This window comes from Nonomuraea sp. NPDC048826 (assembly GCF_043198225.1).
Taxonomy (GTDB): Bacteria; Actinomycetota; Actinomycetes; order Streptosporangiales; family Streptosporangiaceae; genus Nonomuraea.
Window position 1 is genome coordinate 112,900 of the sequence record NZ_JBICUQ010000010.1, and the last position, 56,559, is coordinate 169,458.

At 71.5% G+C, this 56,559-nt stretch carries 53 protein-coding genes and 2 tRNA genes (1 of these 55 only partly in view); 35 read left to right on the top strand and 20 right to left on the bottom strand.

The window, feature by feature from the left end; genetic code table 11:
* Window positions 1-83: 83 nt before the first annotated feature.
* Window positions 84-1,880: an ABC-F family ATP-binding cassette domain-containing protein gene (locus ACGFI7_RS33310; protein ID WP_393411632.1), complete on the top strand. Its 1,797-nt coding sequence runs from the start codon at window positions 84-86 to the stop codon at window positions 1,878-1,880.
* On the opposite strand, the gene ACGFI7_RS33315 is transcribed toward ACGFI7_RS33310, so the two are convergent.
* Window positions 1,877-2,584 carry a TetR/AcrR family transcriptional regulator gene (locus ACGFI7_RS33315; RefSeq protein ID WP_393411635.1) on the bottom strand — a complete coding sequence of 236 codons (708 nt, stop codon included), beginning with the start codon at window positions 2,582-2,584 and terminating at the stop codon, window positions 1,877-1,879. The genes ACGFI7_RS33310 and ACGFI7_RS33315 overlap by 4 nt on opposite strands.
* Window positions 2,585-2,669: 85 nt before the next feature.
* Here ACGFI7_RS33315 and atpB point away from each other — a divergent pair, with 85 nt between their 5' ends.
* On the top strand, window positions 2,670-3,449 hold the full coding sequence (gene atpB / locus ACGFI7_RS33320) for a F0F1 ATP synthase subunit A (protein ID WP_393411638.1): 780 nt from the start codon (window positions 2,670-2,672) through the stop codon (window positions 3,447-3,449).
* 3 nt (window positions 3,450-3,452) lie between these two features.
* On the opposite strand, the gene ACGFI7_RS33325 is transcribed toward atpB, so the two are convergent.
* Complete coding sequence (locus ACGFI7_RS33325) at window positions 3,453-4,631, bottom strand: MFS transporter (RefSeq protein WP_393411640.1); 1,179 nt, start codon at window positions 4,629-4,631, stop codon at window positions 3,453-3,455.
* Window positions 4,632-4,670: 39 nt separating this feature from the next.
* The gene (locus ACGFI7_RS33330; protein ID WP_393411643.1) at window positions 4,671-5,168 is read right to left on the bottom strand and encodes a MarR family winged helix-turn-helix transcriptional regulator; all 498 of its coding nucleotides are present in this window, start codon (window positions 5,166-5,168) and stop codon (window positions 4,671-4,673) included.
* 69 nt (window positions 5,169-5,237) lie between these two features.
* Here ACGFI7_RS33330 and ACGFI7_RS33335 point away from each other — a divergent pair, with 69 nt between their 5' ends.
* Both ACGFI7_RS33335 and ACGFI7_RS33340 read left to right on the top strand, forming a co-directional pair.
* The gene (locus tag ACGFI7_RS33335) at window positions 5,238-6,005 is read left to right on the top strand and encodes a trans-aconitate 2-methyltransferase (protein WP_393411646.1); all 768 of its coding nucleotides are present in this window, start codon (window positions 5,238-5,240) and stop codon (window positions 6,003-6,005) included.
* Between the two features lie 67 nt (window positions 6,006-6,072).
* Window positions 6,073-7,548 carry a CHAD domain-containing protein gene (locus ACGFI7_RS33340; RefSeq protein WP_393411649.1) on the top strand — a complete coding sequence of 492 codons (1,476 nt, stop codon included), beginning with the start codon at window positions 6,073-6,075 and terminating at the stop codon, window positions 7,546-7,548.
* On the opposite strand, the gene ACGFI7_RS33345 is transcribed toward ACGFI7_RS33340, so the two are convergent.
* Genes ACGFI7_RS33345 through ACGFI7_RS33360 form a run of 4 tightly spaced genes read right to left on the bottom strand, consistent with a single transcriptional unit; the run spans window position 7,543 to window position 12,409 of the window.
* Window positions 7,543-8,376, bottom strand: coding sequence for an NUDIX domain-containing protein (locus ACGFI7_RS33345; RefSeq protein ID WP_393411652.1), 834 nt, complete (start codon window positions 8,374-8,376; stop codon window positions 7,543-7,545). The genes ACGFI7_RS33340 and ACGFI7_RS33345 overlap by 6 nt on opposite strands.
* Window positions 8,366-10,426: an RNA degradosome polyphosphate kinase gene (locus ACGFI7_RS33350; protein WP_393411655.1), complete on the bottom strand. Its 2,061-nt coding sequence runs from the start codon at window positions 10,424-10,426 to the stop codon at window positions 8,366-8,368. Before ACGFI7_RS33350 ends, ACGFI7_RS33345 begins: the two co-directional genes overlap by 11 nt.
* Before the next feature lie 53 nt (window positions 10,427-10,479).
* The gene (locus ACGFI7_RS33355; protein WP_393411658.1) at window positions 10,480-11,427 is read right to left on the bottom strand and encodes a TetR family transcriptional regulator; all 948 of its coding nucleotides are present in this window, start codon (window positions 11,425-11,427) and stop codon (window positions 10,480-10,482) included.
* A 43-nt stretch (window positions 11,428-11,470) separates the two neighbouring features.
* Window positions 11,471-12,409, bottom strand: coding sequence for an acyl-CoA desaturase (locus ACGFI7_RS33360; protein ID WP_393411661.1), 939 nt, complete (start codon window positions 12,407-12,409; stop codon window positions 11,471-11,473).
* 202 nt (window positions 12,410-12,611) lie between these two features.
* On the opposite strand from ACGFI7_RS33360, the gene ACGFI7_RS33365 reads away from it, so the two are divergent.
* From ACGFI7_RS33365 to ACGFI7_RS33420, 12 genes are all read left to right on the top strand, one after another.
* A tRNA-Gln gene (locus ACGFI7_RS33365) sits at window positions 12,612-12,683 on the top strand.
* Window positions 12,684-12,808: 125 nt separating this feature from the next.
* Window positions 12,809-14,260, top strand: a complete 1,452-nt coding sequence (gene glmU, locus ACGFI7_RS33370) for a bifunctional UDP-N-acetylglucosamine diphosphorylase/glucosamine-1-phosphate N-acetyltransferase GlmU (protein WP_393411664.1) — start codon at window positions 12,809-12,811, stop codon at window positions 14,258-14,260.
* Window positions 14,257-15,234, top strand: a complete 978-nt coding sequence (locus tag ACGFI7_RS33375; protein WP_393411667.1) for a ribose-phosphate diphosphokinase — start codon at window positions 14,257-14,259, stop codon at window positions 15,232-15,234. Before glmU ends, ACGFI7_RS33375 begins: the two co-directional genes overlap by 4 nt.
* A 95-nt stretch (window positions 15,235-15,329) precedes the next feature.
* The gene (locus ACGFI7_RS33380; protein WP_393411670.1) at window positions 15,330-15,956 is read left to right on the top strand and encodes a 50S ribosomal protein L25/general stress protein Ctc; all 627 of its coding nucleotides are present in this window, start codon (window positions 15,330-15,332) and stop codon (window positions 15,954-15,956) included.
* 61 nt (window positions 15,957-16,017) lie between these two features.
* Entirely contained in the window at window positions 16,018-16,602 is a 585-nt protein-coding gene (gene pth, locus ACGFI7_RS33385; RefSeq protein WP_393411673.1) for an aminoacyl-tRNA hydrolase, read from the top strand.
* Window positions 16,603-16,670: 68 nt separating this feature from the next.
* Window positions 16,671-18,164, top strand: a complete 1,494-nt coding sequence (locus tag ACGFI7_RS33390) for a sugar transferase (protein ID WP_393411676.1) — start codon at window positions 16,671-16,673, stop codon at window positions 18,162-18,164.
* Window positions 18,164-18,928: a 3'(2'),5'-bisphosphate nucleotidase CysQ gene (locus ACGFI7_RS33395; protein WP_393411679.1), complete on the top strand. Its 765-nt coding sequence runs from the start codon at window positions 18,164-18,166 to the stop codon at window positions 18,926-18,928. Before ACGFI7_RS33390 ends, ACGFI7_RS33395 begins: the two co-directional genes overlap by 1 nt.
* A 19-nt stretch (window positions 18,929-18,947) precedes the next feature.
* Entirely contained in the window at window positions 18,948-19,862 is a 915-nt protein-coding gene (gene cysD, locus ACGFI7_RS33400; RefSeq protein ID WP_393411682.1) for a sulfate adenylyltransferase subunit CysD, read from the top strand.
* Window positions 19,862-21,124 carry a sulfate adenylyltransferase subunit CysN gene (gene cysN, locus ACGFI7_RS33405; protein WP_393411685.1) on the top strand — a complete coding sequence of 421 codons (1,263 nt, stop codon included), beginning with the start codon at window positions 19,862-19,864 and terminating at the stop codon, window positions 21,122-21,124. The genes cysD and cysN overlap by 1 nt, the downstream gene beginning before the upstream one ends.
* Before the next feature lie 137 nt (window positions 21,125-21,261).
* The gene (locus tag ACGFI7_RS33410; protein WP_393411688.1) at window positions 21,262-22,152 is read left to right on the top strand and encodes a sulfotransferase; all 891 of its coding nucleotides are present in this window, start codon (window positions 21,262-21,264) and stop codon (window positions 22,150-22,152) included.
* Complete coding sequence (locus tag ACGFI7_RS33415) at window positions 22,149-23,333, top strand: glycosyltransferase (protein WP_393411691.1); 1,185 nt, start codon at window positions 22,149-22,151, stop codon at window positions 23,331-23,333. The genes ACGFI7_RS33410 and ACGFI7_RS33415 overlap by 4 nt, the downstream gene beginning before the upstream one ends.
* Window positions 23,330-24,151 (top strand): WecB/TagA/CpsF family glycosyltransferase, encoded by an 822-nt coding sequence (locus tag ACGFI7_RS33420; RefSeq protein ID WP_393411694.1) that lies wholly within the window; start codon window positions 23,330-23,332, stop codon window positions 24,149-24,151. The genes ACGFI7_RS33415 and ACGFI7_RS33420 overlap by 4 nt, the downstream gene beginning before the upstream one ends.
* Before the next feature lie 8 nt (window positions 24,152-24,159).
* Here ACGFI7_RS33420 and ACGFI7_RS33425 read toward each other — a convergent pair whose 3' ends face one another.
* Genes ACGFI7_RS33425 through ACGFI7_RS33450 form a run of 6 tightly spaced genes read right to left on the bottom strand, consistent with a single transcriptional unit; the run spans window position 24,160 to window position 30,631 of the window.
* Window positions 24,160-25,065 (bottom strand): sulfotransferase, encoded by a 906-nt coding sequence (locus ACGFI7_RS33425; protein ID WP_393411697.1) that lies wholly within the window; start codon window positions 25,063-25,065, stop codon window positions 24,160-24,162.
* Window positions 25,062-26,321, bottom strand: coding sequence for a lipopolysaccharide biosynthesis protein (locus ACGFI7_RS33430; RefSeq protein ID WP_393411700.1), 1,260 nt, complete (start codon window positions 26,319-26,321; stop codon window positions 25,062-25,064). Before ACGFI7_RS33430 ends, ACGFI7_RS33425 begins: the two co-directional genes overlap by 4 nt.
* Window positions 26,309-27,112, bottom strand: coding sequence for a sulfotransferase domain-containing protein (locus ACGFI7_RS33435; RefSeq protein WP_393412161.1), 804 nt, complete (start codon window positions 27,110-27,112; stop codon window positions 26,309-26,311). The genes ACGFI7_RS33430 and ACGFI7_RS33435 overlap by 13 nt, the downstream gene beginning before the upstream one ends.
* A 47-nt stretch (window positions 27,113-27,159) precedes the next feature.
* Window positions 27,160-28,059 (bottom strand): hypothetical protein, encoded by a 900-nt coding sequence (locus tag ACGFI7_RS33440; RefSeq protein ID WP_393411703.1) that lies wholly within the window; start codon window positions 28,057-28,059, stop codon window positions 27,160-27,162.
* Complete coding sequence (locus tag ACGFI7_RS33445) at window positions 28,056-29,324, bottom strand: hypothetical protein (RefSeq protein WP_393411706.1); 1,269 nt, start codon at window positions 29,322-29,324, stop codon at window positions 28,056-28,058. The genes ACGFI7_RS33440 and ACGFI7_RS33445 overlap by 4 nt, the downstream gene beginning before the upstream one ends.
* The gene (locus ACGFI7_RS33450; protein ID WP_393411709.1) at window positions 29,321-30,631 is read right to left on the bottom strand and encodes a Wzz/FepE/Etk N-terminal domain-containing protein; all 1,311 of its coding nucleotides are present in this window, start codon (window positions 30,629-30,631) and stop codon (window positions 29,321-29,323) included. Before ACGFI7_RS33450 ends, ACGFI7_RS33445 begins: the two co-directional genes overlap by 4 nt.
* Before the next feature lie 338 nt (window positions 30,632-30,969).
* On the opposite strand from ACGFI7_RS33450, the gene ACGFI7_RS33455 reads away from it, so the two are divergent.
* Window positions 30,970-32,019, top strand: coding sequence for a glycoside hydrolase family 26 protein (locus ACGFI7_RS33455; RefSeq protein ID WP_393411712.1), 1,050 nt, complete (start codon window positions 30,970-30,972; stop codon window positions 32,017-32,019).
* Here ACGFI7_RS33455 and ACGFI7_RS33460 read toward each other — a convergent pair.
* The 4 genes from ACGFI7_RS33460 to ACGFI7_RS33475 all read right to left on the bottom strand — a co-directional run bounded on the left by ACGFI7_RS33460 (window position 31,964) and on the right by ACGFI7_RS33475 (window position 35,438).
* A complete protein-coding gene (locus ACGFI7_RS33460; protein WP_393411715.1) occupies window positions 31,964-32,845 on the bottom strand; it encodes a sulfite exporter TauE/SafE family protein in 882 nt (293 codons plus the stop codon). The genes ACGFI7_RS33455 and ACGFI7_RS33460 overlap by 56 nt on opposite strands.
* Window positions 32,842-34,050 (bottom strand): adenylyl-sulfate kinase, encoded by a 1,209-nt coding sequence (cysC, locus tag ACGFI7_RS33465; RefSeq protein ID WP_393411718.1) that lies wholly within the window; start codon window positions 34,048-34,050, stop codon window positions 32,842-32,844. Before cysC ends, ACGFI7_RS33460 begins: the two co-directional genes overlap by 4 nt.
* Before the next feature lie 66 nt (window positions 34,051-34,116).
* Window positions 34,117-34,833, bottom strand: coding sequence for a class I SAM-dependent methyltransferase (locus ACGFI7_RS33470; RefSeq protein ID WP_393411721.1), 717 nt, complete (start codon window positions 34,831-34,833; stop codon window positions 34,117-34,119).
* A gap of 62 nt (window positions 34,834-34,895) precedes the next feature.
* Window positions 34,896-35,438, bottom strand: a complete 543-nt coding sequence (locus ACGFI7_RS33475; protein WP_393411724.1) for a TIGR03086 family metal-binding protein — start codon at window positions 35,436-35,438, stop codon at window positions 34,896-34,898.
* Here ACGFI7_RS33475 and ACGFI7_RS33480 point away from each other — a divergent pair.
* The 18 genes from ACGFI7_RS33480 (at window position 35,437) to ACGFI7_RS33565 (ending at window position 53,398) form a co-directional block, all read left to right on the top strand.
* Window positions 35,437-36,264 (top strand): DUF6597 domain-containing transcriptional factor, encoded by an 828-nt coding sequence (locus ACGFI7_RS33480; RefSeq protein WP_393411727.1) that lies wholly within the window; start codon window positions 35,437-35,439, stop codon window positions 36,262-36,264. The two genes, ACGFI7_RS33475 and ACGFI7_RS33480, sit on opposite strands and share 2 nt — an antisense overlap.
* A gap of 728 nt (window positions 36,265-36,992) precedes the next feature.
* A complete protein-coding gene (locus tag ACGFI7_RS33485; RefSeq protein ID WP_393412163.1) occupies window positions 36,993-37,310 on the top strand; it encodes a signal peptidase I in 318 nt (105 codons plus the stop codon).
* Window positions 37,311-37,963: 653 nt separating this feature from the next.
* A complete protein-coding gene (mfd, locus tag ACGFI7_RS33490) occupies window positions 37,964-41,452 on the top strand; it encodes a transcription-repair coupling factor (RefSeq protein WP_393411730.1) in 3,489 nt (1,162 codons plus the stop codon).
* 28 nt (window positions 41,453-41,480) lie between these two features.
* Window positions 41,481-42,077: a SurA N-terminal domain-containing protein gene (locus tag ACGFI7_RS33495; protein WP_393411733.1), complete on the top strand. Its 597-nt coding sequence runs from the start codon at window positions 41,481-41,483 to the stop codon at window positions 42,075-42,077.
* 1 nt (window position 42,078) lies between these two features.
* Entirely contained in the window at window positions 42,079-43,026 is a 948-nt protein-coding gene (locus ACGFI7_RS33500; RefSeq protein WP_393411736.1) for a MazG family protein, read from the top strand.
* A gap of 57 nt (window positions 43,027-43,083) precedes the next feature.
* On the top strand, window positions 43,084-44,361 hold the full coding sequence (gene eno / locus ACGFI7_RS33505; RefSeq protein ID WP_393411739.1) for a phosphopyruvate hydratase: 1,278 nt from the start codon (window positions 43,084-43,086) through the stop codon (window positions 44,359-44,361).
* A gap of 67 nt (window positions 44,362-44,428) precedes the next feature.
* Window positions 44,429-44,857 carry a septum formation initiator family protein gene (locus ACGFI7_RS33510; protein ID WP_393411741.1) on the top strand — a complete coding sequence of 143 codons (429 nt, stop codon included), beginning with the start codon at window positions 44,429-44,431 and terminating at the stop codon, window positions 44,855-44,857.
* Window positions 44,847-45,335: a DUF501 domain-containing protein gene (locus ACGFI7_RS33515; protein WP_393411743.1), complete on the top strand. Its 489-nt coding sequence runs from the start codon at window positions 44,847-44,849 to the stop codon at window positions 45,333-45,335. The genes ACGFI7_RS33510 and ACGFI7_RS33515 overlap by 11 nt, the downstream gene beginning before the upstream one ends.
* Complete coding sequence (locus ACGFI7_RS33520) at window positions 45,326-46,273, top strand: exopolyphosphatase (protein WP_393411745.1); 948 nt, start codon at window positions 45,326-45,328, stop codon at window positions 46,271-46,273. The genes ACGFI7_RS33515 and ACGFI7_RS33520 overlap by 10 nt, the downstream gene beginning before the upstream one ends.
* A gap of 201 nt (window positions 46,274-46,474) precedes the next feature.
* Window positions 46,475-47,893, top strand: a complete 1,419-nt coding sequence (locus ACGFI7_RS33525) for a hypothetical protein (protein ID WP_393411747.1) — start codon at window positions 46,475-46,477, stop codon at window positions 47,891-47,893.
* A 113-nt stretch (window positions 47,894-48,006) separates the two neighbouring features.
* Window positions 48,007-48,801, top strand: coding sequence for a uracil-DNA glycosylase (locus ACGFI7_RS33530; RefSeq protein WP_393411749.1), 795 nt, complete (start codon window positions 48,007-48,009; stop codon window positions 48,799-48,801).
* A gap of 95 nt (window positions 48,802-48,896) precedes the next feature.
* On the top strand, window positions 48,897-50,213 hold the full coding sequence (locus tag ACGFI7_RS33535; protein ID WP_393411751.1) for an NAD(P)/FAD-dependent oxidoreductase: 1,317 nt from the start codon (window positions 48,897-48,899) through the stop codon (window positions 50,211-50,213).
* Between the two features lie 109 nt (window positions 50,214-50,322).
* Window positions 50,323-50,820: a glycine cleavage system protein R gene (locus tag ACGFI7_RS33540; RefSeq protein ID WP_393411753.1), complete on the top strand. Its 498-nt coding sequence runs from the start codon at window positions 50,323-50,325 to the stop codon at window positions 50,818-50,820.
* Window positions 50,821-50,918: 98 nt separating this feature from the next.
* Window positions 50,919-51,413 carry a peptide deformylase gene (locus ACGFI7_RS33545; protein WP_393412165.1) on the top strand — a complete coding sequence of 165 codons (495 nt, stop codon included), beginning with the start codon at window positions 50,919-50,921 and terminating at the stop codon, window positions 51,411-51,413.
* A gap of 49 nt (window positions 51,414-51,462) precedes the next feature.
* A tRNA-Leu gene (locus ACGFI7_RS33550) sits at window positions 51,463-51,535 on the top strand.
* Window positions 51,536-51,703: 168 nt separating this feature from the next.
* A complete protein-coding gene (locus ACGFI7_RS33555; protein ID WP_393411755.1) occupies window positions 51,704-52,489 on the top strand; it encodes a Bax inhibitor-1/YccA family protein in 786 nt (261 codons plus the stop codon).
* A gap of 158 nt (window positions 52,490-52,647) precedes the next feature.
* Window positions 52,648-52,881, top strand: a complete 234-nt coding sequence (locus ACGFI7_RS33560; protein WP_393411757.1) for a DUF4287 domain-containing protein — start codon at window positions 52,648-52,650, stop codon at window positions 52,879-52,881.
* A 106-nt stretch (window positions 52,882-52,987) separates the two neighbouring features.
* Entirely contained in the window at window positions 52,988-53,398 is a 411-nt protein-coding gene (locus ACGFI7_RS33565; RefSeq protein ID WP_393411759.1) for a PPOX class F420-dependent oxidoreductase, read from the top strand.
* A gap of 22 nt (window positions 53,399-53,420) precedes the next feature.
* Here ACGFI7_RS33565 and ACGFI7_RS33570 read toward each other — a convergent pair whose 3' ends face one another.
* The 3 genes from ACGFI7_RS33570 to ACGFI7_RS33580 all read right to left on the bottom strand — a co-directional run.
* Window positions 53,421-54,638 carry an acetyl-CoA C-acetyltransferase gene (locus tag ACGFI7_RS33570; RefSeq protein WP_393411761.1) on the bottom strand — a complete coding sequence of 406 codons (1,218 nt, stop codon included), beginning with the start codon at window positions 54,636-54,638 and terminating at the stop codon, window positions 53,421-53,423.
* Window positions 54,639-54,873: 235 nt separating this feature from the next.
* Window positions 54,874-56,208: a PQQ-binding-like beta-propeller repeat protein gene (locus ACGFI7_RS33575; protein WP_393411763.1), complete on the bottom strand. Its 1,335-nt coding sequence runs from the start codon at window positions 56,206-56,208 to the stop codon at window positions 54,874-54,876.
* A 58-nt stretch (window positions 56,209-56,266) separates the two neighbouring features.
* On the bottom strand, window positions 56,267-56,559 hold the 3' portion of the coding sequence (locus ACGFI7_RS33580) for an SGNH/GDSL hydrolase family protein (RefSeq protein WP_393411765.1). The gene runs 694 nt beyond the window's last position; the window shows 293 of its 987 coding nt (coding positions 695-987); its start codon lies off the right edge, out of view — the gene reads right to left on this strand; its stop codon occupies window positions 56,267-56,269.

Below are 56,559 nucleotides of genomic sequence, written 5' to 3' on the forward strand. Positions count from 1 at the left end.
GAAGCCCGAGGCTCGGCCAGTCGCCCCACGGCCGGTGCCGGGGCAGGCGGGGTGGTCGGTTGAGCCGATACCCTGGGGAGGCGATGAATCTGGTCAACCTCGAGTCGGTCTCCCATGCCTACGGGCCCAAGCCGCTGCTCTCCGACGTCTCTCTCGGGATCGAGGACGGTGAGCGCATCGGCGTGGTGGGCCGCAACGGCGGCGGCAAGACGACCCTGCTCGGCGTGATCGCGGGCGATGTCAGCCCCGACAGCGGCCGCGTCACCCACACCCGCGGCCTGCGCGTCGGCTTCCTGTCCCAGCAGGATCTGCTCGACCCCGGCATGACGGTGCGCGCTCTCGTCCTCGGTGACATGGCCGAGCACGAATGGGCCGGTGACCAGGGGGTCCGCGAGATCCTCGGCAACCTGATCGGCGACCTCGACCTCGACGCCAAGGCGGGCGATCTGTCCGGCGGCGAGCGCCGGCGCACCGCCCTGGCCCAGCTGCTGATCGGCGACCACGACCTGATCATGCTCGACGAGCCGACCAACCACCTCGACATCGAGGCCATCGCCTGGCTGGCCGGTCACCTGTCCGGGCGCAAGAGCGCGCTGGTCGTGGTCACCCACGACCGCTGGTTCCTCGACGCGGTCTCCACCCGCACGTGGGAGGTCGTCGACGGCCGCGTCGAGCGCTACGAGGGCGGTTACGCCGCCTACGTCCTGGCCAAGGCGGAGCGGGCGCGCATCGCCCAGGCCGCCGAGGAGCGCCGCCAGAACCTCATGCGCAAGGAGATCGCCTGGCTGCGCCGCGGCCCGCCCGCCCGCACGTCGAAGCCGAAGTTCCGGGTGGAGGCTGCCCAGGCGCTGATCGCGAACGAGCCGCCGCCGCGTGAGACGGTGGAGCTGCTGAAGTTCGCCGCGGCCAGGCTCGGCAAGACCGTCTACGACCTGGAGGACGTCACCCTCCACGCGGGCGGCCCCGGCGCCGGCCCGAAGGTGCTCGACCGCTGCACGTGGCAGTTCGGCCCCGGCGACCGGGTCGGGCTGATCGGCGTCAACGGCTCCGGCAAGTCGTCGGTGCTGCGCCTGCTGGCCGGCACGGTCGCCCCCGACTCGGGCCGGGTGGTCGAGGGCCGGACGGTCCGTCTCGCGCATCTGTCGCAGGAGCTGGCCGAGCTCGACCCGTCCCGGCGGGTGCTGGAGACGGTCGAGGAGATCCGCAAGTACGTCCAGGTCGGCAAAAGGGAGTGGACCGCCTCCCAGTTGCTGGAGCGTCTCGGCTTCAAGGGCGAGGCGCAGTGGAAGGTGGTCGGCGACCTGTCGGGCGGCGAGCGGCGGCGGTTGCAGCTGCTCCGGCTGCTCATGGACGACCCCAACGTGCTGCTGCTCGACGAGCCGACCAACGACCTCGACATCGAGACGCTGAACGAGCTCGAAGACCTGCTCGACGCCTGGCCGGGCACCTTGATCCTGGTCTCCCACGACCGCTATTTCCTGGAGCGGGTGACCGACCGGTGCGTGGCCCTGCTCGGCGACGGCCGGCTGTCGCACCTGCCGGGCGGCGTCGACGAGTATTTGGAGCGCCGGGCCTCCGGCGGCGCCTTGACGGCGCGGATGGCCGAGCGTCCCGCCGACCGGCCGGAGCCGTCCGCCCCGGCCGTCCCCCAGGGGTTGTCGGCCAAGGAGGAGCGGGAGCTGCGCAAGGAGCTCAGCCGTCTGGAGCGGCAGCTCGACAAGCTGGCCGGCCAGGAGGCGAAGCTGCACGACGAGATGGCGGGCGTGGCGGGCGACTACGAGAAGCTCGGCGGCCTCGACGCCCGGCTCCGCGACGTCCTGGCGCAGAAGGAGACGGTCGAGACCGAGTGGCTGGAGCTGGCCGACCGTCTTGGTGACTAGCCGCCGGGGAGGGTGGCGGCGATTCCGTCGAGCAGGCGGTCGAGCCCGTAGCCGAAGCGTTCGTCGGGGTTCATGAGCTCGCGCCCGCTCTCGGTCACCACCCGGGCGAGGAGCGGGTATTCGCCGCTCTTGAGCAGCGTCTCCAGGTAGGGGGCCTGACTGGCCATCCACTGCTGGACGTCGAGCCCGGTGCGCCGCCGGGCTTCCTGCTCGCCGAGTTCGGCCGTGGTGTATCCGTTCACGTAGGCCATCACCGCCCCGACCATGGCGAGCATGGCGTCGATGCTGAGGCCGAGCCCGTCGACCATGGCCAGGGACCTGTCGAAGGACCGCACGCTGTTGGGGCCGGCGGCCTGCCGGGTGGCGGTCACCCGGACGATCCACGGGTGGCGGTGCATCGCCTGGCGGCTTCGTACGGCGAAGGCGCGCAGGTCGGCCCGCCAGTCGCCGCTGGGCACGCCGGGCGGGACGAACTCCACCGAGACGGCGTCGACCATCAGGTCGATCACTTGCTCCTTGCCGGTGACGTACCGGTAGAGCGACATCGTGCCGGCGCCGATCTCGGCGGCGAGGCGGCGCATCGAGATCGCGTCGAGCCCTTCGGCGTCGGCGACCCGGATCGCCGCCTCGGTCAGCTGGGCCCTGCTGAAGGCGGGCCGTGGCCCGCGAGCGGGCTGGTCGGGCCGCATCCATACGTTCTCCATATTGCGTACACCGTACCGGGTTAGTTACGCTCACCCGTACAACTGAGTACGCCGTACTCGGTTGCCCCTCGCCGAAGGAGTGCGTGTGGCGCCCCCCGAGTTCCGGGCCCCGAGCCCCGAGGAGCTGTTCGACTTCCCCGCCCTGTGGCAGGGGGCGCCGGCCTGGCTGACGAAGCCGGTGCTGCTCGCGGTCCTCGGCGCCGCGGTGGTGTGCGCGTTCGCCTGGGCGGCGTTCTCCCGGCCGAAGCTGGTGCCGCGGGGGGCGCAGAACGCGGGGGAGTACGTCTACCTGTTCGTGCGCGACCAGGTCGCCCGGCCGTTCCTGGGCAAGGACGCCGACCGGTGGATGCCGCTGCTGTTCAGCCTGTTCCTGCTGATCCTGGTCTGGAACCTGCTGGCGGTCGTCCCGGTGCTGCAGTTCCCGGTGACGGCGCACGTGGCGTTCCCGTGGGTGCTGGCGATCGTGGTTTACGTGATCAAGCTGTACGTGGCCTTCGCCCGGCACGGGGTCGTCCGTTACCTCAAGGGCATGATGTTCCCGCCCGGGCTGCCCAAGGCGCTGGCGATCAGCCTCTACGCGCCGCTGGAGCTGGTCTACTTCTTCGTGACCGCGCCGTTCACCCATGCCGTGCGGCTGTTCGCGAACATGTTCGCCGGGCACATGCTGCTGGCGTTCTTCAGCGCCGTGGGCTTCTGGTTCACGATCCAGCAGCCCACGCTGCCCGGGTTCTCCGTCGGCGTGCTGGGCGTGGCCATGACGGTCGTGCTGACGGCTTTCGAGATCTTCATCCAGTTCCTGCAGGCGTACCTGTTCACCATGCTCGCAGCCCTGTATATCGGCACATCCCTGCACCCCGAGCACTGAGCGTCAGCGCGGGAAGGCGTGGCGGCGGGCCAGCGCGACCGTGAGCAGGGCGGCGGCGAGCAAGGGGAGGACCGTCCACGGCAGAGCCGCGGCGCCCGAGGCGTCCAGCACCAGGCCGCCCGCGAAGGAGCCGGAGGCGATCCCCAGGTTGTAGACGGTGGTCTGCATGGAGGTGGCGACGTCGGCGTTGGCCGGGCCGGTGGCGTTGATCAGGGCGGTCTGCAGCAGGGTGGGGATGGCGCCGAAGGCCACGCCCCACAGCGCGGCCGCCGCGAGCAGGGCGGCGGGGTGGCCGGACACGCCGAGCACCACCATGGTGACGGCGGTCATGGTCAGCGCGACCAGCAGGGTGCGGCGCGCGTGGCGGTCGATGACGACGCCGGTGACCCACACGCCGGCGACCGTGGCCAGGCCGAAGACCAGCAGCGTCACGCCCGTCCAGCGAGGTCCGGCGATCGGGGCGAGATACGTGTAGACGGCGTGGTGGGCCAGGATGACGACCACGGTGACGGCCAGGGAGGTGCGGGCGCCGGGCAGGGTGGCGACGCGGCGGAGCGGGGTCCGCGCCTCGGGCGGCTCGGGCGCCAGGGCGGGGGCCAGCCACCGGACGCAGAGGGCGAGGAGCCCGGCGAGCACGGCGAGGGCGGCGAACGCGGCCCGCCAGCCGATCGCGGCGGCCACGGCGGTGCCCGCGGGCAGGCCCGCGCAGAGGGCGACGGTGATGCCGGCGGAGACGACGGCGATGGCCCGGCCGCGCCGGTCCGGGTGGACCATCCGGGCGGCGTACCCGACGAGCATGGCCCAGAGCGTGCCGCCCATCACCCCGGCGAGCAGCCGGGCGGCGAAGGTCAGCGGATAGGCCGAGGACACGGCGGTCACCAGGTTGAGCAGCGCGAACCCGGCCAGCACGGCGATCAGCACGGGCCGCCTGGGCAGGCCGCGCACCGCGGCGGTGACGGGGATCGCGGTGAGGAAGCCGGTCACCGCGAACCCGGTCACCAGGAAGCCGACCTGGGCCTCCGACACGCCCAGGTCCGCGCTCATCGACGGCAGCAGTCCGGCGGGCAGCAGTTCCGTGGAGACGGCGGTGAAGGCGGCGGCGGACAGGGCCAGCAGTCCGGGCCACGGCATGGGAGGCGCGGACCGTGCGCGGGACATGGTGGAAGTGCTCTGCGCGGGCATGCGGCCATGGTGAAACCCTCACATCAGTGTGAAGGCAAGTCAGGTGTCGAAGGGCGCCAGCATCGTGCGGAGCAGCGCGGCCAGGGCGCGCTGCTGATCGCGCTCCAGGCTGCTGAGCAGGGTGTGCTCGCGCCTGATCAGGTCGGTGAAGGCGGCGTCGACGCGGGCCAGCCCGGTGTCCGTGAGAGAGACCAGGACGCCGCGCCGGTCGCCGGGGTCGGGGCGGCGCCGCACCAGCCCGGCCTGGGCGAGGCGGTCGATGCGGTTGGTCATGGTGCCGGAGGTGACCAGGGTGGCGCGGAGCAGCGCGCCGGGGCTCAGCTCGTAGGGCGGGCCGGTCCGCCGCAGGGCCGTCAGCACGTCGAACTCCCACGGCTCCAGGCCGTGCTCGGTGAACGCCGCGCGCCGTGCCCGGTCGAGGTGCTTGGCCAGCCGGGAGATCCGCGAGAGCACCTGCAGCGGCTCGACGTCGAGGTCGGGCCGCTCGGCCCGCCACGCCGCGACGAGCCGGTCCACCTCGTCCTGCGCTTCGGTCATGGTCCCTGAGTGTACTGTCTTGACATCGAGATAAATAGCTCGATATCAATTATCTCTATGTCAAGAGATATGTGGGATCCTGACACGTACGCCCGATACGGCGACGAGCGCTCGCGGCCGTTCTTCGAACTCCTCGCAAGAGTACGGGCCGAGCGGCCCGCATACGTCGTGGACGCCGGATGCGGCAGCGGCGAGCTGACCGCCGAACTGGCCCGGCGCTGGCCCGAGGCGGAGGTGCTCGGCTTCGACTCGTCGCCCGCCATGATCTCCAAGGCCCGCGAGCTGGACACGCGCGTCGCGTTCGCCGTCGCCGACGTGACCGCCTGGCACCCCGACCGGCCGGTGGACGTGATCGTCTCCAACGCCGTGCTCCAGTGGGTGCCCGGCCACGAGACCGTCGTCGAGCGGTGGGTGGAGGCGCTGAGCCCCGGAGGCTGGCTCGCCTTCCAGGTCCCCGGCAACCATGACGCCCCGAGCCACCAGGCCATCCGCGAGCTGTGCGCGTCCCCCGCCTGGGCCGACCGGCTCGGCGATCTCGACCGGGGCAGACCGGCCGGCGACCCGGTCGACTACCTGGACCTGCTGACCGGACTCGGCTGCCGGGTGGACGCCTGGGAGACCACGTACGCGCACGTGCTCAAGGGCGAGGACCCGGTGCTCGGCTGGGTCTCCGGGACCGCGCTGCGGCCCGTGCTCGACCGGCTGGACGACCGCGGGCGCGAGAGGTTCACCGCCGAGCTGGCCGACCGGCTGGCGCGGGCCTACCCCTCCAGGCCGTACGGGACGCCGTTCCCCTTCCGCCGGGTCTTCGCGGTGGCGCGGCGGACATCCGCCTGATCAGACCTATGGGACGGGCCGCCGGAAAGTGGCAGAATTGTCCGAAATCGGACCTTTGCGAGGTGTCGTGGGCATCGAGATCGAGGACAAGTTCGACGTTCCCCCCGACTTCCAGCTGCCCGACCTGACCGGCCTGGCCGAAGTCGTCGGCCCGAAGAGCTTCCAACTCGTCGCCCTCTACTACGACACCCCCGACCTGCGCCTGGCCAGGCGCGGCGTCACCCTCAGACGCCGGCGCGGCGGCGCCGACCCCGGCTGGCACCTCAAGCTGCCCAAGGCCAAAGGGGTACGGCAGGAGATCGCGATCCCGCTGACCCGGAGCACCAAGACCGTGCCGGCCGAGCTGGCGGAGCTGGTGCGCGCCTACACCCGTGGCGCCGAGCTGGGCGTGGTGGCCGAGCTCGCCACCCGCAGGAGCGTCACCCTGCTCAAGGACGGCGACCGCAGACTCGTGGAGATCGCCGACGACCGCGTCAAGGGCACGGTCTTCGGCGCCGAGCCGAAGGTCGTGCGCTGGCGCGAGGTCGAGGCGGAGCTGATGGAGGGCGACGAGAAGCTGCTGGCCAAGACCGGCAAACGGCTCATGAAGGCGGGCGCCGCGCCGTCGCCGGCCACCAGCAAGCTCGCCAAGCTCCTGGACCCGCCGCCGCCCCCGCGCGCCGCCACCGAGCCGGGCACCGCCGGCCACACCGTCATGGCCTACCTGGCCGGCCAGGTGACGGCACTCCTCTCCCAGGATCCGCGGGCACGCCGCGAGGAGGAGGACGCGGTCCACCAGATGCGCGTCGCCGCCCGCAGGCTGCGCAGCGCGCTGAAGGCGTTCAAGCCGGTCGTCAAGGACACCGCCGCGATCCAGGAGGAGCTGCGCTGGCTCGGCAACGTGCTGGGCGCGGTCCGCGACCTGGAGGTGATCAGGGCCAGGTTCGCCGGCGCGCTCGCCGGGCTCCCCGCCGGCCTGGTGGCCGGCCCGATCGCCGCCCGCCTCGGCGACGACCTGCTCAGGCGCGAGCAGGAAGGGTACGACGCGGTCAGGGAGAGCCTCAGCGGCGACCGCTACTACGCCCTGCTCGACGCCCTCGACGCGCTGGTGTCCGGGCCGAAGCTGGGCAAGGCGGCGGCCGACCCGGCCGAGACCCGGCTCGCCGACGTCGCCGCGGCCAACTGGAACCGGGTGACGAAGGCGTACGCGACCGCGCAGGCCGTCGACGACCCGGAGCGGCGTGAGATCGCCATGCACGACGTGCGCAAGGCGGCCAAGCGCGCCCGCTACACCGCCGAGGCGCTCCGCGACACGCTCGGCAAGCCCATGGGCAAGCTGGCCAGGCTGGCCGAGGCCGTGCAGGAGGTGCTGGGCGCGCACCGGGACGGGGTGGTCGCCCAGGAGACGCTGGTCGAGGAGGCCGGGGCCGCACGCGCGGCGGGCGAGGACACCTTCACCTACGGCGTCCTGGTCGGCCAGGAGCGCGCCGCCGCCGACCGGGCGCACCAGGACTTCCCCCGCGTCTGGTCGGAGACGATGACGGGGGTCGAGAAGGTCCTATAGCGCGTACGCGTCGAGGCCGACCACCCGCGCGCCCCGCCGGTGCAGCACCGCGAACGCGCCCTTGCGCAGCCGCACGTCCCTGCCGCTGAGCGCGGCGACGAGCGGCGGCAGCACCTTGCCGTGGCTGCACACCGCCGCCGGCCCCCGCAGCCCGCCGACCAGGGCCGGGGTCTTGCGCGGGTCCTGGCTCTCCTCGCTGAGCAGCGGGTCGAGCCGCATGTCGGAGCTGTACGGCGCCAGCGTCCGTACGCACCTGAGACTGGGTGAGCTGAGCAGGACGGCGGGCCGGTAGGCGGGCAGCACGGTGGCCAGCGCGGCGGCCTGGGCCAGCCCCTCGGCGTCGAGCGGGCGCAGCTCGTCCGCGCCCGCCCAGTCACGACGCGACCCCGCGGAGGCGTGCCGGATCAGCACCAGGGGCTCGGTGACGAGCGGCGCGGCCACCAGCGCGCGCAGCAGGCCCGCGTCCCACTCGTAGGTCAGCAGCCCGCGGGCCCGGCCGAGGGGGAGCCAGCGCAGCTCGTCCACCTCGTCACCGGGGGCGAAGGCGTGCTCCTCCGCCACCCGGGCCGCCCAGTAGTCCACCCGCTTGAGCCGCGTGCCGTGCGGATAGTGCACCGGCGGGAGTGCGCGGCCGAGGGTCACGACCAGCCCGGTCTCCTCGCGCACCTCGCGCAGCGCGCCCGCGATCAGGTGCTCGCTGGTCTTCAGCTTCCCCTTGGGGAAGGTCCAGTCGTCGTAGCGGGGGCGGTGGACGAGGGCCACCTCCGGCCGCGTCTCGTCACCGCGCCAGATCACTGCTCCGGCGGCCCGGAGCGGGTCAGTCGTCAACGCTCCTCCAGCGGCGCGTCCCGATCAGGTGGCTCTGCAGGTCCTCGCCCGGGTGGCGGGTCCAGGCGCCGTCGCCGTCGAGCCACCAGGCGCTCGTGGTGTCGGCCATCGCCCGGTCCATCAGCTCGACGAGATACGCCCTGTGCTGCTGGGAGGTCACCTTGACCAGCGCCTCCACCCGGCGGTCCAGGTTGCGGCGCATCAGGTCGGCGCTGCCGATCCACACCTCCGGACGCCTGCCCAGGCCGAACTCGTACACCCGGGAGTGCTCCAGGAACCGGCCCAGCACCGAGCGCACCCGGATGGTCTCCGACAGGCCGGGGACGCCGGGGCGCAGGGTGCACACGCCTCGCACCCACAGGTCGATCGGCACCCCGGCGCGCGAGGCCCGGTAGAGCGCGTCGATGATCGGCTCGTCCACCAGGGAGTTCGTCTTGATCCTGATCCGCGCCGGGCGGCCCGCCTGCTGGTGGGCGATCTCCCGTTCGATCCTGGCCAGCAGCCCGCCGCGCAGCGAGTGCGGGGCGACCAGCAGCCGCCGGTAGGCGGAGTGGTGGGAGTAGCCGGTCAGGTGGATGAACAGGTCGGTGACGTCCTCGCCGACCAGCGGGTCGGCGGTGAGCAGGCCGAAGTCCTCGTACTGCCTGGCCGTCTTGGGGTTGTAGTTGCCGGTGCCGATGTGGCAGTAGCGGCGCAGCTCGCCGGAGGCCTCCTGCCGCACCACCAGCGCCAGCTTGCAGTGGGTCTTGAGCCCGACGACGCCGTAGACCACGTGGCAGCCGGCCCGTTCCAGCTTGCGCGCCCAGGAGATGTTCGCGTGCTCGTCGAACCTGGCCTTGATCTCCACGACCACCACGACCTGCTTGCCGGCCTCGGCCGCGTCGATGAGCGCGTCCACGATCGGCGAGTCGCCGCTGGTGCGGTAGAGGGTCTGCTTGATCGCCAGCACCCTCGGGTCGGCGGAGGCCGCCTCGATGAAGCGCTGCACGCTGGTCGCGAACGAGTCGTACGGGTGGTGCAGCAGCACGTCACGCTCGCGCAGCACCGAGAAGACGTCGTCGGCGGCGCCGATCGTCTCGGCCGGCACGAAGGGGCGGTAGGAGAGCTCGCCCCTGTCCAGGTCGGCGATCACGTTCAGCCCGGTCAGGTCCAGCGGGCCGGGGATCCGGTAGATCTCGTGCGGAGCCAGTTCCAGCTCCTCCACCAGCAGGTCGAGCACTTCCGGGGAGATCGTGTCCTCGACCTCCAGCCGCACCGGCGGCCCGAACCTGCGGCGGCGCAGCTCCTTCTCCAGCGCCTGCATGAGGTTCTCGGTGACGTCCTCGTCGACCTCCAGGTCCTCGTTCCTGGTGACCCGGAAGACGTGGTGCTGGACGATCTCCATGCCCTTGAACAGCTGCCCCAGGTGGGCCGCGATCACGTCCTCCAGCGGTACGAACCGGTTCGCCGACACCTCGATCAGCCGAGGCAGCTGCGAGGGCACCTTCACCCTGGCGAACACGGTGTGGTCGGTGACCGGGTTGCGCACCACGACGGCCAGGTTGAGGCTCAGGCCGGAGATGTACGGGAACGGGTGCGCGGGGTCGACGGCCAGCGGCGTCAGCACCGGCCTGATCCGCTCCCTGAAGAGCCTGCGCATCTCCGTGCGCTCCTCGCGGCCCAGCCCGTCCCAGCGGACGATCTCGATGCCCTCGGCGGCCAGCCGGGGGCGGATCTGCTCGTGGAAGGCGGCCATGTGCCGCTGGGCCAGCCGGTCCGCCACGGTGGCGATCCTGGCCAGCTCCTCGGCCGGCTTGAGCCCGCTCTTGGTCCGCCGCAGCAGGCCGGTGGCCATCCGGCGTTTCAGGCCCGCGACCCGTACCCGGAAGAACTCGTCCAGGTTGCTGGCGAAGATGGCCAGGAACCGGACCCGCTCCAGCAGCGGCAGCGACGGGTCCTCGGCGAGCTCCAGCACCCGCTCGTTGAACTGCAGCCAGCTCTCTTCGCGGTTGAGGAACCTCTCTTGCGGGAGGGGGAGATCGCTGTCGGACGAAAGCGGCTCAACGGACATATCTGGACTATGCCCGTCGACATTGAACGGAACGTTAACTGTCCCGCAACGACTTATTCGGGAGAGTCGCCCTGCCCCAGCTTGGCGGCCCGTTCGGCCAGTTTGGCCTCACGCTGGCGCAGCCGCTCCTCACGCTCGCGGGCCTTCTCGGCCTCCTTGAGCACCTTCTCGCGCTCCTTCTCGGCCTCCTTGAGCTGGCGCTCGCGCTCCTTGAGCTCGCGCAGCCTGGCCTTCTCCGCCTCGCGCAGCTCACGCTGGCGGGCCTTCTCGGCCTCCTTGAGCTCCTTCTCGCGCGCCTTCTCCAGCTCGCGCAGCTCCTTCTCGTTGACCCGCTCGACGGGGCGCTGCCTGGCGGCCTGCGCCTGCTGACGGGTGGCGAGCGAGATCGTCGGCTGCGGGTTCAGACCGGTCAGGCCGTTCCAGGCCAGGTTGACCAGGTGGGCGGCGACCTCCTCGCGGACCGGCTTGCGCGCGTCCAGCCACCACTGGCCGGTCAGCGCCACCATGCCGACGAGCATCTGCGCGTACATCGGGGCCAGCTTCGGGTCGTAGCCGCGCCCCGCGAACTCGTCGGCCAGCACGTCCTCGACCTGACTGGCGATCTCGCTGATGAGACTGGCGAACGTGCCGGTGCCTGAGGCCGCGTGGGAGTCACGGACCAGGATGCGGAAGCCCTCGCTGCTCTCCTCGATGTAGCGCAGCAGCGCCAGGGCGGCGCGCTCCAGCTTGACGAGGGCGTGGCTGGCGGACAGCGCCTCGGTGATCATGCCCAGGAGCTTCTGCATCTCCCGGTCGACGACCACGGCGTAGACGCCCTCCTTGCCGCCGAAGTGCTCGTAGACCACCGGCTTGGACACCTGAGCGGTGGCGGCGATCTCCTCGATGGAGGTCCCGTCGAACCCCTTCTCGGCGAACAGCGTGCGGCTGATCAGGATCAGCTGTTCTCTGCGCTCTCTACCGGTCATGCGTCTGCGCGATCGGGATTCGGTCACAGGTTCCATAATGGCGGTGGCAGACGTGCCGCCGGCCACCGCCGCCGAATTATCAGGCAATCCGCTTCGCCGCCAGCCTCTCGGGCGACGGCCAGCGGACGTCGTGCACCCAGCCCAGCTTCTCGAAGAGCCGGATGAGGGCGGCGCTGATGTCGATCTGGCCCTTCATCACCCCGTGCCTGGCGCAGGTCGGGTCGGAGTGGTGCAGGTTGTGCCAGGACTCGCCGAAGGACGGGATGGCCAGCCACCAGACGTTGCGCGACTTGTCGCGGACCTGGAACTCCTCCTCGCCGAACACGTGGCAGATGGAGTTGATCGACCAGGTGACGTGGTGCAGCAGGCCGATGCGGACCAGCGAGCCCCAGAAGAACGCGGTCAGCGCGCCCTGCCAGGACCAGGTGACCAGGCCGCCGATGACGGCGGGCAGGAAGATCGAGGTGAGGGCCAGCGCGCCGAACCACTTGTGCAGCTTCATCACGTCCGCGTCCCGGCACAGGTCCGGGGCGTACTTCTCGCGGTTGGTGCGCTCGGCGTCGAACAGCCAGCCCATGTGGGCGTAGAGCAGTCCCTTGGACATCGACTTGAAGCCGGGGCCGAAGCGCCACGGGGAGTGCGGGTCGCCCTCCTTGTCGGAGAACTTGTGGTGCTTGCGGTGGGTCGCCACCCAGTCGAGCACGGACATCTCCAGCGACAGGCTGCCGGCGATGCCGAGGGCGATCTTGAGAGGCCGCTTGGCCTTGAAGGAGCCGTGCGTGAAGTAGCGGTGCAGGCCGACGGTCACGCCGAGCCCGGAGACCAGGTAGAACACGACCGCGATGGCGATGTCGGTCCAGCCGAGCCCCCAGCCCCAGGCGAAGGGCACCGCGGCCGCGATCGCGACCAGGGGGAGTGAGACGACGAGTCCGAAGATCACGAGTTCGGCTTTGGTGCGGGGTTCTGGTTCGAAGTCGGGCTTCGGTCCTGGCGTCGAGCGCTCGGCGATTACGGTCATGGGCTACCTCTCAGGATCTTTCTGGGACTTATGCCCTCGGCTACGCCACCGTAACCTACGGAATCGTAAGTAAGGAAGACCTAAGGCGTACGGATGCGTCGTGCGGGTCATCTGCCCCGGCGCGCGGGCGGTATTCGGGGCGCGGACCCGGGCGCGGGGTCGGTATCGTAGGAACGTGTCGGGCGCTTCGCCGCTTGATCAATCCCGGATCGTCTAATTGGCAGGACAAGTGGTTTTGGTCCACTTTGTAGGGGTTCGAGTCCTCTTCCGGGAGCTCCGCCGTCGATCCCCCGCTCGGGTCCGCTCATGGCGGGCAGGTATTCTCACGGTGTCGGGAGGGTGGCGGTGCGGTAGCCGCGCTACAACCCTGATCAGCCAATCCACAGGGAGCCTGAGTCCGTGAGTGTGCCGCGCCCGGCAGCAGTCATCGTCCTCGCCGCGGGCGAGGGCACCCGGATGAAGAGCCAGACCCCCAAGGTCCTGCACGAATTGTGCGGCCGCGCCCTGGTCGACCACATGCTCGCCGCCGCCCGCGACCTCGGCCCCGAGCGGCTCGTCGTCGTCATCGGCCACGCGCTCGAACGCGTCGGCGCCCACCTGGCCCGCACCAGCCCCGACGCCCGCGCCGTCGTCCAGCGCGAGCAGCGCGGCACCGGCCACGCGGTGCGCACGGTCCTGGAGGAGGTCGGCACCATCTCCGGCACGGTCCTGGTCACGTACGGGGACGTCCCGCTGCTCCGCACCGAGACCATGGCCGCGCTGCTGGAACGGCACGAGACCGACGGCAACGCGGTCACCGTGCTCACGGCCGAGGTCCCCGACCCGACCGGTTACGGCCGCATCGTGCGTGACGCGAACGGCGCCGTCGAGCGGATCGTCGAGGAGAAGGACGCGAGCCCCGAGCAGCGCGCGATCAGGGAGATGAACTCCGGCATCTACGCCTTCGACGGCGAGCTGCTGGCCGACGCCGTCAAACGGGTCTCCACCGACAACGCGCAGGGTGAGGAGTATCTCACCGACGTGCTGTCGATCCTGCGCGGCGACGGCCACCGCGTCGGCGCCCACAGCGCCGCCGACTACAACGAGGTCGAGGGCGTCAACGACCGCGTCCAGCTCGCCTTCGCCCGCCAGGTGCTCAACCGGCGCCTGCTGGAGCGCCACATGCGCGCCGGCGTCACCGTCGTCGACCCCGCCACGACCTGGGTCGACGTGGAGGTCGTGATCGAGCCCGACGCCGTCGTCCACCCCGGCACCCAGCTCCACGGCCGCACCGTCATCGAGAGCGGCGCCGAGGTCGGCCCCGCGACCACGCTCACCGACACCAAGGTCGGCGCCGGCGCCGTCGTCCGCAACGCGGTCGCCGACCAGGCCGAGATCGGCCCCGAGGCCAGCGTCGGCCCCTACTGCTACCTCCGTCCCGGCACCGTGCTCGGCCGCAAGGCCAAGGCCGGCACCTTCGTCGAGATGAAGAACTCCACGGTCGGCGAGGGCTCCAAGGTGCCCCACCTGACCTACGCCGGCGACGCCGACATCGGCGCCGGCGCCAACATCGGCGCCGCCGTGGTCTTCGTCAACTACGACGGCGTCGAGAAGAACCGCACCACCGTCGGCGACGGCGCCTTCGTGGGATGCGACACCATGCTCATCGCCCCGGTGACGATCGGAGACGGCGCCTACACGGCGGCCGGCTCCGTCATCGACGGCGATGTGCCGCCCGGCGCGATCGGGGTGGCGAGAGCGCGACAGCGCAACATCGAGAAATGGGTCTTGCGCAGGCGCGCGGGCACGAAATCGGCCGCCGCCGCCGAGCGCGCGCTGGCCGAGCGGCAACAGCGGGAGAACGGTTCATGACCAGCATCAAGCAGCCCGGCGAGAAGAACCTCATGCTCTTCTCCGGCAGGGCACACCCGGCGCTGGCCGAGGAGATCGCCGAGCACGTCGGCGTCTCCCTCACCCCCACCAAACTGACCGACTTCGCCAACGGCGAGATCTACGCCCGCTACCTCGAGTCCGTACGAGGCTGCGACGCGTTCGTGATCCAGGCCCACACCGAGCCGATCAACCAGTGGATCATGGAGCAGCTCATCATGGTCGACGCGCTCAAGCGGGCCTCCGCCAAGCGCATCACCGTGGTCATGCCGTTCTTCGGCTACGCCAGGCAGGACAAGAAGGGCCGCGGCCGCGAGCCGATCACCGCCCGGCTGATGGCCGACCTGTTCAAGACCGCGGGCGCCGACCGGCTCATGTCGATCGACCTGCACACCTCGCAGATCCAGGGCTTCTTCGACGGCCCGGTCGACCACCTGTTCGCCATGCCGGTGCTGGAGAGCCACCTGAAGAACCGGCTCGACCTGGCGAACACCACCGTCGTCTCGCCCGACACCGGCCGGGTGCGGCTCTCGGAGCGCTGGGCCGACACGCTCGGCACCCCGCTGGCCTTCATCCACAAGCGCCGCGACCTCGACGTGGCCAACTCGGTAAAGGTCAACGAGGTCGTCGGCAAGGTGCGCGGCCGCACCTGCGTGCTGATCGACGACATGATCGACACCGCCGGCACCATCTGCAAGGCCGCCGACGCCCTCTACGACCAGGGCGCCACCAACGTGATCGTCGCCGCCACCCACGCGGTCTTCTCCGACCCGGCGGTCGACCGGCTGAAGAACTCGCGCATCTCCGAGGTCATCGTCACCAACACCCTCCCGCTGCCGCAGGAGAAGCTGTTCGACAAGCTGACCGTGCTGTCGATCGCGCCGCTCATCGCCCGCGCCATCACCGAGGTCTTCACCGACGGCTCGGTCACGAGCTTGTTCGAGGGCGACACCTGACCCTATACACTGAGCAGGTTGCGCTCGTAACGCCTTCCGCTAGGGCGGGTGAGGGGGAGCGCAGTAATCCGATCTCTAACTCCCTAGGAGATGCCGTGTCTGAAGTCCGTATCGCCGCCGAGCCGCGCACCGTGTTCGGCAAGGGCGCCGCTCGCAAGATCCGCCGCGACGACAAGGTGCCCGCCGTCCTCTACGGTCACGGCATCGACCCCAAGCACCTCACGCTGCCCGGCCACGAGGTCCTCCTCGCGCTGCGCACCCCCAACGTGCTGATCCGCCTGCAGGGCGACGGCGTCGACGAGCTCGCGCTGCCCAAGGGCGTCCAGCGCGACCCGATCAAGGGCTTCGTCGAGCATGTCGACCTGCTCCTGGTCAAGCGCGGCGAGAAGGTCACGGTCGAGATCCCGGTCACCACGGTCGGCGACGTCAACCCCGAGGGCCTGCTCGACCAGCAGCTGACCACCCTGACGGTGGAGGCCGAGGCCACCCACATCCCGACCGGCGTCGAGGTCGACGTCGAGGGCCTGGAGGTCGGCTCCTCCGTGACCGCCGCCCAGGTTCCCCTCCCGCAGGGCACCACCCTGGTCGCCGACCCGGAGGTCGTGGTGGTCCAGGTGATCGCCAAGCCGACCGAGGAGCCCACCGAGGAGGCCGAGGAGGCCGCCGCCGAGGGTGAGACCGCCGCCGCCGAGGGCGAGGGCGCCGAGGCCGCCGCCGAGTGACGTCAGGTGACGGGGCAGCCGGCGGCGCGCCGGCTGCCCCGTCCCGCTTGAAGGGGAACGCATGGACCGCTGGCTGATCGTCGGGCTCGGCAACCCCGGCCCCGACTACGCGGGCAACAGGCACAACGCGGGCTTCATGGTGCTCGACGAGCTGGCCGCCCGGGCGGGCGGGCGGTTCAAGGCGCACAAGAGCCGCGCCGAGGTGCTCGAGACGCGGGCCGCCATCCTGGCCAAGCCGCTGACCTACATGAACCTGTCCGGCGGCCCGGTCAAGGCGCTCGCCGACTTCTACAAGATCGGGCCTGACCGGCTCGTCGTCGTGCACGACGAGCTCGACGTGCCGTACGGCGCGCTCCGCGCCAAGCTGGGCGGCGGCGACAACGGCCACAACGGGCTGCGGTCGATCACCAAGAGCATCGGCACCCGCGACTACCTGCGGGTCCGCTTCGGCATCGGGCGCCCGCCCGGCCGCATGGACCCCGCCGCCTACGTCCTGAAGGACTTCGCCACGGCCGAGCGCAAGGATCTGCCCTTCCTCGTCGACCGGGCGGCCGACGTGACCGAGTCGCTGATGGAACGCGGCCTCGAAGCCACCCAGAACGACTTCCATCGGGCGGACCTCAAGATTTCCGGCCCTCCTCGCTGATCCCCGCATAGAGACGTTCACGGGCCGCCCGTCCGTACACACCGCTACGATCTGGTGACTGTCTGTCAATGATCGGTCGTGTGGAGGTGTGCGTGGGTGAGGGACCTCACGGCGAGGGGCAGTTGACCGTCGTCGGGGCCGGTCCTCCCGCCGCCTGGCCGGCCGGCCCGCGGGAGCCCACCTGGGTGCGCGGCTACCAGCTTCGCGCCCTGGCCGCCGACCTGCTCGCCGCCTGCCTGGCCGCGGCCGGCGCCTTCTGCTTCCGGTTCGGCGACGTCACCGCCTACGCGTTCCCGTACCTGCTCCTCAGCACGGTGCTGCCCGCCGTGTGGGTGTGCGTGATGGCGCTCAACCGGGCGTACGAGCCGCGCATGATCGGCATCGGCTCCGAGGAGTTCCGCACGGTCGTCCGGTGCGGCGTGGGGCTCACCGCGGCCCTGGCCGTCGGCTCCTACCTGACCAAGGCCGACGTCGCCCGCGGTTACGTGGTGCTCGCGCTGCCCCTGGTCACCCTGCTGACCCTGGTGTTCCGGTACGCGCTCCGCCGCGGTCTGCACCGGCGCAGGGCCGGTGGGGAGTGCATGCGCCGGGTCGTGGCCGTGGGTCACGGGCCGTCGGTCGACGAGCTGGTGCGGCTGTTCCGGTTCGAGCGCCACCACGGCCTGGACGTGGTGGCGGCCTGCCTGCCCGAGGGCGCGTCACCCGAAGACGTGGCCGAGGTGCCCGTGGCCGGTCACTTCAGCGACGTGCCGCTCGTCGTCGACCAGTTGCGGGCCGACACCGTCGCCGTGCTCGCCTGCCCCGAGATGGACGGCCTGGCGCTGCGCCGCCTGGCGTGGCGGCTGGAGGCCACCCACACCGAGCTGGTGGTCGCCCCCGCGCTGATGGAGGTGGCCGGGCCGCGCACCACGATCAGGCCGGCCGCCGGGCTGCCGCTGCTGCACGTCGAGCATCCGGAGCTGGCCGGGGCCCGGCAGCTCGTCAAGAACGTGTTCGACCGCCTGCTGGCCGCCTCGCTGCTGGTGCTGCTCGCCCCGGTGATGGCCGGGCTGGCGATCGCGGTGCGCGCGACCAGCCCAGGAGGCGCGCTGTTCCGCCAGACGCGGGTCGGGCGCGACGGCAGGCTCTTCACGATCCTCAAGTTCCGTACGATGCGGCGCGGCTCCGAACGGCAGAAGCTGACGCTGGTGAGCGACGGCGACGGCCCGCTGTTCAAGGTGCGCAACGACCCGCGGGTGACCCCGCTCGGCGCCTACCTGCGCCGCCACTCGCTCGACGAGCTGCCCCAGCTCTTCAACGTCCTGCTCGGCCACATGTCGCTGGTCGGGCCGCGCCCCCCGCTGCCCGAGGAGGTCGCCCGCTACGGTGACGACGTGCGCAGGCGGCTGCTGGTCCGGCCGGGGCTGACCGGGCTCTGGCAAGTGAGCGGCAGGTCGGATCTGTCCTGGGAGGAATCGGTCCGGCTCGACCTGCGTTACGTGGAGAACTGGTCCCTCACTCTGGACCTGCAGATCCTGTGGAAGACTTGGTCGGCCGTCGCACGTGGGCAAGGAGCATACTGATGACGAACCGCGACGATCACACCGTCGCAGCCGACCTGGCGACCGAGGCGGGAGCTCTCCTGCTGGCGGTCCGCGAGCGCGAGGGGTTCGGCGATGCCGCCGCCCTGCGCGCCAAGGGCGACCGGGCCTCCCACGAGTTCCTCATGGAGGCTTTGGCCCGGCTCCGGCCGGACGACCGCGTGCTGTCCGAGGAGGCCACCCGCGAGGAGCGGCTCGACCCGCGCAGGCTCCGCGCCGACCGGGTCTGGATCGTCGACCCGCTCGACGGCACCCGCGAGTTCTCCGAGGAGGGCCGCTCCGACTGGGCCGTGCACGTCGCGCTCTGGGAGAAGGGCACGCTGACCGCGGGCGCGGTGGCCTTGCCCGCCCAGGGGCGCACGCTCTCCACGGCCGAGCCGCCCAAGCTGCCCGCCACCCCCGAGGGCCGCTTCCGCATCGCGGTGAGCCGCACCCGCCCGCCGGAGTTCGTGCGGCGGCTCGCCGAGCTCGCCGGCGCCGATCTGGTGCCCATCGGCTCGGCGGGCGCGAAGATCTCCGCCGTGCTGACCGGAGAGGTCGAGGCCTACGTGCACGCCGGCGGTCAGTACGAATGGGACTCGGCCGCGCCGGTGGCCGTCGCGCTCGCCGCGGGGGCGCACGCCAGCCGCATCGACGGCTCGTCCCTGGCCTACAACCAAGCCGACCCCTCACTACCGGATATCCTGGTTTCCCTACCCGACTTGGCAAGATCCCTGCTCGACGGGATCCGGGACCTGCACCGCTGACCGCCGGAGGAAGACCCTCATGCTCCAGCGCGACTACACCACGTCGCAGCTCGACGTACTCGAAGCCGAGGCCATGCACATCATGCGTGAGGTGGCGGCCGAATTCGAGCGACCCTGTCTGCTCTTCTCCGGCGGTAAGGACTCGATCGTCATGCTCCGCATCGCGGAGAAGGCGTTCTGGCCCGCGCCCATCCCGTTCCCGCTGATGCACGTCGACACCGGCCACAACTTCAAGGAGGTGATCGAGTTCCGCGACCGCAGGGTCGCCGAGCTCGGCGCCCGCCTCGTGGTGGCCAGCGTGCAGGACGCGATCGACGCCGGACGGGTGACCGAGGACACCGGCAGGCGGGCCTCCCGCAACCGGATCCAGACGGTGCCCCTGCTCGACGCCATCGAGGAGCACGAGTTCGACGCCGTGTTCGGCGGCGCCCGGCGCGACGAGGAGAAGGCCAGGGCCAAGGAGCGGGTGTTCTCCTTCCGCGACGACTTCGGCCAGTGGGACCCGAAGAACCAGCGCCCGGAGCTGTGGAACCTCTACAACGCCCGGATCCGCAAGGGTGAGCACATCCGCGTCTTCCCGCTGTCCAACTGGACCGAGCTCGACGTGTGGGACTACATCCGGCGCGAGGGCATCGAGATCCCGTCCATCTACTTCGCCCACACGCGCAAGGTCTTCGAGCGCGACGGCATGCTGCTGCCCGACACCGACGTGGTTCAGCGCGGCGACGACGAGCCGCTCTTCGAAGCCGTGGTGCGTTACCGCACCGTGGGCGACATGACCTGCACCGGCGCGGTGCAGTCCAAGGCCGCCACGGTTGAGGAGATCATCGAGGAGATCGCGGCCACCCGGATCACCGAGCGCGGGGCCACCAGGGCCGACGACCGCGCCTCGGAGGCCGCGATGGAGGACCGTAAGCGAGAGGGCTACTTCTGATGGACATCCTTCGCTTCGCCACGGCGGGGAGCGTCGACGACGGCAAGTCCACCCTGATCGGGCGGCTCCTGTTCGACTCCAAGGCGATCTTCGAGGACCAGCTGGAGGCGGTCGAGCGCACCTCCCGCGACCGCGGCACCGAATACACCGACCTGTCGCTGCTCACCGACGGCCTGCGCGCCGAGCGGGAGCAGGGCATCACGATCGACGTGGCCTACCGCTACTTCGCGACGCCGCGCCGCAAGTTCATCATCGCCGACACCCCGGGTCACATCCAGTACACCCGCAACATGGTGACCGGCGCCTCCACGGCCGACCTGGCGATCATCCTGATCGACGCCCGCAAGGGCGTGCTGGAGCAGTCGCGCCGCCACGCCTTCCTCGCCTCGCTGCTGCGGGTGCCGCACCTCGTCCTCGCGGTCAACAAGATGGACCTGGTCGACTACTCGGAAGACCGCTTCGAGGAGATCCGCGAGGAGTTCACCGCCTTCGCGTCGAAGCTGAACGTGAACGACCTGACGTTCATCCCCATCTCGGCGCTGCACGGCGACAACGTGGTGTCCCGCTCCGAGAACACGCCCTGGTACCAGGGCTCCTCGCTGCTCCACCATCTGGAGAACGTGCACATCGCCTCCGACCGCAACCTGGTCGACGTGCGCTTCCCCGTCCAGTACGTGATCCGCCCGCAGAAGGCCACCGACCACGCCTTCCACGACTACCGCGGCTACGCGGGCCAGGTGGCGGGCGGCGTGCTCAAGCCCGGCGACGAGGTCGTCCACCTGCCGTCCGGGCTCACCACCCGGATCGCCGCCATCGACACGTTCGACGGGCCGGTGGAGGAGGCGTTCCCGCCCATGTCGGTGACGCTCCGCTTCGAGGACGACCTCGACATCTCGCGCGGCGACATGATCGCCCGGCCCAACAACCAGCCGCACGCCGCCCAGGACCTGGAGGCGATGATCTGCTGGATGGGCGACGGGGTGAAGCTGGGGCCGCGCTCCAAGTTCGCCATCAAGCACACCACCCGCACGGCCCGCGCCCTGGTGCGCGACCTGCAGTACCGGCTGGACGTCAACACGCTCCACCGTGACGAGGACGCCACCGCGCTGAGCCTCAACGAGATCGGCCGCGTCACGCTGCGGGTGACCCAGCCGCTGTTCGTCGACGACTACGCGCGCAACCGGCTCACCGGCGGGTTCATCCTGATCGACGAGTCCACCAACGGCACGGTCGGCGCCGGCATGATCATCGACGCCCGCTGATCCCCGCCGAGCCCGGGTTCCTTCCACGGAAGGGCCCGGGCTTCGCGCTTGGTAGATCCTTTTACGTTTCGGGATCGTACGGTTACTCTCCGCGTTAGAGTCACGACGTTCCGTGTCCGCGATGTGGAGCCTCGTCCGTGACCCCACGTGTGATCTTCCTGGGCGGCCTCGGCCGCAGCGGCACCACCCTGCTCGAAAGACTGCTCGGCGAGCTGCCCGGGGTGGCGCCGCTCGGTGAGGTGGTGCACCTGTGGGAGCGGGGCGTGCTCGCCGGCGAGCCGTGCGGGTGCGGGCGGGCGTTCCGGGTCTGCCCGTTCTGGCGGGAGGTGGGCGAGCGTGCCTTCGGCGGGTGGACCCCCGTGCTCGCCGGGCGGGTGATGGCGCTGCGCCGCCGGGTCGACCGCACCCGCAGGCTGGGCCGCGCCCACGCCGACCTGCCCGAGTACGTCCTGGCCTACCGCCTGCTCTACCAGGCCGCGGCCGACGTCTCCGGAGCCGGGCTGGTGATCGACTCCAGCAAGCACGCCTCGCTCGCGTACTGCCTGCTCGAAGGCGGGCTGGACCCGCACATCGTGCAGGTCGTGCGCGAGCCGCGGGCCGTCGCCCACTCCTGGGGCAAGACGGTCGAACGGCCGGAGAACGGCAGGCCGATGACCCGCTGGGGCCCCGTGCGCACCGCCGTCCACTGGACGGCCCAGAACCTCGCCCTGGAGCTGCTCGCCCGTCGTGGCGCCCGGGTGACGCGGGTCCGCTACGAAGACCTGGTGGCGGCGCCCGGCGACACGCTCGCCATGCTGACGGGCGAGCTGGGGCTGCCGCCGTCGCGCCTGCCCTTCCTGCACGGCACCACCGCCCACCTGACCACCGCCCACACCGCCTCGGGCAACCCGATGCGGTTCGGCGTGGGGTCGATCGAGCTGTCCCGCGACGACGGGTGGCGGCGCGGGCTGCCGCGCGGCCGGCAGAGCCTCGTCGCCGCCCTCACCTGGCCACTCAGAGCCCGCTACGGATACGGGAGCCCGGCATGACCCCCTCGACCACCCCTCCCTTCCCGCCCGACCCCACGCGGCCGGAGCCCATCTCGGACAGCCCCGCCGTCGGGGCGGGCATTCGTACGCGAGGAGGCCACCCGGAGGGCATCTCGGGCAGCCCCGCCCCCGGCGTGGGCACCCCCGCGCGGGGGAACCGGCCGGAGGGCATCTCGGTCAGCCCCGCCCCCGGCGTGGGCACCCCCGCGCGGGGGAACCGGCCGGAGGGCATCTCGGTCAGCCCCGCCCCCGGCGTGGGCACCCCCGCGCGAGGGAATCGGCCGGAGGGCATTTCGGACAACTCCGCTGTCGGGGTGGTGATCCCCACGCGGGGGGATCGGGCGGAGTGGCTGCGGGACGCGGTGCGGGGGGTGCTGGCGCAGGAGTACGTGCGCGAGGTGGTCGTGGTCGCCGACGGGGTGGACGCGCAGACGGTGGCGGGGCAGGTCGCGGGGCTTCCGGTACGGGTGCTGCCGAACCGGCTCAGCCCCGGGCTGCCCGGCGCGCGCAACACCGGCGTCGCCGCCTGCGCGACCGACCTGGTCGCCTTCTGCGATGACGACGACGTGTGGCTGCCGGGCAAGCTCACCGCCCAGGTGGCGGCGATGGCCGCCGCGGGGGCGTGGTTCGCGAGCTGCGGGATCGAGGTGGAGTACGGCGGGCGCCTGGTGCCCCGGCTGGCCGGGACCGGCACGGTGACGGCGGACGACCTGGTGCGGTCGCGGATGGTGATGGTGCACTCCTCGACGTTCCTCTTCCGGCGCGGCGCGATCTGGGTGGACGAGAGCGCCCCCGGCGGCCAGAACGAGGACTGGGACCTCGCCCTGCGCGCCGCCAAGCTCAGGCCCATCGCCTGCGCCGACCGCCCGCTGGTCCGGGTCCGCTGGGGCCGGTCCCACTACGTCTCCCGCTGGCCGGACCGGATCGCCGGGCTGGAGTGGATGCTGGCCCGGCACCCCGAGCTGGCCCGCGACCCCAGGGGCGGCGCCCGCGTCTACGGCCAGCTCGCCTTCGCGCACGCCGCGCTGCGCCGCCGCCGCACCGCCGCCCGCTGGGCCGCCAGGACGATCGCCGCCCGCCCGGCCGAGCTGCGGGCCCCGCTGGCGCTGGCCGTCGCCGCCGGTCTCCTGCCCGCCTCCGCCGTCCTGTCCCTGCTGCACCACCGCGGACGCGGCATTTGACCCCCGCACGGCACGTCCACGCCCTGGCGGAGCCCCCCGCGCCGCGCTTCCGGGACCGGCGGGTGGTCGTGGGCGGGATAGGGGTCGACCCCGTCGAGGAGGACGAGGTGGTGGCCTGGGTGGCCGGCGAGCTGGCCGCCGGGCGCGGCGGCCGCATCGTGACGCCGAACGTCGACATCTGCCGGGCGGTCCGGCGGGATCCGCGGCTCGCCGGGCTGGTGGCCGGGGCCGAGGTGGTGGTGGCCGACGGGATGCCGCTGGTGTGGGCCGCGCGGCTGCGGGGGACCCCGCTGCCGGGACGGGTGACCGGGGCCGACCTGATCTGGTCGCTGAGCGCGATGGCGGCGCGGCACGGCCTGCCCGTCTACCTGCTGGGCGGGCCGCCGGGAGTGGCCGAGGCGGCGGCCCGGGAGCTGACGCGGCGCTGTCCAGGGCTGGAGGTGTGCGGGGTGGACGCGCCGCCGTACGGGTTCGACCGGACGGCGGCGGGGCGCGCCCGGGTGCGGCGGAAGGTCGTGGCGGCGCGGCCAGCCCTGGTGTTCGCGGGGCTGGGGTTCCCCCGGCAGGATCTGCTCATCGCCGAGCTGCGGCGGGAGCTGCCCGCGACCTGGTTCCTGGGGTGCGGGGCGGCGATCGGGTTCGCGGCCGGCGCGGTGCCGCGGGCGCCGCTGTGGATGCGCCGGGGCGGGCTGGAGTGGCTGCACCGGCTCGTGACCGAGCCCCGACGGCTGGCGGGCCGCTATCTGGTGCACGACCTGCCGTTCGCGCTGCGGCTGCTCGCGGGGAGTGTGGTGGACAGGCGCCGGAGGCGCGGGTAGCGGGCCGGTCAGAGGCCGGAGGCGGTCAGCTCGCCGATCCGGGCGATCTCCTCGTCGGTGAGGCCGCGCGAGCCGGAGCACAGGGCCAGGCGGGAGTCCATCGGGCGGAACGCCGTGCGGGACACGCCCGACCAGGCGAAGCCCCCGGCGGGGGAGTGGCCGGCGGTGCACGCCTGGACGATGCGGCGTTCGGCGGTGCGGCTCCAGCGCAGGCCCGCGTACCCGTAGAGGGCGCGGAAGCCCGGCAGCGGGTCGGCGGCCAGCTCGTCGTAGGAGGCGATCAGGATGCCGGGGACGCGCGACAGGATGGTGCGCGTCACCCGCCACAGGGCCGCCGCCTTGGCCACCCGGTCCTGGGATCCCACCAGGGCGCGCAGGCGCAGCACCTCGGGGTGGTCGCGGACGAGCAGCGGTTGTTCGAGCAGCTCGTGGAAGTAGATCGTCCAGCCGAGCCGCTGCCAGCTCGCCACGAACGTCACCGGGTCGCGCACCAGCGCGATCACCCGGCATCCCAGCCGTTCGGCGAACCAGGCCGCCGACAGCACCGCGAACGGGTCGTCCAGCAGCGCCCGCCGCCCCACCAGCCGCCCGAAGGCGAACGCGGTGCCGTACCGGAGCATCCGCGCCAGGTCGTACGGGGCGCGGTTGACGCGAAGCTCGGCTGCCCAGCCGTAGCGCAGCGCGACCGTGTCGCGGAAGGCGGGCAGCCAGGCGGCGGAGTTGTCGTCGCAGATGTACTGGAAGCGGTGGGAGACGCGGGCGCGCAGGATCCCGGGGCAGCGGCCGGGCGGGTGCTGCGGGTTGAGCGGCTCGTTCACGTAGACCAGCTCGCCGCCGGCCGCGAGCATCTTGCCGACCCAGCTCGTCCCGCTCCTGGGCAGCCCGGTGACCAGCACCGGAGGCCGGCCGGTCACACCGCCGCCCAGGTGCGCGGGCGGAGCGCGGCCAGGCTGTGGCGGCCGAACGGGCGCAGGCCGTAGCGGTGGTGGAGCTGCCAGAGCGGCAGCGCGTTCTTGACCAGCACGCCGCCCGCCCAGCCGACGGCGGCGCCCGGCGCGCCGTGCGCCGGGATCAGCGCCAGGTCCAGCGCGAGCGTGCAGACGACGGCGGCGGTGAGGTTGAGCAGGCTGGCGGTGGTGTGTCCGGCGGCGGTCAGCACCACGTCCACCATGCCGCACGCCGTGGCCGCCATCATCGTGGCCGCGAGCACCAGCGCCACCGGCACCGCCGAGGCGTACCCGGGGCCGAAGACGCGCAGCAGCCACGGCGCGAGCACGGCGTAACCCAGCCAGATCGGCCAGGTCGTCAGCACCAGCCACATGGTCGTCGCCTGGTAGAGCTCCCTGGCCCTGGTCAGGTCGCCGTCGGCCAGCGCCCGTACCAGGCGGGGCTGGGCGGCCTGGGCGAGCCCCTGACCGGCGAGCTGGCCGACGACCTTGAACCGGGTGGCGGCGGTGTAGACGGCGGCCTGGGCCGGCCCGCCGAGCGCGGCCACGATCACGATGTCCACCCGCTGGAACACCGCCTGGATCGCACCCGCCGCCGACCGGGGCGCGGTGTGCCGCCACAGGTCGCGCCCGGTGCCCGGCAGGTAGGGGGTGCGCGGCGCCCGGCCGCGCAGCGCCAGCGCCGCCAGCGCCACGACGGGCAGGTACGGCAGCGCCCAGGCGAGGGGGAGTGACGCGGCGGACAGCCCGGCCGCCGCCACGGCGGCGATCAGGGCGAGCTGGGAGAGCGGCAGCAGCAGCCCGTCCAGCAGCACCGTGGGCCGCATGGCGCCGAACCCCCGACCGGCGGCGAGCAGCACGTCGGCCACCGCCATGGCGGGCAGCACCAGGGCGAGCACGCCCAGCGTCGGCCAGAGCAGGATGCCGGCGCCGGTCGCGACGGCCGCCACCGGCACCACCGCCGCCCTGACATATCCCGAAATACCGCGATAACCGTAGGTCTTGGCCCGGGCGATGAAGAACACCAGCCCGTTCCCCGCGTCCAGCTTCGCCACCCCGGCGACCATCAGCGCCAGCGCGATCGAGGTGAAGAACGCCCCCGCCACCTCCACCGGATACACCCGGGTCACCACCACGACCAGGAGGAACTGCGCCAGCGCCCCCGCCGCCGCCCCGGCGACCCCCGCCAGCCCGCCCCGCGCGACCCGGCTCAGCGCCGCCACGACGGTTCACCGTCCAGCCAGCGGACCAACCTCCGGTCGTGCTCCTCGAACCGGTCCATGAGCCGCCGCCGCAGCGAGTCGGGCAGCCGCTTGGGCCGGGGCCGCCAGTTGTGCCGGGAGAAGCCCGGGTAGCCGAACCGCGGCACCCCCAGGAAGTGCAGCAGCCGGTCGTAGACGGGCTCGGGCTCGGCGAAGAACCGGTGGCTGTCGATCACCATGATCCGCTCCCGGCCGAACAGCGGCTCCAGCCGGTCGAGCTGGTCGGCGTAGCGGCCGCGGGCGAGGTAGGCGAGGTGGCGGTGGGCGTGGTGCACGGCGTGCGGGTCGGCCCTGAACGCCGCCTCGGCCCCGGCCAGCCGTTCCTCCTCCAGCTCCAGCGCCCGCTCGAAGCTCTCCTCGGTCTCGAACCCGCGGGCCAGCTCATGGACGTGCGCCGAGCAGGCCCGCTCCACCGGGTCGCGCACCAGCACGATCAGCTTCACCCCGGGCAGGTCGGCGGCGATGCGCTCGCCGGCCAGCGGGTGGAACAGGTAGTAGGGCGACGACTCGAACGCCTGCGGCTCCCCGCCGAACCGGCGGGTGAGCAGCGCGGTGCCCACCTTCATCGGGAAGTGCGCGCGATACCACTGCAGCCCGCGCCAGTAGCCGGTGTCGAAGTAGTGCACGCCCTTGCGCAGCACCGGCTTGTGCAGCAGCGGATGCTGGGCCAGCGCCCGGTAGAGCGAGGTGGTGCCGCACCGCTGCGCGCCCATGATGAGGAAGGACGGCAGGCACCGCGCGCCGGACGTCATCCGGCCGGTGGACCTGGACACGGACAGCGCCGTCTGCTTCGCGGTCTTCACAACAGGGCCTCCTGGTAGTCGACGAGGGGGTTGAGCCAGCGGGCCGGCGGGCCCAGCGGCTCGTGGCCGTCGGCGGCGTGCCGGTCGGCCAGCGCGATCAGGTAGCGCAGCGCCGTCTGCCTGGCCTGCGCCGCCGACAGCCCGAGCGGGGCGAGCGCCCGGCTCGACTGGGCCAGGCAGGCGCGCGCCGCCGTGGCCGGGTCCATCCGCCGCAACGCCCGCTGGAAGAGGTGGTGCAGGACGTCGAACCCGTACGGGACGCCGATCTCGTACCGTTCCCAGTCCCACACGAGCAGCCGGCCGTCACCGGAGGGCGCGACGTTCCACGGCGACAGGTCGCCGTGCCAGGCGTGCCCGCCGTCGTCCCCCGTGGCCGCGATCTCCTTGACCGCGCGGGCCAGCAGTGGCGCGGTCACCCGCCCCCGGCGGACCCGCAGCGGCGACAGCGCCAGCACGCCGAGGCCGCGCCAGCTCCCGTGGTGGAGCACCGTCGGCGCGACCACGGTCTTCAGCGGCCGGCCGGCGAGCCGCTCCAGCGCGGCGGCCTCGTTGGCGACCAGCGCGCGGGTCCGCTCGGTGTCGCCGATCTTCACGTACGCGACCAGCTCGCCCCCGCTGTACGCCTCCAGCACGGGTTTGCGGTTGGCCCGGCGCGCGGGCCGCACCCGCAGCACGGTCTCCACCGGGACGCCGAACACCTCGCCCAGGTGCTCGGCGATCGATCCCCTGGTGGCCAGCGTCAGTCGCCGGCCGGGATGCCACCAGCGGCTCGGCGTCAGGCGGCGCGGCAGCCGGGCGTGCGGCAGCAGCGTGTAGGCGCGCGTCCCGCCGGAGCCGGGATAGAGCAGGTCGATCGTGCCGGCGAGGTAGATCAGCCGGTTGCGGGCGTCGTTCATGACGGGTTCCTCCACAGCAGCGCGAACGAGATCGCGTAGAGGCTCAGCGGCGTGACCAGGCCGTCGTAGATGAGCATGTAGAACAGCACCAGGCACATCACCAGCACGCCGGCCAGCCCGATCGGCGAGCGGTCGGCCCAGTGGCGGCGGATCGCCCCGGCGAAGAACGCCGCGTAGAGCACCGCCCCGGTGAACCCCTGGGAGATCAGCAGCAGCCAGAGCTGGCCGTCGCTGCCCAGCGGCGGGTGACCGCAGCCCGGGCACCAGGCGGTCTTGCCGGTGGTGATCGAGCGGTGGCTGCCCAGGGCGCGGCGGGTGTTGCCGTAGCCGATGACGGGGGAGTGGCGCGCCGCCTCGACGGTGGCCGAGACGGTGAAGGCGCGGATGTCGTTGGAGTGCGGGCTGTCGAGCCGCTGGAGCACCAGGGGCGCGAGAGGGCTGAGCGCGAACGCCAGCGCCGCGACCGCCGCCCCCGCGCAGAGCGTCGTCCTCGTCCGGCCGCCCACCCGCAGGACCAGGTAGAGCGCGGCCAGCCCGAGCGCGATCCACAGGCCCCGGTTGAGCGAGTAGACGATCGGCACGGCCGCCACCGCCACCATCGCCACGGCCAGCACCTTGCGGCGGCGCGACCCGTACACCCACCAGCCGACCACGAACCAGATGAGCAGCACCGACAGGTTGCCGCCCCAGGCGTTGGCCCACTCGAACGGCGCCTCCGGCCGGGGCAGGCCGTGGCCGAGCACCTTCTGGGTCTGCCCCGCGGTCGGATGGATGAGGTTCTGCACGAACGGATGCCCGCCGATCCAGTCGGGCAGCACCAGCTCCAGCGGCGAGGTGAAGGAGAACCCTGGCGCCACCACGCCGAGCAGCCCGCCCGCCACCGCCGTGAGGAACAGCACCCCGAGCATCCGCACCAGCCGCAGCTGCGGCAGCTCCCGCTCGGTCAGGTTGCCCAGGTAGAGCACGAGGACCAGGGCCGACACGTACAGTGCCAGCCGCATCCCGTAGCCGACCAGTCGCCCCGCGCCGAACTCGCCGTAGGTGCCCGGCGGCATCTCGTCCAGCATCAGCCCGCTCAGCAGGTAGCAGGCGATCAGCAGCACCCACAGCCCGAACCCGGGCGGCACCCTGACCGGCCTGCGCCGCCACAGGATGACCGCCATGGGCACGGCCAGCACGACCACCGACAGCCCGCCGAACCCCAGCGCCCACCAGAGCGGGTAGCCGAGCAGCAGCGCCGTGACGGGCCATGCGGGCCCTCTCACGTCGCCGGGTCCGGCGGGCGCCGCACCGGCTGCATGGGCGTGGTCCTGGCGCTCCCGCTGGTCTCGAACTCGGCGCCGGCCACGAGCTTGCCGAGGGAGGTGTGCTGCCCGAGCGGCGCCTGGGCGGGCGCGGGCGTCAGGTCGGTCGTGGTGACCGCCCCGATGATCGGCACGCTCTGCCTGCTCAGCAGCCGTACGGCCGAGGCCACGCCGGGGGCGTCGGCCCCGTCCAGACCGATCAGCAGGAGCGCCGCGTCGGCCCTGGCGAGGTCGCCCACGTCGGTGCCGTCGAGCACGGCCAGCGGCACGTTCGCGGCCAGCGGCACGGCCACCGGCGTGCCGCCGAGCCCGGCGGGGACGGACTTGACCAGCAGCCGCTTGCCCGGACATGAGGCGAGCACGGCGGAGGACAGCTCGTGCAGCGCGCCGTGGTCGAGCGGGCGCGACACGTCGGCCAGCACGGGCAGCCCGGTGAGCCGCTCGACGTCGGCCGCCGTGCGCAGCCGGGTGTCGAGCCGATCGCGCACCTGGGCGGCCGCCGCGCCGGCCAGCAGCCCGGCCATGAGCCCCGACCCCAGGTGGAGCGGCAGGCTGGGCGCGCTCGGCTCCTGGGGCGGGGTGGCGGCGCTGATGATCTGGCCGGGCGTCACGGCGAGCGTCTTGAGCACGTCGTACTTCTGGGTCAGCGCGGCGACCTGCCGGGAGAGTACGTTCTGCCGGAGGACCGCGCGGGTGTGCCCGGCGCTGCCTCTGGCCAGCCCCGGCAGCTCGTCGATCACCGCGGACAGCGCCGTGCCGGCTTGCTTGAGCTTGCCCGCCACCAGCCGCTGCTGCGCCGCGACCGTCTCCCGCGCGCTGTCGCCGCGGTGCTCCAGGTAGGCCTGCGCGTACGCGCGCGACTGCAGCGCGGCGTCACCGGGATCGGCGGCGGTGACCGAGACCGACAGCACCGCCGAGTTGGGCGGCACGGTCACCACGGCGGGCTCCAGGTCGCCGCTGCCCATCTGCTCGGCGGCCCGGGTGGCGACGACGGCCGACTGGGCGATCTGCGCCTCGGTGTCGAGGTTGAGCTGCTCGCGCTGCCGGCTGGTCACCTGGTTGCCGGGCTCGCCGATGCCCACCGGGCTGACCAGCACGAGGGTGGTGGCGGTGTAGGAAGGCGGCGTGACACGCATGAGCGCCAGCCCGGCGGTGCCGCCGGCGAGGAAGCAGCCCAGGAAGAGCAGCCAGCGCCGGCGGAGCAGGGCGAAATGGTCTCCGAGGTCGGCGCCGGAGCGGCGGGCCGGGCGGTCCGGCGGCTGGCTCATGAGGCGAGTCTCCCTGAAGTGTGTGCGGATAGTCGCTTACTGACGACTCTGCGTCACGTGCCGTGGTGTTCGCCCACTATAGGGGCGCCGGTTATCGGCCAGGGGAGATCCACAAGATTTTCTCCGGTACGGGCGAGGAATCGTACCGGCAATAATCGATTTTTCATGTTTTGTCGGGGTGGCTGACAGCAGGGTTGACCTGGGAGGAGTGCCGCTCTGGCTGAAGTTCCGGGAATGGCGTGGCAAGGTTCAGGTTTGATAGGGCGGGGGTTCTGGAAACAAGGGGGTCGACAATTTTGGCTCGACGGGCATTTCCGTATAGAGCAGCTTTTTCCGGAATGGCGATGATGCTGGCCGTCACGCTGGCCGCCTGCGCGGCAGGGCCGTGGGACGCCGCCGCGCAGCCGGAGGAGCCCGCCCGTCCCGGCAACCCCCCGATCATGGCCCCCCAGCCCTCCTGCACGGTCACCGGCGGGCTCATCCCGTCATGCGGCGCCTGGTGGGGCATCGCCCCGGAGATCTTCACCGGAAAGGACGTGGCGGAGGCGGTGGCCAGCGCCGAGAAGCGGATGGGCGCGCCGGCCGACATCGTGCACGTCTACCACCGGGGCAAGGAGCTGTTCCCGACCGAGAAGGAGATCCGGCTCGCCCGCGACCCGGAGCGCCCCCGGCTGCTGCTGATCAACTGGAAGCCGTCGCTCACCCACACCTGGGCCGAGATCGCCCGCGGCGGCGTCGACGGCCGGATCGACCGGCTGGCCGACCATCTCAGGCGGACGTTCCCCGAGCGGTTCTTCCTCACCATCCACCACGAGCCGGAGAACGACGTCGACCCCGCGGCCGGCTCCGGCATGCGGGCCAAGGACTACGCGGCCATGTTCCGGCACGTCGTGCTCCGGCTGCGCCACAAGGGCGTCAAGAACGCGGTCACCGTGATGACCTACATGGGCGCGCCCAACTGGGCGGTCGAGCCCTGGTTCGAGGAGCTCTATCCGGGCGACGACGTGGTCGACTGGGTGGCCATGGACCCGTACGCCGACGACCGGGTGCACGACTTCGGCACCCTGGTCAACAAGACCCGGGAGGACTACGACGAATGGCCCGGCTTCTACCGGTGGATGCAGTGGCGCTTCCCCGGCAAGCCGGTCATGGTCGCCGAGTGGGGGGTGTTCGAGCGGCCTGACGACCCGGCGTTCAAGCGGGCGTTCTTCGAGTCGGTGCGCCACCAGATGCGGCGCTATCCGCAGATCAAGGCCATGGTCTACTTCGACTCCCCGAACGCCCCGAGGGGCGACACGAGGTTCGACACCGACGAGACGGCCGACAAGGCGTTCACCGAGCTCGCGAGAGATCCGCACTTCCGCTCGACGCGCGTGCCGCGGCCCTGACCCGCCACCGCCACCCGACGACGATCACGGCCGTGGCGACGGCCAGCGCGACCAGGGTGACGACGTTGTCCACGTTCAGCAGCTTGAGCGCGGAGGCCAGCAGCACGATCGCCAGCATCGCCCTGATCAGGCCGCCCGGCGCGCGGGAGGAGATCCGCGCGCCCAGATAGACGCCCGGGATCGACCCGATCAGCAGCGAGAGGGTCAGGTCGACCTGGAAGTCGCCGAACAGCAGGTGGCCGAGCGCGGCCGAGACGACCAGCGGCACGGCCTGGACGAGGTCGGTGCCGACGAGCTGGTTGGCCTTGAGCGCCGGGTAGAGCGCGATGAGCGCCACGATGATCAGGGAGCCGGAGCCCACGGACGACACGCCCACGATCAGGCCGCCTATCATACCGACCAGTAGGGTCGGGATAGGGCGCACGCGGACTTCCTTGGCGTCCGCCGTGCCGCCCCGGTCGCCGATCAGCGTCTTGGCCGCCAGCCCCGCGACGGCCAGCAGCAGCGCCACCCCGAGCGCGTACTTCACCCCGTCGCCCACCGCCCACGCCCGCGCCAGGAACACCCCGCAGAACGCCGTCGGCACCGAACCGGCGCAGAGCCACCCGACCAGCCGCAGGTTGACCGTGCCGTGACGGAGATGGACGAAGCTGCCCACCGGCTTCATCACGGCCGAGGCGACCAGGTCGCTGGAGACCGCGGCCAGCGGCGGCACGTTGAAGAACAGCATCATCATCGGCGTCATGAGCGCGCCACCGCCCATGCCGGTGAGCCCCACCACGATCGCCACCAGGAACGACCCGGCGATCAGCGGAAAGTCGATCACCGCACCCACCCTCCGCCGCGCAGCGTGCCCAGCACCCGCTCGACCGCCGCCTCGACGGAGATGTGCGTCGTGTCGACGACCAGCTCGGCGTCGTCCGGTTCCTCGTACGGGTCGGAGATGCCGGTGAACTCGGGGATCAGCCCGGCCCGCGCCTTGGCGTACAGGCCCTTGCGGTCGCGCCGCTCGCACTCCTCCAGCGGCGTGGCCACGTGCACGAGCAGGAAGTCGGCGCCGACCGACTCCACCATCTCGCGCACCTCGGCCCGGGTCGCGGCGTACGGGGCGATCGGGGCGCAGATGGCCAGGCCGCCGTGCCGGGCGGCCTCGGCGGCCACGAACCCGATGCGGCGGATGTTGAGGTCGCGGTCCTCCTTGGAGAACGTCAGCCCCTTCGACAGCAGCCGCCGCACCACGTCGCCGTCGAGATAGGTGACGGTACGGGTGCCCAGCTCCAGCAGCGCGTCGCGGAGCCCGCGGGCGATCGTCGACTTGCCCGACCCCGACAGGCCGGTGAAGAACACCACCAGCCCGCGCCGGTGCGGCGGCCCCGGGATGCGCACCGGCTCGGGGCCTGCCAGGTGCTCGGCCGCGCCGTAGGCGGACGCGACGTGCTCGCGCAGCTCCAGGTCGATCTCCGGCTCCTCGCGCGGCGCCAGCGGCACCGGGACGACGAGCGTGCCCGCCGGCAGCCGGTCCCTGGCCCGCAGCGCCGCCCTGACCACGCCGGGCCCGTCCTCCCCGTACGAGAGAGGCATCAGCACGATCACCGCGTCGAGCTCCTTGGCGGTGGCCGTCACCTCGTCCAGGTCGTCGAGCGGGCCGCGCATCGTGACGATCAGCGCCGGGCGCCCGCCCAGCTCGTCGCGCACCTGGCCGGGGGTGCGGTGCAGGCGAGCGAACGGGCCGTGCTCGGGCGCGCCCAGCCCCTTGACCGGCCCGGCCGCCAGCCCGTCGGGGCCCAGCTCGGTCACGGTGAGCGTGGCGAGCGGGACGCCCTCGGGGTCGAGCAGCGTCACCTCGCCCTCGGCGTTCTCGGGGAGGTGGAGCGTCACCGGGGCGGGCCACGGGGTGCCGTCGGCGAGTGTGCCGCGCTCGATCACGGCGTGCGCGTCCTCATGGCCGAGGAACCCGGTCAGCGGCCGGAACGCCCCCGACAGCAGCAGCTCCAGGTCGGCCAGCTCGCGCGGCTCCGGCGTCCACTCCACGGTGCTTGATCCCAACTATCCCGACTGCAATGGTAGGCAACCCTACCCGCTGGCGCCGGGGAGATACTAGATGAGACGGGCGAAGTGGTAGTGCGGCTTCCTGATCACCATGGTGATCTCGTCATGACTGGCGGGATAACGCCCCCGCGTCAGCCGCGCCGCCACCGCTACCGCCACCGACCCCACCCGGCCCATCGCCGGCCCGGTCGTCGCCCGCTCCTCGTCGGTGACCATCAGGCCCCGGGTGAGACAGTACGCGTGCATCCCGTCGGCCGAGGCCAGCGTCCCGTACGCGACCGGCAGCGGACCCGGGGTGCCCTCCGCGACCAGCCGCCGCCACAGCAGCCGCCGCATCCACCGCGGGGTCACCCGGTCGAGCAGCCCGTAGGCCGACTCGCGGTCACGCATCCGCAGCAGCACCAGCCCGCCCGGCCGCAACGCCTGCACCAGCCGGTCGAACACCAGCTCCGCGTGCTGGATCCGCTCCAGCAGGAACGACAGCTGGATCACGTCGTACGAGCGAGGAGGCAACGGCGCCGACCGCAGATCGCCCAGCGACCAGGCCACCAGGTCGGCCCGCTCCTCCACCACCCGCCGGATCTCCGGCAGGTCCTCGTCGATCCCGCACACCCGGGTCTCGATCCGATCGAGCACCAGCGGCTCGTCATGCGCGCACCCGGCGACCAGCACGTCCAGCCGCCGGCCGAGCTGCCCGGCCCACTGCTCCCGGATCCGCTGGCTGAACAGACCGCCGCCCCGGGTCACCGCCCGTATCTCAGACATGTGACCCACAGTAATCACAAGAATGCGAATAGTGGCGCATCTTGAGGGGTCGGAGCCGGGATCTAAGGGGTCCAGGCCGGATCCCTGCCGGTGAGACCGAGCAGGCGGTCGAGCGGCGAGGCGGTGTCCGGCACCGCCACCGCCGGCCCGAACGCGCCGCGCTGCCTGCCCATCTCCGCCATGCTCTCGGTGAACCCCAGCCCCAGCGCGACCGCCTCGGGGTCCGGCTCGTACGCCTGGCCGGTGGCCCTGGCCAGATCCCAGCCGTGCGCCACCATGTCGGTCAGATACATGTGGGCCAGCGCGGTCATCGGCATGCCCATGGCCGGGCTGACGCCCTCCCACGCCTCCGGCCGCGACCACGCCTTCAGTGTGCGCTCCGCCCGCTCGGGGAAGTCGCCCGCGTACGGCCCCTGCTCGACGCGCTCGCCCTGAAGCGCCAGCGACTCGAACAGCTCCGCCACCCACTCCAGATGGCTGACCAGATCCCTGACGTCGAACTTCTCACACGGGGTCGGCAGCCCCAGCTGGTCCTGCCGCACCGCCAGGACCAGGCCCACGGTCTTTTCGGTGGCACGCGTCATCAGCGGCATCATGTGTTCCATGGCAGCGATGATGTCGGGCCCGCCCACCGGCGGGCTTGTAAAAACGCGACTGCGGGGCTGGGTCGACCCGTACGCCGGGCTCGCCGCCTTCGACTTCGCCCGGCACCCCCCGACGCCCGCGCTCGCGCCGTACGTGGACCACTTCTGGGTCGTCACCTGGACCGACCTCGACGAGCCGTACGAGCAGCGCATCGTCTCGCACCCCACGGTCAACATGACGATCACCCACGACTTCCACCAGATCGCCGGGGTGATCAAAGGCGGCTTCTCCTACACGATGCGCGGCAGCGGCCGGGTGCTCGGCACCCGCTTCGCCCCTGGCGGCTTCCGGCCCTTCCTCGGCGGCCCCGTCCACCAGTTGACCGGCCGCTTCACGGAGATCGGCGAACTGTACGGGACCGCCGGCGCGACCCTGGTGGAGCACGTCCTGACCGCCCCCGACGCGCCGGCCGCCATCGCGCACGTCGAGGAGTTCCTGCTGGGCCTCGGTCCCGAACGCGACCCGCTCGCCGAAGAGGTCGCCTCCCTGGTGGTCATGGCCGAGAACGACGTCACCATGACCCGGGTCGACGCCCTGGCCGCCCGATCAGGCCGATCCGTGCGCTCACTGCAGCGGCTGTTCCGGGAGTACGTCGGCATCGGGCCCAAATGGGTGATCCGCCGGTTCCGGCTGCACGAGGCCGCCGAACGCATCTACCAGGGCCTCGACCTCGCCACCCTGGCCGCCGAACTCGGCTACACCGACCAGGCCCATCTGACCCGCGACTTCACCGCCGTGGTCGGCATGCCCCCGGCCGCCTACGCCCGCCTCGGCCCGGCCCGCTGACCTCTCCTGTCGCTGCCCACTCAGGGCCCTCGTGCTTTCCTGCGGGCCTTGCCCATGGGCCTTGTCCATGGGTTTTGCCTATGGGTTTTGCCTATAAGCCTTGCCGTCCCACGGGCCTGGCCATCCCCTGGACCTCGCCATCTCCGGGGCCTCGCCGTCCCGCAAGACTCGCCGTCCCGCAAGACTCGCCGTCCCGCAAGACTCGCCGTCCCGCAAGACTCGCCACCCACGGGCCTCACCACCCAGGCGCTCCGCGCCCATCAGCTCGGGCTGTGCTCAGCGGGGAGCCCAGCTCCCCGCACCCCTTGCCAGGGGCCTCCCGGCCCCCTGGACCCCCGTGTGTGAGGCGGTGGATTGCGGTGATGGCGAAGCTGGTGGCGCGGTTGGCGGAGGACGAGGAGTGGATGTGCCAATACCGGAGTGTTCTGTCCACATGAGTTGCAGGTTCGACGCTCAGGACCGTTTGAGCTGTCGTGCGCTGCACCAAATCCGACCCATCGTCGGCATGGAGGGGAGGGATTTGATGCAGCCAGCTCTAGACCGGTCGACACCGCAGGCCTCCACCGAAGGCGCTGGTCTTCCTATACCGGCCGGGCTTTCATCCTCAGGACGCCGGGTGCGGGCTCCTGTGAGTGTTAGCGTCCTCGGGCGTGGATGAGAGGGCATGCGCTGATTCCCCCGTGGAGGGCGATCGAGTGTACGTCGGCAACGCCGATGTGGACGGGCCGATGGACGGCGGGTGGCTGCTCGGTCACTTCAAGCCGCCGGGCGACGTGCGGCACAGCGAGGCCGTCGAGATCAAATGGGGCCTTCACAAGCGCGGCGACAAGCGTGCCCGATGGGTCATCGGCGAGAGTCGCACCGCTCTGCTCATCCTGATCAGCGGTCGGTTCCGCGTCGAGTTGCCGGAGCGCAGCGTGCTGCTGGCCGAGCGGGGCGACTATGTGGTGTGGGGTGAGGGCGTCGACCACTCGTGGCTGGCGGAGGAGGAGTCGGTGGTCCTCACGGTCAGATGGCCGAGCGTGCCCGGGTACAAGGTGCCTTAGGGGCCGGCAAGGGGACTGTCTGGCGGATCCTCACGTGCTGACCCGCCGAAGCCCTGCGTCTCACACGGTGGATTCCGGCAAGGGGTCGTGAAGCACCGTCTTGCGCACGGAGGTCTCGGCAAGGGCCGCGAAGCAGCCTCACACACGGGGGTCCAGGGGGCCGGGAGGCCCCCGGCAAGGGGTGCGGGGAGCTCGGCTCCCCGCTGAGCGCAGCCCGAGCTGATAGGCGCATAGCGCCCCAAAAAGCGAGGCCCATGGGTGGTGAAGTGCCCGGGACGGCGAGCCTGATGGGACGGCAAGCCTCATGAGGTGGCGAGCCTGATGGGACGGCAAGCCTCATGAGGTGGCGAGCCTGATGGGACGGCAAGCCTCATGAGGTGGCGAGCCTGATGGGACGACGAGCCTTATGGGACGGAGAGCCTCACGAGGTGGCGAGCTTGATGGAGTCTTGATGGAGTGGCGAGCCCCGGTCACCGCCGCAGTTCAAGATCCCATCGCACCCCCAGCCGACGTCACAGAGCGCCGCGCGAGGCCCACCCCCGTGGAAGGGGGCGGAGGCGCGAGCAGGGGGCCGGTGGGAAGTAGGCTGGATGCATTCACCCCCGCGCTCCGTCTGGCCGGGGGTAGTCGTGTTGCCATCGTGGGGCTAACTGATGAGTCTTTCCGGACTGCTTGACCTTGTCGTCGCCGACCCCGAACTGACCGCCGCCCTGGAAAGGGGCGGTGACACCGCGCTGGTGGCGCCTGCCGCGTTGCGGCCGTTCGGCGTGGCCGCGCTGGCCGGGCATGATCAGCGCACCGTGCTGGCGGTCACCGCGACCGGACGGGAGGCGGAGGATCTGGCGGCGGCGCTGGGCAGCCTCATCGATCCCGGTGCGGTGGCGGTGTTCCCGGCGTGGGAGACGTTGCCGCACGAGCGGTTGTCGCCGCGGTCCGACACGGTGGGGCAGCGGCTGGCGGTGCTGCGGCGGCTGGCGCATCCCGTCAAGGGCGACAGCGCGGCGGGTCCGCTCAGCGTGATCGTGGCGCCCATCAGGGCGCTGCTGCAGCCGATCGTCAAGGGGCTGGGCGAGCTGGAGCCGATCCGGTTGAAGGCGGGCGACGACGCCGACCTGGACGAGGTGGTGACGCGCCTGGTGGAGAACGGCTACCACCGGGTCGACATGGTGGAGCGGCGCGGCGAGGTGGCGGTGCGCGGCGGGCTGCTGGACGTGTTCCCGCCGACGGAGGAGCACCCGCTGCGGCTGGAGTTCTGGGGCGACACGGTCGAGGAGATCCGCTGGTTCAAGGTGGCCGACCAGCGTTCGCTGGAGGCGGCGGCGGAGGGGCTGTTCGCGCCGCCGTGCCGGGAGCTGCTGCTGACCGAGGAGGTGCGGCGGCGGGCGCGGGAGCTGGCCGAGGAGCATCCGGCGCTGGCGGAGGTGCTCGACCAGCTCGCGGAGGGCACGCCGGTGGAGGGCATGGAGGCGTTCGCGCCCGCGCTCGCCGGTGAGATGGATCTGCTGGTCGACCATCTGCCGATCAGGTCGGCGGTGTTCGTCTGCGATCCGGAGCGGATCAGGAGCAGGGCCGAGGAGCTCGTGCGTACGTCCCAGGAATTCCTGGAGGCGTCCTGGATCAACGCGGCGGCGGGCGGGGAGGCGCCGATCGACCTGGGGGCGGCGGCGTTCCGCACGCTCGACGAGATCCGCGGGCACGCTGAGGTGCTGGGGCAGCCGTGGTGGACGATGGCGCCGTTCGGGGGCGGGGTGGAGCTGGCCGCGCACGACTCGGAGGCGTACCGCGGCGACACCCGCAAGGCGCTCGACGACATCAAGGGCTGGCTGGCCGAGGACAAGGCGGTCGTGCTCATCAGCGAGGGCCACGGGTCGGCCGAGCGCATGGTGGAGCTGCTCAAGGGCGTCGACGTGCCGGCCCGTCTGCAGCGGTCGGTGGACAAGGCGCCGGAGCCGAAGGTCGTGCACGTCACCACCGGGCTGCTGGAGCACGGGTTCGTCGCGCCGGGCCTGGCCGTGCTCACCCATCTCGACCTGGTGGGCCAGAAGGCGTCCACGAAGGACATGCGCCGCCTGCCCTCGCGCCGCCGCAACATGGTCGACCCGCTCCAGCTCAAGGTGGGCGATCACGTGGTGCACGAGCAGCACGGCGTGGGCCGCTACATCGAGATGGTGCGCCGCACGGTGCAGGGGGCCACGCGCGAGTACCTGGTGATCGAGTACGCGAAGGGCGACCGGCTGTATGTGCCGACCGACCAGCTCGACGAGGTCACCCGCTACGTCGGCGGCGAGTCGCCCACGCTCAACCGGATGGGCGGCGCCGACTGGGCCAAGGCGAAGTCGCGGGCGAAGAAGGCGGTCAAGGAGATCGCCGGCGAGCTGATCCGTCTCTATTCGGCCCGGATGGCCTCGCCGGGTCACCCGTTCGCGGCCGACTCGCCGTGGCAGCGCGAGATGGAGGACGCGTTCCCGTACGCGGAGACCGGCGACCAGCTGGAGGCCATCGACGAGGTCAAGCGCGACATGGAGCGCGGCGTCCCGATGGACCGGCTGATCTGCGGCGACGTCGGCTACGGCAAGACGGAGATCGCGGTGCGGGCGGCGTTCAAGGCGGTGCAGGACGGCAAGCAGGTGGCGGTGCTGGTGCCGACGACGCTGCTGGTACAGCAGCACATGTCGACGTTCGCGGAGCGGTTCTCCAGTTTCCCGGTGACGGTCAAGCCGATCTCGCGGTTCCAGAGCGACGCCGAGGTCAAGGGCACGCTGGAGGGGCTGCGCGCCGGCGCGGTCGACGTGGTGATCGGCACGCACCGGCTGCTCAGCCCGGAGGTCAGGTTCAAGGACCTCGGGCTGATCATCATCGACGAGGAGCAGCGGTTCGGCGTCGAGCACAAGGAGGCCATGAAGCACCTGCGCACGCAGGTGGACGTGCTGGCCATGTCGGCGACGCCGATCCCGCGGACGCTGGAGATGGGCCTGACGGGCATCCGCGAGATGTCGACCATCCTGACCCCGCCGGAGGAACGGCACCCGATTCTCACGTTCGTCGGCCCGTACGAGGAGAAGCAGATCGCGGCGGCCGTCCGGCGCGAGCTGATGCGCGACGGCCAGGTGTTCTTCGTGCACAACCGGGTGGCCTCGATCAACCGGGTGGCGGCGCGGCTGCGTGAGCTGGTGCCGGAGGCACGGATCGCGGTGGCGCACGGGCAGATGAACGAGCACCAGCTGGAGAAGATCATGGTGGGGTTCTGGGAGCGCGAGTACGACGTGCTCGTGTCCACCACCATCGTGGAGTCCGGGCTGGACGTGCCCAACGCGAACACGCTGATCGTGGACCGGGCGGACAACTACGGCCTGTCGCAGCTCCACCAGCTGCGCGGCCGGGTGGGCCGGGGCAGGGAGCGCGGCTACGCCTACTTCCTCTACCCGCCGGAGAAGCCGCTGACCGAGACCGCCCACGAGCGGCTGGCCACGATCGCCCAGCACACCGAGATGGGCGCGGGCATGTACGTGGCGATGAAGGACCTGGAGATCCGGGGCGCCGGCAACGTGCTGGGCGCCGAGCAGTCGGGCTTCATCGCGGGCGTGGGCTTCGACCTGTATGTCCGGCTGATGGCCGAGGCCGTGCAGGAGCAGAAGGCGAAGCTCGAAGGCGTGGAGGCGCAGCCCGAGCAGCAGGACGTCAAGGTCGAGCTGCCGATCAACGCGCACATCCCGCATGACTACGTCACCTCGGAGCGGCTGCGGCTGGAGGCCTACAAGCGGATCGCGGCCATCGCCGAGCCGGCGCACATCGCCGAGGTGCGCGACGAGCTGACCGACCGGTACGGCAAGCCGCCGGTCGAGGTGGAGAACCTCCTGGAGGTGGCGGCGTTCCGGATCAGGGCGCGCAAGGCGGGGCTGACGGACGTCACGCTGCAGGGCCAGTACATCAAGTTCGGCCCGGCGCGGCTGCGCGAGTCGCAGCAGATCCGGCTGGACCGGCTGTACAAGAAGTCGGTCTACAAGCAGGCCGCGGAGACGCTGCTGGTGCCGGTGCCCAAGACGAAGCCGCTGGGCGGGCAGCCGTTGCGTGACATGGATCTGCTCAAATGGTGCGGCGATCTGGTCGAGGCGATGTTCCTCGAGCTGGCGCCGGTAAGCTGACTGCGGTTTTTGTCGGAAAGGGACACACGTGAAGTCGATACGAGTGGCTGTGGCCGCCGCGGCAGCCGGGGTGAGCCTCCTCGGGCTGACCGCCTGCTCTTCCCCTGTCGAGGCCGGTGCCGCGGCCATCGTCGGTGATCAGCGCATCTCCTCCCGCGATCTCAACGAGAACGTGCGGGAGTTCGAGGCCGCCCTGGCGCGGGCGGACATCGAGCCCGAGCAACTGGGCGTGCCGCTCTCGCAGTTCGTCCTGTTCCGGATGAGCAACCAGCTCCGCTACCAGCAGCTCGCCGACAAGCACGGCGTCACGGTCAGCGAGTCGGAGATCGACACCGCGCTCAAGGACCCGGGCCAGTACCAAGACCCGGTGATGAACCTGCTGTCCAAGGGCGTCTCGCCGGCCAACGCCCGCGACTACGTCCGGGCCGAGGTGGGCGTCAACAAGGTCGTCGACAAGTTCGGCGGCCCGCAGAACCAGCAGGCCACCGCCAAGGTGCAAGAAGAGTTCAACGCGATCAAGACGACGTTCAGCCCCCGTTACGGCACCCTCCAGCAGGGTCAGGGCTTCGTCGACCCGGGCCGCTTCGGCAAGCCGGCCCAGGCCCAGCAGGAGCAGCAGGGCTGACATGCCGCTCGTCGTCGTCACCACCTCGCCGCGCGTCGCGCCGGGGCTGCTCGGCCACCAGGCGTGGCGGGCGTTCCGGTCGGGCCCGGTGCTGACGGGCACGCCAGGCCATCCGCAGCTGCCGTACCTCGCCGACGCGGGGGTGGCGGTCGAGGTCGTCACTCCCGACGCGCCCGCGCTGGTCGCGCGGGCGGCGGCGGGGGAGACCGTGGTGTGGCTGGCCCGCGAGAGCGGCGACGGCGACGAGGAGTTCATGCGCGCGCTCGGCCACGCCGCGCTGGCGGTGGACGACCCGCCGGTGATCGAGGTGGTGCCCGGCTCGTACGACCTGCCGGGGGCGCGCGTGCTCGATCTCGTACGGGTGATGGACCGGCTGCGCACCGAGTGCCCGTGGGATCGCAAGCAGACGCACGAGTCGCTGGTGCCCTACCTCCTCGAAGAGGCCTACGAGGTGCTGGAGACGATCGAGGACGGCGACCACGCCGCGCTCCGGGAGGAGCTCGGCGACCTGCTGCTCCAGGTGGTCTTCCACGCGCGGGTGGCCGAGGATTTCGACATGGACGACGTGGCCGCCGGCATCGTCGACAAGCTGGTGCGCCGCCATCCCCACGTGTTCGGCTCGGTCCGCGCGGAGAGCGCCGACGAGGTGAACGACAACTGGGAGGCGATCAAGGCCGCCGAGCGGGCCTCCCGGGGCGACGAGTCGCTGTTCGACGGCGTGCCGATGGGCCAGCCGGCGCTGTCGCTGGCGGCGCAGCTGCTGCGCCGCGCCGAGCGCTCCGGGGTGCCGGAGAGCCTGGCCGCCGCGGTCGGCCAGGGGGTCGCCCGCGAGCTGTTCGACCTGGTGAAGCGGGCGCGTGAGGCGGGCCTGGACCCGGAGGCGGAGCTGCGGGCGGCGGCGCGGACGTATCGCGACCGGGTGCGGGCCTGGGAGTCGCGCCGGTCGTGATGCCCTCTACCGATAGGCTCTGAACGCATATTGCCTATCGATTCAGGAGCGCATCCCGTGGCTACCATCGAGGTCGTTTACGCTCGCGAGATCCTCGACTCCCGGGGCAACCCCACGGTCGAGGTCGACGTGGTGCTCGACGACGGCAGCACCGGCCGGGCGGCGGTGCCGAGCGGCGCGTCCACCGGCCAGTTCGAGGCCGTCGAGCTGCGTGACGGCGACGAGCGTTACGGCGGCAAGGGCGTGCGCAAGGCGGTGCTGGCCGTGACCGACGAGATCTTCGACGAGATCCACGGCGTCGAGGCGGAGGACCAGCGCATCGTCGACCAGATCATGATGGATCTGGACCGTACGCCCAACAAGGCGAAGCTGGGCGCCAACGCGATCCTCGGCGTCTCGCTGGCCGTGGCCAAGGCCGCCGCCGACAGCGCCGACCTGCCGCTCTTCCGCTACCTCGGCGGCCCCAACGCCCACCTGCTGCCGGTGCCGATGATGAACATCCTCAACGGCGGCGCGCACGCCGACACCAACGTCGACATCCAGGAGTTCATGATCGCGCCGATCGGCGCGGAGACGTTCGGCGAGGCGGTGCGCATGGGCACCGAGGTCTACCACACGCTCAAGAAGGTGCTGAAGGAGAAGGGCTACGCGACCGGTCTCGGCGACGAGGGCGGGTTCGCGCCCAACCTGCCGTCCAACCGCGACGCGCTCGACCTGATCCTGGTGGCCATCGAGCGGGCGGGCTTCACCCCCGGTGACGACGTGGCGCTGGCCCTGGACGTGGCCGCCTCCGAGTTCCACCAGGACGGCGTCTACACGATCGACGGCAAGGGGCTGTCGGCCCAGGAGCTGATCGCCTTCTACACCGACCTGGTCGACAACTACCCGCTCGTCTCCATCGAGGACCCGCTCGACGAGGAGGACTGGGAGGGCTGGAAGGCCATCACCGCCGCGCTCGGCGACCGGGTGCAGCTCGTCGGCGACGACCTGTTCGTGACCAACCCGGAGCGGCTGGCGCGCGGCATCGAGGAGGGCACCGCCAACGCCCTGCTGGTCAAGGTCAACCAGATCGGCACCCTCACCGAGACGTTCGACGCGGTCGACCTGGCCCACCGCAGCGGCTACCGGTGCATGATGAGCCACCGTTCCGGCGAGACCGAGGACACCACGATCGCCGACCTGGCGGTGGCGACCAACTGCGGCCAGATCAAGACGGGCGCCCCGGCCCGTTCCGACCGGGTGGCGAAGTACAACCAGCTGCTCCGCATCGAGGAGCTCCTCGACGACGCCGCCCGTTACGCGGGTCGCGCGGCTTTTCCGCGTTTCCGGCGCTAGTTTCGGGTAGCCCGCGGCGGTACGTCGCCGCCGCGGGCGGTTCGTAGGCGAAGTGGGGGTGCCGGACGTGGCGAAGAGACCGCAGCTGACGGGGCGGGCCGCGATCCTCGCGGTGGTCGTCTGCGCCATCGCGATGAGCCTGGCCTATCCCGTCCGCACCTACATCGCGCAGCGGCGCGACATCGCCGAGCTGCGCGAGGAGAAGGCCAGGGTGGAGGCCGAGCGGCAGCGGCTGCTGGCCGAGAGCCGTCAGGTCAGCGACCCCAACTGGGTCAAGCGCACGGCCAAGGAGCGCCTCCACTACTGCGGCGTGGGCGAGCGGTGCTTCGTGGTGATGGACCCCGACCCGGGTAAGGGGCAGACGGCGGCCAAGCAGCAGGCGCAGCAGCCGCCGTGGTACCAGACGTTGTGGGAGTCGGTCCAGGCGGCCGACAGCGGCACGGGCAGGCGTGCGACAGAGCAGGCCGCGGGGCAGAAGGAGAGCGTTGGACAGTAAGGACGCCGAGTCCGTCGAGAAGCAACTGGGGCGGCCGCCCCGGGCGCTGCGCGGGGTGGCGCACCGCTGCCCGTGCGGCAACCCCGACGTGGTGGAGACCGCGCCGCGGCTGGCCGACGGCACCCCGTTCCCCACGCTCTACTACCTGACCTGCCCCAAGGCGGCCTCGGCCATCGGCACGCTGGAGAGCTCGGGGCTGATGCGCGAGATGCAGGACAGGCTGGCCGACGACCCCGAGCTGGCGGCCGCCTACCAAGCCGCGCACGACTCCTACCTGGCCCGGCGCGACGAGGTCGCCGCGGAGGACGGGCTGGAGCCGTTGCCGGCCGGCACGCAGAGCGCGGGCGGCATGCCGCTGCGGGTCAAGTGCCTGCACGCGCTCGTCGCGCACGAGCTCGCGGCGCCGGGAAGCAACCCGTTCGGCAGGGAGGCGCTGGACGCACTCCCCGACTGGTGGAGTGACGGACCATGCGTGTAGCCGCCATCGACTGCGGCACCAACTCGGTGCGCCTGCTCGTGGCCGACGTGGGCGAGGGTGTGCTCGCCGACGTCGAGCGGCGGATGGAGATCGTGCGCCTGGGGCAGGGCGTCGACCGGACCGGGCGGCTGGCGCCGGAGGCGCTGGAGCGCACGTTCGGCGCGATGCGCGGCTACCGCAAGCTGATCGACCAGCACGGCGCGACCGCGACCAGGGTGGTGGCGACCAGCGCCACCCGCGACGCGGCGAACCGGCAGGAGTTCACCGACGGGGTCCGGGAGATCTTCGGCGTGGAGCCCGAGGTGATCTCGGGGTCGGAGGAGGCCGAGCTGTCGTTCACCGGCGCCACCAAGGGGCTGGTGCGGCTGTCGCCGGAGACCGAGGTGCCGCAGGGTCCGCTGCCGCCCTACCTGGTGGTCGACATCGGCGGCGGCTCGACGGAGTTCGTGGTGGGGTCGGAGCACGCCGAGTCGGCGCTCTCGGTCGACATCGGCTGCGTGCGGCTGACCGAGCGTCACCTGCGCGACGCCGGTGACCCGCCGTCCGCGCCGGCGCTGGAGGCGGTGGTGGCCGACATCGAGGCCGCGCTCGCCCGCGTCGAGGACGAGGTGCCGGTACGCGACGCGCACACGCTCGTGGGGCTGGCCGGTTCGGTGACGACGGTGGCGGGCATCGCGCTCGACCTGCCCGCCTACCTCCCGGAGCGGATCCACCACGCGCGGATCTCCGCCGAGCAGGTGCACGACGTGACCCGGCGGCTGCTGGCGATGACCCACGACGAGCGGGCGGCGCTGCCGGTGATGCACCCGGGCCGGGTGGACGTGATCGGGGCGGGGTCGCTGATCCTGGACCGGATCGTTCGGAGGTTCGGGTTCGCACAGGTCGTCGTGAGTGAACACGACATTTTGGATGGAATCGCCTGGTCTATCGCCCATTAAGTCGCGAATTCTGCACATTTCGTCTGCCGTGCCGTATTGAATGCGCATTCCCTCTTGTGCTTTAGTGATCTTTGCAGTACGGGGGCTTTGCCATATGGCCGGGCAGAGATGAGTGTCGGCGTGGCAACCGTTCCCGTGTGCGTTCGTTCTCTCACGGAATGGAGTCACTCTCCTATGAAGTCCTCTGCCTTAGTGCGGAAGGTGGCCGCTTTCGCGTCCACCGCCGTGCTGGCCGGCCTGGTCGCCGGTCTGGCTGCCAGTCCCGCACAGGCGGCCACCGCCGCCAAGCCGCGGGCCAAGGCCAAGGTGTCGGTCTCGACGCCGAAGGCCTCCGAGCGCGCCTACCAGGGCACGTGCCCGGCGGACATCACGTTCTCCGCCACGGTCAAGCTGAAGCTCAAGGGCAAGACCACGCTCGCCTACCGCTGGATCCACGGCGACGGCTCCAGGAGCAAGGTCAGCACCCGCAAGGTGTCGGGCAACGGCACCAAGTTGATCAAGGTCTCCGAGAAGGCCACCTTCAAGGGTGACGTCAAGGGCTGGCAGCGCCTCGAGGTGCTCAGCCCGCGCAAGGTCGTCTCCAAGAAGGGCTACTTCTCGGTCGACTGCATGGAGCTCAAGCCCATCCGCACCGACAAGGACCTGCGCGTGTCGGCCCGTGCCTGGGCGAGCCCGTCCGAGTACGTGGGCTACTGCACCCCCGGCTCGAAGATCGACTTCGTCGGCAGGATCTCCGTGAACCGGCCGGCCTGGGTCCGCTACCGCTGGGTCGTCAACGGCAAGACGGTCGACTACGGCAAGCTCAAGGTGCGCGACTCGCGCAAGGTCGGCGTCGGCTTCTCGCCCCGTGAGAGCCACCGCGGCTCGGCGGTCCTGGAGGTCCTCAGCCCGGACCGCGCGGTCTCCAACCGTGCCTACTACTCGGTCCACTGCAAGACCCACACCCCGCCCGCGCACCGGGTGAAGGTCGACGCCTCCAACCTGGTGACGGCGACCAACCACGACGGCTGCAAGGTGAGCGCGCACGCCAGGGTGAGCGCGAGCGGCGCCGACCGCGTCCGCTACGTGTGGTCCGTGAACGGCGAGGTCGTCGACTCGGGCGTCACCACCTTCCACCGCGGTGGCGGTTCGAAGACGGTGAACCTGTCCGAGACCGCGCTCTCGGGTGCGGCGAAGAACGGCGGCAGGATCCGTCTGGCGGTCATCGGCTCCCAGGACAGCGACACCATCTCGCAGTCCTACGCCGCCTGCCAGGCTCCCAAGCCGACGGTCTCCGTCTCGTCCGTCGCGGTGACGGGTCAGCGCAACGAGATGTGCGCCGACAACCGGGGCCCGGGCGTCGACTTCAAGGCGACGCTCACCAGCACCGGCCCGGCCACCGTCAAGTACTACTGGGTGATCAACGGCAAGCGTGACCACAACACGCTCGAGCGCCAGGTCAACGGCAGCCTCGACGTGACGTGGGGGGTCGGCGGCACCCACGGTGCCTCCGTGACCTCGGGCTCGATCGAGCTCGTCGTCATTAGCCCCAACGCGACCTCCTCGGGTGCGACGGCGTTCAACGCGACCTGCCCCGCCCCGGCGCCCACGCAGACGGAGAAGGCCGAGCAGCCTGCTTGATCGGCCGAGGTGAAGCCGGGCGGTCCGGCTGATCCCGAACCGGGCGGCGTCCTCGTGACGCCGCCCGGTTTTCCTGTTCTGAGCGGTCCGGCGGGTCGGGCACCATCGATGTCATGAGCTTCGTACCTCCCGGCTCCGGGTGGCCTGACGACCCGGCGAGCGCCGACACCCCGGTCGCCCGCGATCCGGCCGGCGTGCGCGATCTGGCGGCCGCCAGCGGCACCCTGGCCGAGCTCACGGCCAGGCAGTCGGTCTGCCGGGCCTGCCCGCGCCTGGTGGCCTGGCGTGAGGAGGTGGCCGAGGTCAAGCGGCGGGCCTTCGCGGACGAGACGTACTGGGGACGCCCGATCGCCGGCTGGGGCGAGGACCACCCGCGCGTGCTCATCGTCGGCCTGGCCCCCGCCGCCCACGGCGGCAACCGGACCGGCCGGATCTTCACCGGCGACCGGAGCGGCGACTGGCTGTTCGCCTCGCTGCACCGCACCGGCCTGGCCGCGCAGGCGACCAGCACCCACGCCGGCGACGGCCAGAGGCTGATCGGCGCCAGGATGGTGGCGTCGGTGCGCTGCGCGCCCCCCGCGAACAAGCCGCTGCCCGAGGAGAAGGCCGCCTGCTACCCCTGGCTGGTCCGTGAGCTCGCGCTGGTGGCTCCGGACGTCCGGGTCGTGGTCGCGCTCGGCGGCTACGCCTGGCAGGCCATGTGGCCCGCGCTCAGGGAGGCCGGCTACGCCCTGCCGCGCAGCCGCCCGCCGTTCGGGCACGGCGTCGAGCTGACGATCTCGTACGCGGACGCGCCCGTCACGCTGCTCGGGTGCTACCACCCGAGCCAGCAGAACACGTTCACCGGCCGGGTCACGGCCGAGATGCTCGACGCGGTCTTCACCCGGGCGGGCGAGCTGGCAGTGTGACGCATCCCATCACGCCGGGATTGGCGCCCCGGGGGGACGTGCACATAAGCTTGTGAATGCTTTCACAAGCATTCTGCGAGGGATGAGGCCTCAGGATGAACAAGCACATCTTGATCGTCGGCGGTGGATACGTCGGCCTCTACACCGCGTTGCGCCTGCAGCGCGGCCTGCGCCGTGAGCTGCGCGACGGCTCCGTGAGCATCACGATCATCGACCCCCAGTCCTACATGACCTACCAGCCGTTCCTGCCGGAGGCCGCAGCGGGCAACCTCTCGCCCCGGCACATGGTGGCCCCGCTCCGGCGGGTGCTGCCCAAGGTGCGGATCCTCAACGGCCGGGTGACCAAGGTCAACCACTCGGCCCGGACGGTGACCTTCCAGCCGCCCGAGGGCGACGCCCGCGAGGTCGCCTACGACGTGGTCGTCATGGCCGCCGGCTCGATCTCCCGTACGCTCCCGATCCCCGGGCTCACCGACATCGGCATCGGCTTCAAGACCGTGGGCGAGGCCATCGCGCTGCGCAACCGGGTGCTCCACCTGCTCGACGTGGCCGAGTCGACCGACGACCCCGAGGTGCGGCGCAGGGCCCTGACCTTCGTGGTCGTGGGCGCGGGCTTCGCCGGCGTCGAGGCGCTGGCCGAGCTGGAGGACATGGCCAAGGACTCCACCCGTTACTACCGCAACATCCGGCCGTCGGACGTCCGCTGGGTGCTCGTGGAGGCGTCTAACCGGGTGCTGCCCGAGGTGGGCCCCGAGATGGGCCGGTGGACGCTGGAGCAGCTGCGCGAGCGCGGCATCGACGTCCGGCTGGAGACCCGGCTGGAGTCGTGCGAAGGCGGCCACGTGGTGCTGTCGGACGGCACCGAGTTCGACGCCGAGACCCTGGTGTGGACCGCGGGCGTCAAGCCCAGCCCGATCGTCAACTCCAGCGACCTGCCGCTCGACGCGCGCGGCCGGATCAAGGCCGCGGCCACCCTCGCCGTCGAGGACGCGCCCGGCGCCTTCGCGGCGGGCGACGCGGCGGCGGTGCCCGACCTGACCGACCCGGGCGAGTTCTGCGCCCCCAACGCCCAGCACGCGGTGCGCCAGGCGAAGGTGCTCGGCGACAACATCATCCGCTACCTTCGCGGGCATGACCTGGTCGAATACAGGCACAAGTATGTCGGATCGGTCGCCGGTCTCGGCCTGCACCAGGGTGTCGCCAACGTCTATGGCATCAAGCTTCGCGGATTCCCTGCGTGGTTCATGCACCGCACTTACCATCTGTCGCGGGTGCCGACGCTGAACCGCAAGGTCCGCGTCGTCGTCGACTGGACTCTGGCCCTCTTCTTCAAGCGGGAGACCATCTCCCTGGGAGAGATGGAACACCCGCGCGATGGCTTCAGGGCCGCGGTGGCGACGATGCGTCACTGAGCCGCTGACCCCGAATCGGCGAGCGGATCGGCTGGCGCCCCGGCGACCGCCGGGGCGTTTCCGGCGTCCACGGCCGATCGGAGGGGGATCGCGAGTGGGGCTGTCAGCGGTGACTGTGTTGGGCATGGATCAGCCGGGGGTGATCGCCGAGGTCACCGGGTCACTGGCCAGCTGCGGGGTGAACGTCCAGGATTCCGCGATGACGCTGCTCGGCGGGCACATCGCCATGATGCTGCTGGTCAACAGCGAGTTGAGCACCGACGAGCTGACCAAGCACCTGGCCGCGCCGGACCTGGTGGTGACCGCCACCGCCGTCGCGGTCCGCCGCGACTTCCGGCGCATGGGCAAATGGCTCACGTACGTGCTCACGGTGCACGGGCCCGACCGCAGGGGGATCATCTCCGCCGTCAGCGCCGTGCTCGCCGCCGACGGCGGCAACATCACCGGGATGAGCACCCGACTCAGCGGCAAGCTGTACGTGCTCATCGCGGACGTCGAGCTGCCGGAGAAGGTGGACGTCGCCGACCTGATGCGGCGGCTGGCCGCCGTGGGCGCCGGGCTCGACGCCGAGATCACGTTCCGTCCCGTCGAGCCGGACGTGCTGTGACCGGCCCGGCGGCGACCGGCGCGGCCGTCACGCGGGCGGTGCCCGACCCGGCCGTCACGTGGGCGGCGGGCGCCGCCGTGCCGGGGACCGCCCGGCCGGTGCTCTCCGCGCCCCATCCCGTCCTGTCGTCGCCGGCCGAGCAGGTCGACCCCACCGCGCCCGCGGTCGTGGCCGCCGCGGCCGACCTTCTCGCCACCCTCCGCCACGAGCCGGCCATGACCGGCCTGGCGGCCCCTCAGATCGGGCTGAGCTGGCGCCTGATCGCCTTCGACGTCCGCCACCACCCTCGGGCCCGCTCGGGGGCCGGAGAGCTCGTCGTCGTCAATCCCCGCCTCGCGGAGGCCGCCCGCTGGGACTGCGGGCGCGAGGGCTGCGCCTCTGTCGCGGGCCTCACCGCCGATGTCCGGCGGGCTACACATATCACCGTACGTGGGCGTTTGCCAGGAAGCGGACAGCCAGTCACCATCGAAGCTGACGCATTCGAAGCGAGGTGTATTCAGCACCAACTGGACCATCTGGACGGCATACTCTTCCTGGACAGAGTGTCTGGAGCCCTATCACTTCACCGCAGACTTCACAGTTGTGGCGGGTGATGCGAAGTTGTGCCCACCGGAAGCATGGTCCGTTTCGTATGATTGCGGCGCCCCCGTAGCCCAATGGCAGAGGCAAACCCCTTAAAAGGGTTGCGGTGCGGGTTCGAATCCCGCCGGGGGCACCGGCTCTCTACCACGGGTAATACACCGAATTTCGGCTTTACAACGACGGGAACTTCCGGCGGGTGACGTACGTTGTCCCCCGTGCTGAAGTCTCGAACCTACATAGATCTGAGCGCTAGTTGACCTAGGTGCCGTCCGGTCCCATAGGCTCGGCGCAGGAGGCAGCGATGCAGAGCAAGAACCCCGTATTCAGCAAGAAGCAGTCGACCGGCTGGGGCGGCCAGGCGCCGACGCCCCAGCAGTTGCAGAACATGTACGACTCCCCGTCGTACGCTCCGCCGACGCAGCCCGCCTACCGCACGATGACGCTCGACGACGTGGTGGTGCGCGGCTTCATGACGCTCGGCACGCTCGTCGTGGCGGCGGCCGCGGCCTGGTACTTCGACGTGCCCCTGGCCCTGGCCATCGGCGCCTCGATCGTGGCCCTGGTCCTCGGTTTGATCGCCTCGTTCACCATGAGCACCAACCCGGCGCTCATCCTCGGCTACGCGGCCTTCCAGGGTGTCTTCCTCGGCGCCGTGAGCAGCGTGTTCGACCAGCAGATCAACGGCATCGTGGTCCAGGCGGTGCTCGGCACGGCCATGGCCTTCGGCGGCACACTCGCCGTCTACACGCTGCGGATCATCCGCGTCACGCCCAAGCTGGTCAAGTACGTGGTCGCGGCGGCCGTCGCGGCGCTCGGCCTGATCCTGGTCAACCTGATCGCCGGCTTCTTCATCCCGGGCGGCCTCGGCCTGCGCGACGGCGGCCCGCTGGCCATCGTCTTCAGCGTCGCGATGATCCTCATCGGCTGCTTCTTCCTGCTGCTCGACTTCGACTCGATCGAGCAGGGCGTCAAGGAAGGCGCCCCGGAGAAGTTCGCCTGGCAGTGCGCCTTCGGTCTCACGCTGAGCCTGGTCTGGATCTACATCGAGATGCTCCGGCTCATCAGCTACTTCACCAGTAGCGACTGACCTCAGCAGCACCAGAGGGCCTCGCCGTTCGGCGGGGCCCTCTCTTTGTGCGACGGGAAATCAACCTGCCGTGACAAAAGGATCGTGGGCTGGGGTCTTGCCTTTCCGCAGGTGGTGTTGCAGTGTCAAGCAAAGGACCTTAATCCGTGGAGGTGCCCATGTCGCTGAACCACTCACCGGAGACGCAGACGAAGCTCATCGCAAGAGTCCCCACCATCACGGGACGCGAACTCCCAGAGTGGTTCCAAGCCATCGACAACGGCCCGGCATTCCTGAGGTGCGACGAACGGGCCAACTGGCTCGCCGACGAGCACGGGCTGACCCACGGCTACGCCGCCGCGATCGTTCACGAGCACGAGCGGTTCCGCCGTAACCGCATGGGCTTCATCTAAGCCCCCACCGCCTACCCTGCGCCCGTGCCGCGGCACGGGCGCAGCCATGAGCGTCCCGACGGCACGACGACCCCCCTCCACGACGCCGGCCGTAGGATGATCGCCTATGGATCTGGACAGAGCGCGAGACTTCCTCGCCCGCAACCACAGGGCCGTCATGCTGACCCGGCACGCCGACGGACGTCCGCAGCTGTCGCCGGTCACCGTCGGCGTCGACGCCGAGGGCCGCGTCGTCATCAGCTCGCGCGAGACCGCCGTCAAGGTCCGCAACGCGCGCCGCGACCCGGAGGTCGCCCTCTGCGTCTTCACCGACGCGTTCTTCGGCGAGTGGATCCAGGTCGACGGCACCGCCGAGGTCATCTCGCTGCCGGAAGCCATGGACCACCTGGTGTCCTACTACCGCGACATCTCCGGCGAGCATCCCGACTGGGACGACTACCGCGCGGCCATGGTCCGCGACCGGCGGGTCGTCGTCCGCATCACCCTCAAGAGGGCCGGGCCCGACTTCCACGGCTGAGCCCGGCCCCCCGGCGGGGTCGCTAGCTCAGGCGCTCCAGGAGCAGCGCCATGCCCTGGCCGCCGCCGACGCACATGGTCTCCAGCCCGATCGTCTTGTCGTGGTGCTGGAGGCTGTTGATCAGCGTCGAGGTGATGCGGGCGCCGGTCATGCCGAACGGGTGCCCGACCGCGATGGCGCCGCCGTTCACGTTCAGCCGGTCGAGGTCGATGCCGAGCTCGCGGTAGGACGGGATCACCTGGGCGGCGAACGCCTCGTTGATCTCGACCAGGTCGACGTCCTCGATCGCCATGCCGGCCCGGGCCAGGGCCTGCTTGCTGGCCTCGACCGGGCCGAGGCCCATGATCTCCGGCGACAGGCCGGAGACGCCGGTCGCGACGATCCGCGCCAGCGGGGTGATGCCGAGCTCGGCGGCCTTCGTGTCGCTCATCACGACCACCGCGGCGGCGCCGTCGTTCAGCGCGCAGCAGTTGCCCGCCGTCACCGTGCCGTCGGGACGGAAGACCGGCTGCAGCGTGGAGACCTTCTCGTAGGTGGTGCCGGCGCGCGGGCCGTCGTCCTTGCTGACCACGGTGCCGTCGGGCAGCGTCAGCGGCGTGATGTCCTTCTGCCAGAACCCGTCGGCCAGCGCCTTCTCCGCGAGGTTCTGGGACCGTACGCCGAACTCGTCCTGCTCCTGGCGGCTGACGCCCTTGATCTGGGCGACGTTCTCGGCCGTCTGGCCCATGGCGATGTAGACGTCGGGCACCTGGTCGTCCTCGCGCGGGTCGTGCCAGGTCTTGCCGCCTTCGGCGTAGGACTTGGTCCTGGCCCCGGCGTCGCCGAAGATCGGGTTCATGGTGTCGGGCAGGGAGTCGGAGTTGCCCTTGGCGAACCGCGAGACGGCCTCGACGCCGGCGGAGATGAACACGTCACCCTCGCCGGCCTTGATCGCGTGGTAGGCCATCCGGGTGGTCTGGAGCGACGAGGAGCAGTAGCGGGTGATGGTGGTGCCGGGCACGTCGTCCAGGCCCAGCATCACGGCGACCACGCGGCCCATGTTGTAGCCCTGCTCGCCGCCCGGCAGGCCGCAGCCGAGCATGATGTCGTCGATGGAGTGCGGATCCAGCTGGGGCACCTTGGCGAGCGCCGCCTGGATCATCTGGACGGTCATGTCGTCGGGGCGGATGTCCTTGAGCGACCCCTTGAAGGCCCGCCCGATGGGCGAGCGGGCGGTAGAGACGATGACGGCCTCGGGCATGGCCCCTCCTTTGTCGGCAGAGTATTAGAACTATATTCCAATACTCTGCGAACGCCAGGACCGGCCCCCGTCCATTCGCGGCGACGTGCCATGAGACCCTGATCAACAGGGAGGGCCCGGCGATGACGGCTACTCGCCGGGCCCTACCCGCGTGCCGCCCACCCGATGCCCGAAGGCGTCGCGTCGGCGGCCGTGCCGGGCCGATCCCCTGGGGCCCGGCCCTTCTCCAGGGAGGTCAGCCGTACATTCCCGGGGTGGGCGCGGTGCCGTCGTGCACGGCGTGCACGGCGCCCTTCTCGTCGCGCCAGAGCCGCCAGCCGTCCTGGCTCCCGGTGAACCAGGGCGGCGGCGCCGGCGCGGCCTGGACCCGCTTGCCGGTCGCCAGGTCGTACTCGCACACGGCGGCGATCGAGTAGAAGCCCGGCGCCTGCCCGCGCAGCGGCAGCGGCTTGGGGTCGGTCACGCAGAAGGACCACCCGCGCTGCTCCTCGACGGGCACCGGCTTGCCGCTGACGAGGTCGAAGGCGGTGCCCTTGTGGTCGTGCTTGAGGAAGCCGAGCTTCTCCATGCGGCTGGGGAACGCCAGCCACCAGCCGGAGCCGGGCACGTCGGCGGCCGTGATCTGGCCGATCACCCGCCCGTTGCCGGCGTCGAGCCGGGCGAACCCGCCGTAGGCGCCGCGCTGGTCGACCGGCCGCACCACGGGGGCGTGACCGGGGCTGCCGCTGGGGTAGACGCGCACCACCGAGGGCCGCATCCAGTTGATCGTGCCGTCGCTGATCTTGACGGAGAACAGCCCGAACGCCGAGGTCTTCTTCGTCTTCGGGCTGGTGTAGGGCGCGACGTAGCCGATCAGGTCTTCGCCGGTGGCGCCGAACGCCCAGCCGCCGGACATGTCGATGCCCGGCCCCAGCGCCTGCTCGATCGGCTGCTGCCACTGCAGCTTGCCGGTCTTGAGCTCGTACGACTCGAGCGTCGGGTTCTTGGCCAGCCGGAGCATCACGACCTGCCGGGAGTCGGACCACTCGACCTCGGCGATGCCGGGCAGCTTCCAGAGCTGCGCGCCGGTGGCCGGGTCGAGGACCACCACGCGGGCCGAGGAGAGCGCGGTGTGCTCGGACAGGCACAGGTAGGGACCGCAGCGCTGCGGGCCGAACGTGGAGTGGACCGGCCTGGTCCACTTCTGCCGGCCGGTGCGGGCGTCGCGGGCGATGATCGTGGCCTTCCAGCGGCCCTTCTTGGCCGGGTCGAGGGCAGCGACGACCGCCTGACCGCCCGTCGTCTCGACGACGGCGGGGGCGGAGACGCCCATGCCGGGCAGCCGGCCCGCCATGGTGGCGGGGTGGGCCCAGAGCTTCTTGCCGTCGGCCAGGTTGAGCGCGACGGTCTCGAGCGTGCCGTCGGGCTTCATGGAGGTGGTGGTGACCACCCCGCCGGCCGTGGACATCCGGCTGACCGCGTTGACGCCGGAGGCGTGCCAGCTGGGGAAGTCGGTGGTGGCGGCGTCGCTGCCGGAACAGCCGGCCAGGGTCAGGGTCCCGGCGAGGGCGAGGGTGAAGGGCCGGAGCACGGGCAAATCCCTCCAAAGGGACGGCGAGTGACGGCTCCGGCTCGGAGAGTGACCGGATCTAGGCGTCGTTGAGCTGCCCTCCGAGCCGACGGCGGCGGAACAACGTGGCCCACCTGCCGTGGGCGCCGGTCGTCCGCCCGTCGACCCGAGTGGCCGAAACCTCGGTGCCGGGCTCCTCCGCGGCCGTCGCCGCCGCAAGGTAGATCGGTTGCAGACCTTCGCCGGGCTCGGGTCGCGGTTCGGGCCACAACCCCAACGCGGCGCATACAGAAGGTAGCACCGCGTAAGCAGCCTGTGCGTAACCTCGGTCAGATGGATGGAAACGATCCGGTCCGAACATCTCGCCCGGAT

Coding starts and splice junctions, on each gene's coding strand:
- ACGFI7_RS33310 (WP_393411632.1), top strand. CDS start 84: ATGAATCTGGTCAACCTCGAGTCGGTCTCCCATGCCTACGGGCCCAAG.
- ACGFI7_RS33315 (WP_393411635.1), bottom strand. CDS start 2,584: ATGGAGAACGTATGGATGCGGCCCGACCAGCCCGCTCGCGGGCCACGG.
- ACGFI7_RS33325 (WP_393411640.1), bottom strand. CDS start 4,631: ATGCCCGCGCAGAGCACTTCCACCATGTCCCGCGCACGGTCCGCGCCT.
- ACGFI7_RS33330 (WP_393411643.1), bottom strand. CDS start 5,168: ATGACCGAAGCGCAGGACGAGGTGGACCGGCTCGTCGCGGCGTGGCGG.
- ACGFI7_RS33335 (WP_393411646.1), top strand. CDS start 5,238: ATGTGGGATCCTGACACGTACGCCCGATACGGCGACGAGCGCTCGCGG.
- ACGFI7_RS33350 (WP_393411655.1), bottom strand. CDS start 10,426: ATGTCCGTTGAGCCGCTTTCGTCCGACAGCGATCTCCCCCTCCCGCAA.
- ACGFI7_RS33355 (WP_393411658.1), bottom strand. CDS start 11,427: ATGGAACCTGTGACCGAATCCCGATCGCGCAGACGCATGACCGGTAGA.
- ACGFI7_RS33360 (WP_393411661.1), bottom strand. CDS start 12,409: ATGACCGTAATCGCCGAGCGCTCGACGCCAGGACCGAAGCCCGACTTC.
- ACGFI7_RS33375 (WP_393411667.1), top strand. CDS start 14,257: ATGACCAGCATCAAGCAGCCCGGCGAGAAGAACCTCATGCTCTTCTCC.
- pth (WP_393411673.1), top strand. CDS start 16,018: ATGGACCGCTGGCTGATCGTCGGGCTCGGCAACCCCGGCCCCGACTAC.
- ACGFI7_RS33390 (WP_393411676.1), top strand. CDS start 16,671: ATGATCGGTCGTGTGGAGGTGTGCGTGGGTGAGGGACCTCACGGCGAG.
- ACGFI7_RS33395 (WP_393411679.1), top strand. CDS start 18,164: ATGACGAACCGCGACGATCACACCGTCGCAGCCGACCTGGCGACCGAG.
- cysD (WP_393411682.1), top strand. CDS start 18,948: ATGCTCCAGCGCGACTACACCACGTCGCAGCTCGACGTACTCGAAGCC.
- cysN (WP_393411685.1), top strand. CDS start 19,862: ATGGACATCCTTCGCTTCGCCACGGCGGGGAGCGTCGACGACGGCAAG.
- ACGFI7_RS33415 (WP_393411691.1), top strand. CDS start 22,149: ATGACCCCCTCGACCACCCCTCCCTTCCCGCCCGACCCCACGCGGCCG.
- ACGFI7_RS33435 (WP_393412161.1), bottom strand. CDS start 27,112: ATGACGTCCGGCGCGCGGTGCCTGCCGTCCTTCCTCATCATGGGCGCG.
- ACGFI7_RS33440 (WP_393411703.1), bottom strand. CDS start 28,059: ATGAACGACGCCCGCAACCGGCTGATCTACCTCGCCGGCACGATCGAC.
- ACGFI7_RS33450 (WP_393411709.1), bottom strand. CDS start 30,631: ATGAGCCAGCCGCCGGACCGCCCGGCCCGCCGCTCCGGCGCCGACCTC.
- ACGFI7_RS33455 (WP_393411712.1), top strand. CDS start 30,970: ATGGCGATGATGCTGGCCGTCACGCTGGCCGCCTGCGCGGCAGGGCCG.
- ACGFI7_RS33470 (WP_393411721.1), bottom strand. CDS start 34,833: ATGTCTGAGATACGGGCGGTGACCCGGGGCGGCGGTCTGTTCAGCCAG.
- ACGFI7_RS33480 (WP_393411727.1), top strand. CDS start 35,437: ATGGCAGCGATGATGTCGGGCCCGCCCACCGGCGGGCTTGTAAAAACG.
- ACGFI7_RS33475 (WP_393411724.1), bottom strand. CDS start 35,438: ATGGAACACATGATGCCGCTGATGACGCGTGCCACCGAAAAGACCGTG.
- ACGFI7_RS33485 (WP_393412163.1), top strand. CDS start 36,993: ATGGACGGCGGGTGGCTGCTCGGTCACTTCAAGCCGCCGGGCGACGTG.
- mfd (WP_393411730.1), top strand. CDS start 37,964: ATGAGTCTTTCCGGACTGCTTGACCTTGTCGTCGCCGACCCCGAACTG.
- ACGFI7_RS33500 (WP_393411736.1), top strand. CDS start 42,079: ATGCCGCTCGTCGTCGTCACCACCTCGCCGCGCGTCGCGCCGGGGCTG.
- ACGFI7_RS33520 (WP_393411745.1), top strand. CDS start 45,326: ATGCGTGTAGCCGCCATCGACTGCGGCACCAACTCGGTGCGCCTGCTC.
- ACGFI7_RS33530 (WP_393411749.1), top strand. CDS start 48,007: ATGAGCTTCGTACCTCCCGGCTCCGGGTGGCCTGACGACCCGGCGAGC.
- ACGFI7_RS33535 (WP_393411751.1), top strand. CDS start 48,897: ATGAACAAGCACATCTTGATCGTCGGCGGTGGATACGTCGGCCTCTAC.
- ACGFI7_RS33555 (WP_393411755.1), top strand. CDS start 51,704: ATGCAGAGCAAGAACCCCGTATTCAGCAAGAAGCAGTCGACCGGCTGG.
- ACGFI7_RS33560 (WP_393411757.1), top strand. CDS start 52,648: ATGTCGCTGAACCACTCACCGGAGACGCAGACGAAGCTCATCGCAAGA.
- ACGFI7_RS33565 (WP_393411759.1), top strand. CDS start 52,988: ATGGATCTGGACAGAGCGCGAGACTTCCTCGCCCGCAACCACAGGGCC.
- ACGFI7_RS33570 (WP_393411761.1), bottom strand. CDS start 54,638: ATGCCCGAGGCCGTCATCGTCTCTACCGCCCGCTCGCCCATCGGGCGG.